General features: G+C 33.9%; 52 protein-coding genes, 1 pseudogene and 3 riboswitches (1 of these 56 running past the window's edge). Of the genes and pseudogenes, 44 read left to right on the forward strand and 9 right to left on the reverse strand.

Features of this window, described 5'->3' with window-relative positions:
• The 4 genes from COE53_RS10305 to COE53_RS10320 form a co-directional block, all read left to right on the forward strand.
• A partial coding sequence (locus tag COE53_RS10305) for an RNA-guided endonuclease InsQ/TnpB family protein (RefSeq protein ID WP_286162562.1) occupies nucleotides 1-801 on the forward strand: 801 nt, incomplete at its 5' end.
• A 177-nt stretch (nucleotides 802-978) separates the two neighbouring features.
• Nucleotides 979-1,170, forward strand: coding sequence for a DUF3311 domain-containing protein (locus tag COE53_RS10310; RefSeq protein ID WP_098947992.1), 192 nt, complete (start codon nucleotides 979-981; stop codon nucleotides 1,168-1,170).
• Nucleotides 1,170-2,648 (forward strand): sodium:solute symporter family protein, encoded by a 1,479-nt coding sequence (locus COE53_RS10315; protein ID WP_098947993.1) that lies wholly within the window; start codon nucleotides 1,170-1,172, stop codon nucleotides 2,646-2,648. The genes COE53_RS10310 and COE53_RS10315 overlap by 1 nt, the downstream gene beginning before the upstream one ends.
• A 51-nt stretch (nucleotides 2,649-2,699) precedes the next feature.
• Nucleotides 2,700-4,688 (forward strand): oxidoreductase, encoded by a 1,989-nt coding sequence (locus COE53_RS10320; protein WP_098947994.1) that lies wholly within the window; start codon nucleotides 2,700-2,702, stop codon nucleotides 4,686-4,688.
• A 239-nt stretch (nucleotides 4,689-4,927) separates the two neighbouring features.
• Here the strand turns inward: COE53_RS10320 and COE53_RS10325 are convergent, their stop codons facing one another.
• On the reverse strand, nucleotides 4,928-5,839 hold the full coding sequence (locus COE53_RS10325) for a LysR family transcriptional regulator (protein WP_091021816.1): 912 nt from the start codon (nucleotides 5,837-5,839) through the stop codon (nucleotides 4,928-4,930).
• A gap of 132 nt (nucleotides 5,840-5,971) precedes the next feature.
• Here COE53_RS10325 and COE53_RS10330 point away from each other — a divergent pair, with 132 nt between their 5' ends.
• From COE53_RS10330 to COE53_RS10395, 14 genes are all read left to right on the forward strand, one after another.
• Nucleotides 5,972-9,562, forward strand: coding sequence for a bifunctional 2',3'-cyclic-nucleotide 2'-phosphodiesterase/3'-nucleotidase (locus tag COE53_RS10330; protein ID WP_091021818.1), 3,591 nt, complete (start codon nucleotides 5,972-5,974; stop codon nucleotides 9,560-9,562).
• Nucleotides 9,563-9,785: 223 nt separating this feature from the next.
• Nucleotides 9,786-11,048, forward strand: a complete 1,263-nt coding sequence (locus tag COE53_RS10335; protein WP_091021820.1) for a cation:proton antiporter — start codon at nucleotides 9,786-9,788, stop codon at nucleotides 11,046-11,048.
• Nucleotides 11,049-11,928: 880 nt separating this feature from the next.
• A complete protein-coding gene (locus COE53_RS10340) occupies nucleotides 11,929-12,246 on the forward strand; it encodes a DUF3870 domain-containing protein (RefSeq protein WP_069033477.1) in 318 nt (105 codons plus the stop codon).
• A gap of 150 nt (nucleotides 12,247-12,396) precedes the next feature.
• Complete coding sequence (locus tag COE53_RS10345) at nucleotides 12,397-13,482, forward strand: dipeptide epimerase (protein ID WP_098947995.1); 1,086 nt, start codon at nucleotides 12,397-12,399, stop codon at nucleotides 13,480-13,482.
• Nucleotides 13,483-13,503: 21 nt separating this feature from the next.
• Nucleotides 13,504-14,535, forward strand: coding sequence for a C40 family peptidase (locus COE53_RS10350; RefSeq protein WP_069033479.1), 1,032 nt, complete (start codon nucleotides 13,504-13,506; stop codon nucleotides 14,533-14,535).
• Between the two features lie 309 nt (nucleotides 14,536-14,844).
• Nucleotides 14,845-15,081, forward strand: a complete 237-nt coding sequence (gvpJ, locus tag COE53_RS10355) for a gas vesicle protein GvpJ (RefSeq protein WP_069033480.1) — start codon at nucleotides 14,845-14,847, stop codon at nucleotides 15,079-15,081.
• Between the two features lie 56 nt (nucleotides 15,082-15,137).
• The gene (gene gvpO, locus COE53_RS10360; RefSeq protein WP_069033481.1) at nucleotides 15,138-15,398 is read left to right on the forward strand and encodes a gas vesicle protein GvpO; all 261 of its coding nucleotides are present in this window, start codon (nucleotides 15,138-15,140) and stop codon (nucleotides 15,396-15,398) included.
• 11 nt (nucleotides 15,399-15,409) lie between these two features.
• A complete protein-coding gene (gene gvpN / locus COE53_RS10365) occupies nucleotides 15,410-16,294 on the forward strand; it encodes a gas vesicle protein GvpN (protein WP_098947996.1) in 885 nt (294 codons plus the stop codon).
• A gap of 1 nt (nucleotide 16,295) precedes the next feature.
• Nucleotides 16,296-17,048 carry a GvpL/GvpF family gas vesicle protein gene (locus COE53_RS10370; RefSeq protein ID WP_098947997.1) on the forward strand — a complete coding sequence of 251 codons (753 nt, stop codon included), beginning with the start codon at nucleotides 16,296-16,298 and terminating at the stop codon, nucleotides 17,046-17,048.
• Nucleotides 17,045-17,281 carry a gas vesicle protein GvpG gene (locus tag COE53_RS10375; RefSeq protein WP_098947998.1) on the forward strand — a complete coding sequence of 79 codons (237 nt, stop codon included), beginning with the start codon at nucleotides 17,045-17,047 and terminating at the stop codon, nucleotides 17,279-17,281. The genes COE53_RS10370 and COE53_RS10375 overlap by 4 nt, the downstream gene beginning before the upstream one ends.
• A complete protein-coding gene (locus COE53_RS10380; RefSeq protein WP_180242411.1) occupies nucleotides 17,278-18,084 on the forward strand; it encodes a GvpL/GvpF family gas vesicle protein in 807 nt (268 codons plus the stop codon). The genes COE53_RS10375 and COE53_RS10380 overlap by 4 nt, the downstream gene beginning before the upstream one ends.
• Nucleotides 18,081-18,293: a gas vesicle protein gene (locus COE53_RS10385; RefSeq protein ID WP_098948000.1), complete on the forward strand. Its 213-nt coding sequence runs from the start codon at nucleotides 18,081-18,083 to the stop codon at nucleotides 18,291-18,293. Before COE53_RS10380 ends, COE53_RS10385 begins: the two co-directional genes overlap by 4 nt.
• Nucleotides 18,256-18,543 carry a gas vesicle protein K gene (locus tag COE53_RS10390; RefSeq protein ID WP_098948001.1) on the forward strand — a complete coding sequence of 96 codons (288 nt, stop codon included), beginning with the start codon at nucleotides 18,256-18,258 and terminating at the stop codon, nucleotides 18,541-18,543. Before COE53_RS10385 ends, COE53_RS10390 begins: the two co-directional genes overlap by 38 nt.
• Nucleotides 18,544-18,556: 13 nt before the next feature.
• Nucleotides 18,557-18,835: a gas vesicle protein gene (locus tag COE53_RS10395; RefSeq protein ID WP_069033487.1), complete on the forward strand. Its 279-nt coding sequence runs from the start codon at nucleotides 18,557-18,559 to the stop codon at nucleotides 18,833-18,835.
• 233 nt (nucleotides 18,836-19,068) lie between these two features.
• On the opposite strand, the gene COE53_RS10400 is transcribed toward COE53_RS10395, so the two are convergent.
• The 3 genes from COE53_RS10400 to COE53_RS10410 are packed head-to-tail and all read right to left on the reverse strand — an operon-like array spanning nucleotide 19,069 to nucleotide 22,747.
• Nucleotides 19,069-20,214 carry a Ger(x)C family spore germination protein gene (locus COE53_RS10400; RefSeq protein WP_098948002.1) on the reverse strand — a complete coding sequence of 382 codons (1,146 nt, stop codon included), beginning with the start codon at nucleotides 20,212-20,214 and terminating at the stop codon, nucleotides 19,069-19,071.
• Nucleotides 20,211-21,311, reverse strand: coding sequence for a GerAB/ArcD/ProY family transporter (locus COE53_RS10405; RefSeq protein WP_098948003.1), 1,101 nt, complete (start codon nucleotides 21,309-21,311; stop codon nucleotides 20,211-20,213). Before COE53_RS10405 ends, COE53_RS10400 begins: the two co-directional genes overlap by 4 nt.
• Entirely contained in the window at nucleotides 21,308-22,747 is a 1,440-nt protein-coding gene (locus COE53_RS10410) for a spore germination protein (protein ID WP_098948004.1), read from the reverse strand. The genes COE53_RS10405 and COE53_RS10410 overlap by 4 nt, the downstream gene beginning before the upstream one ends.
• A gap of 186 nt (nucleotides 22,748-22,933) precedes the next feature.
• Here COE53_RS10410 and COE53_RS10415 point away from each other — a divergent pair, with 186 nt between their 5' ends.
• The 7 genes and pseudogenes from COE53_RS10415 to COE53_RS10445 all read left to right on the forward strand — a co-directional run bounded on the left by COE53_RS10415 (nucleotide 22,934) and on the right by COE53_RS10445 (nucleotide 29,516).
• Nucleotides 22,934-23,344, forward strand: a complete 411-nt coding sequence (locus tag COE53_RS10415) for a MerR family transcriptional regulator (protein ID WP_098948005.1) — start codon at nucleotides 22,934-22,936, stop codon at nucleotides 23,342-23,344.
• 15 nt (nucleotides 23,345-23,359) lie between these two features.
• Nucleotides 23,360-24,048 (forward strand): annotated as a pseudogene (locus tag COE53_RS10420) (zinc metallopeptidase).
• Between the two features lie 214 nt (nucleotides 24,049-24,262).
• The gene (locus tag COE53_RS10425; protein WP_098948006.1) at nucleotides 24,263-24,832 is read left to right on the forward strand and encodes a TVP38/TMEM64 family protein; all 570 of its coding nucleotides are present in this window, start codon (nucleotides 24,263-24,265) and stop codon (nucleotides 24,830-24,832) included.
• Between the two features lie 378 nt (nucleotides 24,833-25,210).
• On the forward strand, nucleotides 25,211-26,548 hold the full coding sequence (locus tag COE53_RS10430) for an NAD(P)-dependent oxidoreductase (RefSeq protein WP_483295429.1): 1,338 nt from the start codon (nucleotides 25,211-25,213) through the stop codon (nucleotides 26,546-26,548).
• A 16-nt stretch (nucleotides 26,549-26,564) separates the two neighbouring features.
• Nucleotides 26,565-27,872 carry an NAD-dependent dihydropyrimidine dehydrogenase subunit PreA gene (gene preA / locus COE53_RS10435; RefSeq protein ID WP_098948008.1) on the forward strand — a complete coding sequence of 436 codons (1,308 nt, stop codon included), beginning with the start codon at nucleotides 26,565-26,567 and terminating at the stop codon, nucleotides 27,870-27,872.
• Nucleotides 27,869-29,260 carry a dihydropyrimidinase gene (gene hydA / locus COE53_RS10440; RefSeq protein ID WP_098948009.1) on the forward strand — a complete coding sequence of 464 codons (1,392 nt, stop codon included), beginning with the start codon at nucleotides 27,869-27,871 and terminating at the stop codon, nucleotides 29,258-29,260. Before preA ends, hydA begins: the two co-directional genes overlap by 4 nt.
• A gap of 34 nt (nucleotides 29,261-29,294) precedes the next feature.
• Entirely contained in the window at nucleotides 29,295-29,516 is a 222-nt protein-coding gene (locus tag COE53_RS10445) for a hypothetical protein (RefSeq protein ID WP_098948010.1), read from the forward strand.
• An 826-nt stretch (nucleotides 29,517-30,342) separates the two neighbouring features.
• Here COE53_RS10445 and COE53_RS10450 read toward each other — a convergent pair.
• The 4 genes from COE53_RS10450 to COE53_RS10465 all read right to left on the reverse strand — a co-directional run bounded on the left by COE53_RS10450 (nucleotide 30,343) and on the right by COE53_RS10465 (nucleotide 34,190).
• Nucleotides 30,343-31,809, reverse strand: a complete 1,467-nt coding sequence (locus COE53_RS10450; protein WP_098948011.1) for a CoA-acylating methylmalonate-semialdehyde dehydrogenase — start codon at nucleotides 31,807-31,809, stop codon at nucleotides 30,343-30,345.
• 19 nt (nucleotides 31,810-31,828) lie between these two features.
• Nucleotides 31,829-33,202 (reverse strand): aspartate aminotransferase family protein, encoded by a 1,374-nt coding sequence (locus tag COE53_RS10455; protein ID WP_286162563.1) that lies wholly within the window; start codon nucleotides 33,200-33,202, stop codon nucleotides 31,829-31,831.
• A 164-nt stretch (nucleotides 33,203-33,366) separates the two neighbouring features.
• Nucleotides 33,367-33,780 carry a CBS domain-containing protein gene (locus COE53_RS10460; RefSeq protein WP_025671275.1) on the reverse strand — a complete coding sequence of 138 codons (414 nt, stop codon included), beginning with the start codon at nucleotides 33,778-33,780 and terminating at the stop codon, nucleotides 33,367-33,369.
• A 41-nt stretch (nucleotides 33,781-33,821) separates the two neighbouring features.
• Nucleotides 33,822-34,190 (reverse strand): Na-translocating system protein MpsC family protein, encoded by a 369-nt coding sequence (locus tag COE53_RS10465; protein WP_025671276.1) that lies wholly within the window; start codon nucleotides 34,188-34,190, stop codon nucleotides 33,822-33,824.
• A 115-nt stretch (nucleotides 34,191-34,305) separates the two neighbouring features.
• A riboswitch (cyclic di-AMP (ydaO/yuaA leader) is annotated at nucleotides 34,306-34,443 on the reverse strand.
• Nucleotides 34,444-34,585: 142 nt separating this feature from the next.
• A riboswitch (cyclic di-AMP (ydaO/yuaA leader) is annotated at nucleotides 34,586-34,729 on the forward strand.
• A 458-nt stretch (nucleotides 34,730-35,187) separates the two neighbouring features.
• Here COE53_RS10465 and COE53_RS24490 point away from each other — a divergent pair.
• From COE53_RS24490 to COE53_RS10500, 7 genes are all read left to right on the forward strand, one after another.
• Nucleotides 35,188-35,265 (forward strand): potassium-transporting ATPase subunit F, encoded by a 78-nt coding sequence (locus COE53_RS24490; protein ID WP_098121507.1) that lies wholly within the window; start codon nucleotides 35,188-35,190, stop codon nucleotides 35,263-35,265.
• A gap of 31 nt (nucleotides 35,266-35,296) precedes the next feature.
• A complete protein-coding gene (gene kdpA, locus COE53_RS10475; protein ID WP_098948048.1) occupies nucleotides 35,297-36,970 on the forward strand; it encodes a potassium-transporting ATPase subunit KdpA in 1,674 nt (557 codons plus the stop codon).
• Nucleotides 36,971-37,007: 37 nt separating this feature from the next.
• A complete protein-coding gene (kdpB, locus tag COE53_RS10480; RefSeq protein ID WP_098948013.1) occupies nucleotides 37,008-39,047 on the forward strand; it encodes a potassium-transporting ATPase subunit KdpB in 2,040 nt (679 codons plus the stop codon).
• Between the two features lie 24 nt (nucleotides 39,048-39,071).
• The gene (gene kdpC, locus COE53_RS10485) at nucleotides 39,072-39,632 is read left to right on the forward strand and encodes a potassium-transporting ATPase subunit KdpC (RefSeq protein WP_098948014.1); all 561 of its coding nucleotides are present in this window, start codon (nucleotides 39,072-39,074) and stop codon (nucleotides 39,630-39,632) included.
• A 53-nt stretch (nucleotides 39,633-39,685) separates the two neighbouring features.
• Nucleotides 39,686-42,031, forward strand: a complete 2,346-nt coding sequence (locus COE53_RS10490) for a histidine kinase (protein WP_069033502.1) — start codon at nucleotides 39,686-39,688, stop codon at nucleotides 42,029-42,031.
• 95 nt (nucleotides 42,032-42,126) lie between these two features.
• Nucleotides 42,127-42,837, forward strand: coding sequence for an SDR family NAD(P)-dependent oxidoreductase (locus COE53_RS10495; RefSeq protein WP_069033503.1), 711 nt, complete (start codon nucleotides 42,127-42,129; stop codon nucleotides 42,835-42,837).
• A 10-nt stretch (nucleotides 42,838-42,847) separates the two neighbouring features.
• Nucleotides 42,848-43,210, forward strand: a complete 363-nt coding sequence (locus tag COE53_RS10500) for a MerR family transcriptional regulator (protein ID WP_069033504.1) — start codon at nucleotides 42,848-42,850, stop codon at nucleotides 43,208-43,210.
• Between the two features lie 61 nt (nucleotides 43,211-43,271).
• On the opposite strand, the gene COE53_RS10505 is transcribed toward COE53_RS10500, so the two are convergent.
• Nucleotides 43,272-44,525: a cation:proton antiporter gene (locus COE53_RS10505; RefSeq protein WP_069033505.1), complete on the reverse strand. Its 1,254-nt coding sequence runs from the start codon at nucleotides 44,523-44,525 to the stop codon at nucleotides 43,272-43,274.
• A 163-nt stretch (nucleotides 44,526-44,688) separates the two neighbouring features.
• On the opposite strand from COE53_RS10505, the gene COE53_RS10510 reads away from it, so the two are divergent.
• From COE53_RS10510 to COE53_RS10565, 12 genes are all read left to right on the forward strand, one after another.
• Nucleotides 44,689-46,029: a TrkH family potassium uptake protein gene (locus tag COE53_RS10510; protein ID WP_069033506.1), complete on the forward strand. Its 1,341-nt coding sequence runs from the start codon at nucleotides 44,689-44,691 to the stop codon at nucleotides 46,027-46,029.
• Between the two features lie 37 nt (nucleotides 46,030-46,066).
• Nucleotides 46,067-46,720 carry a potassium channel family protein gene (locus COE53_RS10515; RefSeq protein WP_069033507.1) on the forward strand — a complete coding sequence of 218 codons (654 nt, stop codon included), beginning with the start codon at nucleotides 46,067-46,069 and terminating at the stop codon, nucleotides 46,718-46,720.
• Between the two features lie 285 nt (nucleotides 46,721-47,005).
• Nucleotides 47,006-47,194 (forward strand): hypothetical protein, encoded by a 189-nt coding sequence (locus COE53_RS10520; RefSeq protein ID WP_069033508.1) that lies wholly within the window; start codon nucleotides 47,006-47,008, stop codon nucleotides 47,192-47,194.
• Nucleotides 47,195-47,302: 108 nt separating this feature from the next.
• Entirely contained in the window at nucleotides 47,303-47,491 is a 189-nt protein-coding gene (locus COE53_RS10525; RefSeq protein ID WP_025671293.1) for a hypothetical protein, read from the forward strand.
• Nucleotides 47,492-47,676: 185 nt separating this feature from the next.
• Nucleotides 47,677-47,811, forward strand: a riboswitch (cyclic di-AMP (ydaO/yuaA leader).
• A 207-nt stretch (nucleotides 47,812-48,018) separates the two neighbouring features.
• The gene (locus COE53_RS10530; protein ID WP_084006852.1) at nucleotides 48,019-49,923 is read left to right on the forward strand and encodes an APC family permease; all 1,905 of its coding nucleotides are present in this window, start codon (nucleotides 48,019-48,021) and stop codon (nucleotides 49,921-49,923) included.
• Nucleotides 49,924-50,156: 233 nt separating this feature from the next.
• Nucleotides 50,157-50,594, forward strand: coding sequence for a ferritin family protein (locus tag COE53_RS10535; RefSeq protein ID WP_069033509.1), 438 nt, complete (start codon nucleotides 50,157-50,159; stop codon nucleotides 50,592-50,594).
• Nucleotides 50,595-50,687: 93 nt separating this feature from the next.
• On the forward strand, nucleotides 50,688-51,539 hold the full coding sequence (locus COE53_RS10540) for a lipase family protein (RefSeq protein WP_069033510.1): 852 nt from the start codon (nucleotides 50,688-50,690) through the stop codon (nucleotides 51,537-51,539).
• Between the two features lie 17 nt (nucleotides 51,540-51,556).
• Nucleotides 51,557-52,411 (forward strand): lipase family protein, encoded by an 855-nt coding sequence (locus COE53_RS10545; protein WP_069033511.1) that lies wholly within the window; start codon nucleotides 51,557-51,559, stop codon nucleotides 52,409-52,411.
• 218 nt (nucleotides 52,412-52,629) lie between these two features.
• Nucleotides 52,630-53,886, forward strand: coding sequence for an MFS transporter (locus COE53_RS10550; RefSeq protein WP_069033512.1), 1,257 nt, complete (start codon nucleotides 52,630-52,632; stop codon nucleotides 53,884-53,886).
• A 386-nt stretch (nucleotides 53,887-54,272) separates the two neighbouring features.
• Nucleotides 54,273-54,734, forward strand: a complete 462-nt coding sequence (locus COE53_RS10555; protein WP_069033513.1) for a protease inhibitor I9 family protein — start codon at nucleotides 54,273-54,275, stop codon at nucleotides 54,732-54,734.
• Nucleotides 54,712-55,254 carry a dockerin type I domain-containing protein gene (locus COE53_RS10560; RefSeq protein ID WP_069033514.1) on the forward strand — a complete coding sequence of 181 codons (543 nt, stop codon included), beginning with the start codon at nucleotides 54,712-54,714 and terminating at the stop codon, nucleotides 55,252-55,254. The genes COE53_RS10555 and COE53_RS10560 overlap by 23 nt, the downstream gene beginning before the upstream one ends.
• Before the next feature lie 436 nt (nucleotides 55,255-55,690).
• Nucleotides 55,691-57,671: the beginning of an InlB B-repeat-containing protein gene (locus tag COE53_RS10565; protein WP_069033515.1), read on the forward strand. Its footprint extends 6,491 nt past the window's final position; only the first 1,981 of its 8,472 coding nucleotides appear in the window; it begins with the start codon at nucleotides 55,691-55,693; its stop codon lies off the right edge, out of view.

Here is a 57,671-nt window from a genome sequence, read left to right on the forward strand (position 1 = left end):
AAACCATCCTTTTATAACGATAATGTAAAGTTGAAAGTAAAAGGAAAGAAAGTGTTAATTGAAAAAGTCGGTTGGGTTGTAACTTCTGAATTGATATCGGATGAAAAATACTATAATCCTAGAATTAGTAACGATGGAAAATACTGGTATATATCTGTAGGGATTGAAGAATTAAAACCAACAGTTGAACATACAAATGTTTCACTGGGTATTGACATAGGGATAAAAAAATTAGCCGTTTGTTCAGATGGCACCAAGAAGAACAATATTAACAAGACAGATACTGTTAAAAGTGTAGAGAAACGTCTACGTAGGTTGCAGCGTCGAGTTTCTCGTAAATATGAAATGAATAAGGAGGGAAACCGTTTCGTCAAAACAAGCAACATTATAAAAATCGAAAAAAAGATGCAACACCTCCATAGAAGGTTGAAAAATATCAGACTAAATCATCTTCATCAATCCACGAGCGAGATCGTGAAAACCAAACCTTATCGCATCATAATGGAAATTCTAAATATTAAAGGGATGATGATGAATAAGCACCTTTCAAAAGCAATTGCAAAGCAGTGTTTATTTAAATTCAAACGCCAAATTCAATATAAATGTGAAAAATATGGCATTGAATTTGTTGAAGCTGATATTTGGTACCCATCTTCTAAAATGTGTTCAAGTTGTGGGAAATTGAAAAAAAATTTAAAGCTATCAGACCGATTATACAAATGTGAATGTGGTCATGAAATTGATCGAGATTTAAACGCAGCAATCAACTTGTCACGATATAAATTAGTAACTGTTACCTAGACGTCATAACTGTACATGTAGGATTCGTTGTATCCGAATTTACGCCCTTGGAGTGTTATACCAAACGAAAGTAGCCTAACTAGGCAAAATCGGACACGTAGAAAAGGGAAATAAACGAAATCTATAAAAATAATCGTTTTTTATTGATTTTTATAAGTTTTTGGCAACGGGTATCAAATGAAAAAGTTACTGTATGTATTAAGTGCGATACCAGCTATTGGGTCATTCTCAGTTATTAATAAGGTAGAGCCATATGTTCTTGGAATGCCGTTTGTTTTATTTTGGACGATATTATGGGTTTTTCTTACGGCTATATTTTTATTAATAGTGAATAAACTTGATCCCGCTAATAAAGGGGGCGATCAATAGTGAATTCAGCTTTAATTGTTATCCTTGGCTTTCTAGCTTTATCAATTTGGTTAGGCTTACAAGCACGTAAAGGCAAAGAGATGACTTTTGAGCAGTGGTCAATTGGTGGACGAGGTTTTAGTTCTCTTTTTGTTTTTCTATTACTAGCAGGAGAAATGTTTACGACATTTACTTTTATGGGGGCATCGGGAAGTGCCTACTCATTTGGTATGCCGGCAGTCTATGCTTTTAATGCCTTCTACTTTATTATAGCTTATTGGCTTTTACCTCCTGTTTGGAAATATGCAAAAGAAAATAACGTTGTGTCACAAGCTGATTTTTATACGAAAAAGTATAATAGTTCAGCACTAGGCGTTCTTGTTTCAGTTATTAGCATTATTTCAATCATTCCATATTTAACGATGCAGTTAAAGGGGCTAGGGATTATTGTTTCCGAGGCTTCATATGGAAAAATTCCTCAGAGTATTGCTATTACGATTGCCGTGGTTACAATCGCAATTTATGTAACAGTTTCGGGTATTCATGGTTCAGCTTGGACGGCTGTTATTAAGGACTTTTTAATTTTATTTGTTGTGATCTTTTTAGGGATCTATTTTCCAGTACATTATTATGGTGGTTTTCAGCCGATGTTTGAGGCTATCCAAACTGCTAAACCTGACTTTTTGATATTTCCAGAGAAAGGTTTAAGTGTTTCTTGGTTTATTACAACTAGTATCATGCTAGCACTTTCCTTCTACATGTTTCCTCATATGCTTATGGGAGTTTTTTCTTCAAAGAGTGCAAAAGCTCTTCGATGGAATGCTGCATTTATGCCAATCTATCAAATTATTATTGTCTTTTCTTTATTTGTTGGATTCGCTGCTATTTTAAAAGCTCCAACTTTAAAAGGTGGAGATGTGGATTTAGCTTTATTTAAACTCGCAAAGATTTCATTTGATCCATGGTTTGTTGGGATCATTGGTGCCTCGGGTGCTTTAGCAGCACTTATTCCAAGTTCATTGGTTTTAACATCTGCAACTACAATCTTAACGAAGAATGTCTACAAGGTTTTGAAGCCGAATACAACAGATGATCAGCTAATAAAATTAACCCGACTTCTAGTACCAATCATTGCACTAGTAACACTTTATTTTACCTTAAATGGTGGCGATACAATTATGACACTGTATATTATGGCTTACAGCTTTATGGCACAATTGTTCCCGGCGTTGTATTTTAGTCTCTGGAAAAAGAATCCTGTAACAGTTCAAGGTGCATCTGCCGGAATCATTATTGGTGTTGCAGCCGTTACGTATTCCACAATAACTGGCACAACGCTAGCAACTTTGTTTCCATCGTTTCCGCATGTCGTACAAGATATTGATGTTGGTTTAGTTGTCATGGTTATTAATTTTACTGTAACGCTTGTAGTAAGTAGGGTTACAAGAAAACGAAAATTTGTAGTAGAAAAGAACGATCAGATGCTTACTAATTTCTAAAGAAAATGGATAACGAATTATTTATTTTAGGAGAAAGGAAGTGGTTCAATTATGACTGACTTTAAACACCTATTCTCAAAAGTGACGATTGGAAATACCGAACTTAAAAATAGAATTTTATCGACAGCACATCAAACGAATTATGTAGAAAATGGCATTCCTACTCCTGAAATGACCGCCTATCATGTTGCCCGTGCGAAGGGGGGAGCTGGACTTATTATTCTTGAAGCGGCAGCAGTTCACTCGTCAGGCATGCTTACTTCACATACAATCGCGGGATTTGATGAAAAAGTAGTACCTGCTTATGCAGAAATTGCAAAACAACTTCATCAATATGGCACGAAAGTTTTTAGTCAGCTATTTCACGGAGGTAGAGAAGTCGTATCAAGCGATTACCGTAATGCTGCTTGGGCACCGTCTTCTGAACCAAGTTTTCGATTTGGAATAATGCCTAGACCGATGAACATTGATGAAATTAAAGATGTCATAGAGGGATATGCTTATTCAGCTTTATTAGCTAAAAAAGCTGGTCTTGACGGAGTAGAAGTTTGTTGCTCTCATGGTTATTTACCAGCACAATTTTGGTCTAGCCATACGAACTATCGAACAGATGAATACGGTGGTACATTTGAGAACCGAATGCGTTTTATCGTCGAAATAATACAACGTATCTGGGGAAAAGTGGGTGAAGATTTTACCGTAGGAATTCGAATGAGTGCAGACGAAATGACAATGGATGGAACGAAGGTAACAGACGCTGTGAAAATCGTCGAGCACTTAGTTGAAAATGTTAGAGTGGATTTTATAAATGTAACATCTGGTGATTCAAGTACATATGCAGGTTCGACTCATATTGTTCCACCTTCTCCAATCAAACATGCTTATAATTCTTCACATTCATTTAAAATTCGGATGGCTGGAGCGGTTCCAGTTTTTGTCGGCTCGCGAATCATAGACCCTATGGATGCAGATCGAATTGTTGGTTCAGGAAGAGCTGATGTTGTTGGAATGACACGAGCTTTAATCGTTGACCCTGAATTACCGAATAAAGCAATGAGAGGCGATCTACATTCAATTGATGCATGTTTAGGATGTATTCAAGCTTGCATTGGTCACTATTCTAAAGGCCTTCCTATTGGATGCGTTCAAAATCCGATGGCAGGTAAAGAAAAAGAATTATTACCGCTTGTTCAAAGTGTAAAAGTAAAACAAAAAGTGCTTGTCATTGGTGCAGGTCCTGCTGGATTACATGCTGCTTTAACTGCTGATGGTGAAGGACATGAAGTAATTTTAGTTGAACAAAGTGATGAGATTGGCGGATTGCTAAGAAAAATGAGAAAGGCTCCAATGCGACAAGAAGTAGCTGAAACGATGTTAGACAATTATATAAGAAAGCTATCTAAAAGTAAGATAGATGTCCAGCTTGGAAAGAAAATGAACATTGATAAAATAAAAGAGATAAAACCCGATGTCATTATATGTGCAGTCGGATCTAGACCATATTTTCCACATGTAGAGGGCATCGATGACCCGAGAATCATAACAGTTGATGAGCTTTTCAGCGGAAATTCTATCCAGGTTGGAAGACGTGTACTGGTATTTGATTTAATTGGTGATTGGCCAGGAATAGAGGCAGCTATACACTTGAAGGAGAAAAATCACGATGTTTCCTTGTTTTCCGCTAAGGTTCACATAGGAAAAGAACTTCATTCATATCTAGTAAATGAATATCTAAAAAGGCTCTATCAATTAAAGGTAGATGTTCGCCCGCACTTTGATTTTGGAGGTATTCATAATAACCAGGTCAAATTGAGAAATCTTTTTACTCATGAGACTGAATTGATTAACGACTGGGATACAATTGTACTTGCAATGGGACGAGTACCAAATTTTGAGCTTTTTGAACAAGTGAAAGGTATGGCACCAGTTGTTCGACAAATTGGGGATTGTTTAGCACCTCGTACAATTGAGGAAGCTACTTATGAAGGCCTGACATCTGCTCTTGAAATAGGAGTTGTTTCTTCTGAGGTTCATGTATAACTGAATTAGACTTAAAAGAACCTAATCAAAAAAAGATTAGGTTTTTTTAGACTGTTGAAAAATTAGTTTGTCAATATTATGAGTAAAGTATATTAATATTTTTGCGTATGTACTTAGTCATGAGCCCGTTATGAGTAAGTTATTTTCAACTTCAAGCTTATTGAAATACTCATGCCCCTTTTATGAGTATTTCAATATCCTTATAATTTTTAAAAAGTTGCAAGAAAAACCCAATTCTATTAGTCTTCTTGTAAATTATTTACACGTTTAAATTCTTCTTTTAATTCATTTATATACTTTTTTTCAGTTGATGAAAGCGGAGGATACTCACTTCGAACACAACCAACATAAAAAGGACGATGGAAAGGATTAATTAGTTCGATTGCAAAGGCTTCCCCAGATTGAATGAGTGACTCATTTTGCACGACAAAGTCTGTACCAATTGTTATTGCAATATTTTCATTGACAGCACTTCTAATACTATCGAGATTATTTGTTGTAAATAAGATCTCAGTTTTGTCTTTTAAAAATTCATCATAATACCATTTTAGATATTGTTCTTCATGAATTACAAACGTCTCGTTTGATAAATCCTTAATCGTTAACTGGTTACATTCGGCTAGCGTATGATTTTTACTGACACAAACATTGATATTCACCTCTTGAAATATATCGAATACCAGATCTTTATTATTTTGTAATAGTTGATCATATATCCAAATCAAACCGAAACGTGCATTCTTTTGTCTTACCTCATTTAAAATATCTAGCGAGCTTTTACCATTAACTTTAATCTTAGTGTTTGGACTATCAAATTTAATTAATTTAATGACACCAACGATATAATGCATTAGTCCAGGTACAGAAGCAATAGTAATCTCTTTTTGGATTTCATTTTTGTTGATAGCTAACTGCTTTAATTTTTCAGCATGGGCTAGCACATGAAGAGATTTTTCAATTAATTCTTCGCCCTCAGGTGTTGGAATTGTTCCTTGTCTTAAACGTGTAAAAATTTTAAAACCGAATTCGTCTTCTAAATTATTTATGGCTTGTGAGATTGCTGAAACAGAAATATGTAAATTTTTTGCGGACATTGATAGTGATTTCGTTTTTGAAACATCTACAATGTAAGCTAAATGGTCTAAATTCATTTATTTGCTCCTTAAGAAATAGTTAAATATATTTAAGTATAATTAAATATATTTTAACCTATTTTAATTTTATAATAATTTTTGGGGATAATTTTTAATCAAATCCTAATAAAGTATTTAAGGGGAATATAGATGAGGAGAAACAACCGTAAAAATTCGAAAGCGTTATCATTTTCACTAGCTTTATCTTTATTAAGTATGTCAGTTATGAGTACGCCGGCGTATGCAACACCAAAAGAGGCTGAACCTGTAAATGTGCTTGCATCTAAAAAGAATAAAGATGAGAAGGATTTAGTAAACTTTCGAATTATGGAAACGACAGATATCCATACAAATTTATTAAACTATGATTACTACAAGGATGCAGCATACGAAAAAGTTGGATTAGCTAAGACTGCTACTTTAGTAAAAGATGCTCGTAAAGAAGTTCAAAATAATGTTTTAGTCGATAATGGGGATTTAATACAAGGTACTCCACTAGGTACTTATGAAGCAAAAATTGACCCATTAAAAAAAGGAGAAGTTCATCCTGTATTTAAAGCAATGAACATAATGGGTTATGATATTGCAACTTTAGGTAATCATGAATTTAACTATGGATTAGACTTTTTAAATGAAGCATATAATGATGCGGATTTTCCGTACATTAATGCAAACGTTTACGTAGATGATCACGATAAAAATCCTAATAATGATCAGAACAAATTTACTCCTTATAAAATCATTAAGAAAAAAATGATTGATGAGCAAGGAAAGAAGCAAGAAATTAAAATCGGCTTTATTGGGTTTGTACCACCTCAAATCAATGAGTGGGACAAGGCAAATCTTGATGGGAAAGTTATTACTAAAAATATAGTAGAAACAGCTAAAAAATTCATTCCTGAAATGAGAAAAGACGGTGCAGATGTTATTGTTGCAATGACTCATTCAGGTTTTAATGCAAATAAAGAAAATACTGAAGACGTTATTTATTCTTTAAGTGAAGTACCTGGTATTGATGCAATTACGTTTTCTCATACACATAAGGTATTCCCGGCAAAATCAGAGGCTACACTTGATGCATTATTTTTAGGGGCAGATAAAAAGCCATTACCTGGTGTTGATAATTCGAAAGGAACAATTAATGGCGTACCTGCTGTTCAAGCGGGATACGGTGGTGGTTCATTAGGATTAATTGACCTAACACTTAAAAAAGAAAAAGGAAAATGGTCAGTAGTCAATTCCCAGTCTTCAACTAGAGAAATATGGGCTGATGTAAAGGATCCTGCTACAGGTAAAACAAAAACAGAAAGCACAGTAGCTCCAGATCAAGAAATCGTAAATGCTGTTAAACCAAATCATGATGCAACAGTTAAGTATGTAAATACGCCAATTGGAACAACTACTGATGATATCCATAGTTACTTTTCATTGATACAAGATGATCCATCGATTCAAGTTGTTACAAATGCACAAAAATGGTTTGTAGAAAAATATATTGCTGAAAAGAAACCAGAATATAAAGAATTACCAATTTTATCAGTAGGAGCTCCATTCAAAGCTGGCCGTAATGGTGTAGCTGAGTATACTGAGATTAAAAAAGGCGACCTTACGATAAGAAGTGCAGGCGACCTTTATCTTTATGATAATACGTTAAAAGCAATTAAAGTAAAAGGTTCTGTAGTTAAAGAATGGATTGAAATGACGGCAGGTAAATACAATCAAATTGATCCTAATAAAACAGAAGAACAAGCATTACTAAATCCAGCTTTTCCTGTTTATAACTTTGATGTAATTGACGGTGTTAACTATCAAATTGATGTAACAAAACCAGCCAAGTACGATTTAAATGGAAATCTTGTTAATAGTAATTCAAGTCGAGTAATAAATTTAACTTATAATGGACAACCAATTGATCTAAATCAGGAATTCATCGTTGTAACAAATAACTATCGTGCTGGTGGCGGTGGTAATTTCCCAGGTGTTAAAGGTAGCGAACTTGTAGTAGATTCTGCTGATGAAAACCGTCAAATCTTAATGGATTACATTTCAGAATCGAAAACAATTACACCAACAGCAGATCATAACTGGTCAATTGCACCAATTAGCGGAAATGTAAATGTAACGTTTACGACATCACCAAGAGCGGAAGAATTCATCAAGCCTAATAGTAATATTTCATTTAAAAATAAAACGGATCTTGCAGGCTTTGGAATTTTTAAATTAGATTTAGGGACTGCTCCAAAAGAAAATATTAAAGTTCAATTATTGGGCTTAAATGATCTTCATGGTCAGCTTGATACGGATACAAAAGTTACTGTTAATGGCCAAGAATTATTAGCTGGGAGTATGGAATACACAGCTGCTGCAATGAAGCAACGTGAAGCAGAAAATCCAAATACATTACTTGTTCATGCGGGTGACATGATTGGCGGTAGTCCACTAATCTCAGCATTATTCCAAGATGAACCAACAGTTGAAGTAATGGAAGCAATGGGTTTTGATGTAGGTACAGTTGGAAATCACGAGTTTGATGAAGGTATAGCTGAATTAAAGCGTATGATGAATGGTGGAGAACATCCTAAAGGTACAAAAGGATATGACGGAATGAACTTTCCAGTGATTGCTGCCAATGCATATGATTCTGCAACAGGAGAATTAATTACTCAACCATACACAATTAAACAAGTGGGCGGTAAAAAGATTGGTTTTATTGGTGTAGTAACGCAAGAAACTCCTAATATGATTGTTCGAAAAGGAAATGAAACGCTTGAAATTCGTGATGAAGTTGAAGCAATTAACCATTATACAGATATTCTAAAAAAACAAGGAATTAAAGCAATCGTAGTATTAGCACATAACCCTACTCTTCAAACAGGTAAAGCAGATTTATATGATGCAACTGATATTGCTGAAAAAGTTGATGATGAAGTAGATGTTATTTTTGCTGCTCATAATCATGTATTTAATAATAAAGTAGTTGATAATAAATTAATCGTACAAGCTTATTCGTATGGTTCTGCATTTTCTGATGTAGATTTAGAATTAGATGCAGTAACAGGTGATATTGTTAAGAAGGATGGAGAAGTAGTAACAGTTTATCAAAAAGACTATACACCAGACCCGACAGTTTCAGCGATCATGAAAAAATATGAAGATTTAATTATGCCAATTAAAGCTGAGATTGTTGGTGACTCAATGCAAACTTTACCAAAAGGATATCCATCTTCTGATACTTATGGCGATTTTGCACTAGGTAACTTAATTGCAGATGGAATGAAAGCTGCGATGAATGCTGACTTCGCAATGATGAACGGTGGCGGAGTTAGAGCGGAACTTGACGCTGGTCAAGTTACGTTTGGTGATTTATTCGCAATTCAGCCTTTTGGAAATGTATTAAATAAAGTAATGCTTAGTGGTCAAGATATTGAAACAGTGTTAAATAATCAAATTACCGATAAGGGCTTAGATTTCCACATTGCTGGATTTAAGTATACGTGGGATTCATCAACTAGAAAAGTAGTAGACATCCTTTTACCAAATGGTAGTAAAATTGACCCGAACAAAGAATATTCAGTTGTAGTTAACAACTATATGTACGGAAATGTAAAATATGGTATTGGCGAACGTTCTACTGATTTAGAAGTAGGACCAGAAGATCTTCAAGCGACTGTAGATTATGTTAAATCACTTCCAAGACCTTTTGTTTATGAGGTTGAAGGAAGAATTCAAAAAGTAAATTAAAAGTATTTCAAAAGTTTTCTAACTAAAAAACGCATTCTATATTAGAATGAAATGTCGGCTTGTAGACAAAGTGGTAATTTCCATTTGTATACAAGCTATTTTTGTATAAAGGATGTATTGATCTTAATGTGATGAGAAAGTTTCAATCCCTATTTATAAAATTATGTCTTCATATCGTATTAAAAATATGAAATGGAAAAAAATAGAACTATGAAGTTTTTGGATGGTAGAAAGTAGGTTTAAAAATGATATGGAAACAAATTTAATTGAAAATGTGAATAGTTGGATTGAAAGTATATTAATTCTTTTGTTAGCGGGAGTTTTAGTGTGGATTTTGGCAAGTAAGTTAAAAAAACCATATACAATTTTCCTTGTCATATTAGGTTTATTAATTGGTTTATTAAATTTTCCTTTTTTTAATAAAATAGCCTATATGTTTAGTGACCATCAGTTCTTTTCTGTCATTGTTTTAAGCTTCTTTTTACCCTCTTTATTAGGAGAAGCAGCAATTAAATTAGAGTTTAAAGATCTAAATAAATTTAAAGGAGAAATTGCAAGACTAGCATTATTTGGGACTTTCTTAACTTTTATCATCATTGCACTAGTATTGACTTATCTTTGCCATTTACCATTTGTCGTTTCACTTACGATTGCTTCTTTAATGTGTGCAACCGATCCGATCTCAGTAATGGGCATCTTAAAGGTGATGAAGGCTAAAAAATCAATTGCGATTAGTTTAGAAGGAGAAAGTTTATTTAATGATGGAATAGCTGTGGTGCTATTTAAAATTTCTACAGTTTATATTATAAGCTTCATGAATAAAGGGTTATTTGGTGCTTTAGGCGCAAGTTTTATTTTATTTCTTAAAATTGTTTTTATTGGTGTAATTGTTGGTTTGGTTTTAGGATTTATCGCGTCATATTTAATTAGCTTAGTTGATGATTATCCGCTTGAAACAATGGTTTCATTTCTTTTATTTTACGGTAGCTATTTAATAGCAGAAATATTCCATGGAAGTGGAGTAATCGCTGTTGTTATTGGTGGTATTGTTTTTGGTAACTATGGCAAAAAAATAGGAATGAATGAAAATACAAAAAATTATATGTATAGTTTTTGGGATATTATTTCATTTATCTCAAATACAATTTTATTTTTGCTTATCGGAATAGAAGTGTACCGATTAAACATTTTCTCAAATTGGAAATTAACTTTGTTTTCTATTTTAATTACTTTAATGGCCAGAACAATTGCAGTTTATATTAGTTTATTTAAAGCAAAGAGTTTTACAAGTACTGAAAAGTTTCTTATTAATTGGGGGGGATTAAAAGGAGCTTTATCGATATCATTGGCATTAACATTACCTCATAATTTTCCTTATTATAAAAGTATTGTATTAATTGTATTTGTAAATGTAGTTTTTTCTTTACTAGTACAAGGTTTAAGTATTTCGAGTTTAATTGCAAAAATAAAAAAACAAACTATTTAAAACGTGAAACGCGATAATGTAGTTTGGTTAAGGAAATAATCTTTTTAAGTCATTTACAAAGTTTGGACAACATATTTTCTAGGAACAAATCTAAGAACAGGTAGCTTTAACACAATAAACATACTTAGTATTCCATTTGAAATTGCCTACTTTTAATTGTATCGCTTTAAAATTATATCTTTATAAGAGGATAGTAAAAAAGAATGAATAAGAAGTTAGAAACCTCTTGTACTTCAAGAGGTTTCTTCACGCTGTTGAAAAACANNCATAGGAGTCGAGCACCCCTCCATTCCAATCAACTTTTTCATCAAAAAAAGTATGCAATAAATCCTAATCAAATTGCCTTTACTTAGAGTAATCTAGCAGTTTTTATTAATCAGTTTGTAGTTCTATTAATATCGAACATTAAACTAGATTAGTCAAATAAATTTGTTTTTCTAAGAATAAGCTCATAATTATTTAACTTCTGAAAAAAACATGTCTAGTGTTATTGGAATCATAAAATTGCTCGAACATATTAACATTTAAGACCATTAAAAGAACATCCAGAAAAATGATAATTTCATCATTATTAAATGTTTATTTAATGTCCGTTTTCCCTATTGACCATTTTATATTTCAACACTCTGTAGAAACCTCTTGTACTTCAAGAGGTTTCTTTCGTACTTAAATTTTAGATGTTGGGTTAAAATCTAGTAAAAAAGTAAGAGTCTCCATCTAGTCCACATTTCCTTTTCTTTAAACTGAATATTCATAATATATTGTCAAAAATAGTTTCATATATTAATATTAACTGTAAGCGAATACATATGCCGATGCCAATTCTTTCCTTTCCGGTTGGAGTTATGCACGGAATACCTGTTTTGCGGGAGGAAATAAATTGTACAATAAAGATACGATCTATCTTATCGGAGATGCAAAGACTTCATCTAATAATCCGATTATGCAGAAATATAATGCTTTTTTTATTGGACTGGTAGTCGATCGGACAAGTCATTTGATTGTTGATGCTGATTGCTCAGCTACTATTTCTTTAACTTCATCCTTTGTGAAGCATTTATTCGAAGGGCAATCGATGTTAAATGTGGATGGAGTAATAGATGAAATTAGTTCAAGGTATTTTGGTTCATCCCAAAAAGCATTGACTGTAGCCTTTAAAAATGCACATATAAAATACAAGCAAATAATTGAATCTTAAATGCTGCTTTATCTATTTTCGTAGATGAAATCCAGTTATTAGCAAAGGGAAGGCCCTTTCTAATAGCTGGATTTTTTATTTAATACAAGATTATTGTGACAATCGGAAACTTACTAAAAATTTTAATCTTAAACGGAAAGGACAAAAAAGATGATTATTCAATCGATACAAGTGCAAACAGAAGTTTTCCCTTTAAAAAAGCCATTTAAAACAGCTCTTAGGACAGCTACCGAAATAGAGAACGTCTTTGTATATGTCCAGCTAGAAGATGGGATTGTCGGAGTAGGAGCTGCAGCACCAACTTTAGCTATTACAGGAGAATCAAAAGAAAGTATTGAAGCGATTTTAAAGACTGTCCTTACACCACTACTACTAGGAAGGGATATTCGAAATATTAATGAACTCTCTTTAATAATTGAACGCTCTTGTGTGGCAAATACAAGTGCAAAAGCGGCAATGGAAATCGCACTGTATGATGCATTATGCCAACATCTTAATCTTCCACTCTATCAATATCTTGGAGGGCGGACGAATCAATTAAAAAATGATATGACGGTTAGTGTTGGAACAGTGGATGAAATGAGTCATGATGCGAGTCAAATAATCAAGGACGGCTTTTCTATTTTGAAAATTAAAGTAGGAAAAGACTGGACGAGAGACATTGAACGAATTATGGCCATCCGTGAAAGGGTCGGAAACGACATTACGCTCCGAGTAGATGCCAACCAAGGATGGACGCCAAGACAAGCTGTTTCCATTATCCAAGAATTAGAACAGTTGAATTCAAAAATCGAGCTTATTGAGCAACCGGTCCAAGCAGGTGATATTGATGGACTAAAATTTGTAAAGCAAAACGTCAAAACACCAATCATGGCCGATGAAAGTCTTTTTTCTCCCCAGGATGCAATGCGTCTGATCAAAGAGGATGCAGTTGATCTTCTAAATATTAAGTTGATGAAAACAGGAGGAATTAGAAGAGCGCTGCAAATTGCAGATATTGCTGAAAGAGCGAATATTCCTTGCATGATAGGAAGTATGATGGAAACTTCGGTCTCAGTACTTGCGGCTGCACATATTGCTACTGCTCATCCGAACATACAAAAAATTGATTTGGATGCACCACTTTGGTTAAAGATCCAGGATTTTGATGGAATTGAATTTAATGGTGATGAAGTGCACTTATCTTCACTACCCGGCCTAGGGCTACACCGAGGATTCTCTAAAAGTCTTCGTTAAAATAAGGAGAGGAGCTTTACGATGAAAAAGACAAAAAATTTGATTTTAAGTTTATGTGTTGCAGGTACTTTACTTTCTACAATGACAAGCCAATCTTTAGCAAAAACGCAGGAGGAACTTACTCCAGGTGAGACAGCCTACGTAGATGTGTCTGTTTCAACACAATGGACAACAAATGGTAGATTCCAAGTTAGAGATATTGATGCGCCATCTTTAAGCAATCCAGTTGATCCACGTCAATGGTCAGCTAATATGGAAGATACAGAAGTTCGTCGTTGGCTAACAAGTTATCTTGAAACTCAAGCAGTATACGGTACAAAAGTAACCATTTTAGAAGAGTCAGGTGACTGGGTAAAGGTTGCTGTAGATGGTCAGCCTACACCACGAAACTCCTTAGGCTATCCTGGTTGGATGCCGAAAAGACAATTAACAACGGATGACCGATTAGAGAATTATAAGAATACCCCATTTATTATGGTATCGAGTCAAACAGCATGGCTTTATGATGGGAAAGCATTAAATGATAAGTTTATGGAAATTAGCTTTAATACTCGTTTACCTGTCGTTAAAGATTTTGGGGATGTTGTAATGGTTGCAACACCAGATGATGGAAATAAATTTATTAAAAAAGAAGATGTGGCAGTCTATCAAAATGAAAATCAATTTCCTAAGGCAACGCCTGAAAATTTAATTAATACAGCGAAGAAGTTCCTTGGTTTACGTTACTTATGGGCTGGAGTATCTGGATTTGGGTTTGATTGCTCAGGATTTACATATAGCTTATTTAAGTCATATGGTATTACAATTCCAAGAGATTCAGGACCTCAATCTAAGAACGGTAAGGAAGTAAAGAAAGATGAAATCCAACCTGGAGACTTATTATTCTTTGCAAGTAACAATGGAACTGGATCAGTTCATCACGTTGCAATGTATATCGGTAACGGTTTAATGATTCAGGCTCCTAATGCTGCTAGAAGTGTTGAAATCATTCCGTTAAATACTCCTGGTTATATCGAGGAATTCTCAGGTGCTCGCCGCTATTGGGAAGAATAATTAAGTAAATATTGAGCAAAAGTTGGAAAACCATGAACAGTAGTTGTTGTTCATGGTTTTTGTTTTTACTCTTAATGTTCGTAGATTTATATTCAGCTTTTGCTCCGCTATTTTCACAAATTATAAAGTTATCATTCAGTTGGAAAAAATTGGAGTATAGGATAATAGATTCATTTTGAATAAAGTCTATCACTCTCAACTTGCTTGTCCCATAGGATAGAGGGAAAGAGATAGGATATCGTTCGAGAAGGAAGCTATATTCTCGTTTTCTATCATTTCTTTCTTATTTTAATAGGAAAGGAGGGATATATGTTGGCTTCCATTCAAAAAAGTGTAGATTCTTCCAGCCTAGCTGAAGTAATCGACCGTATTCTTGATAAAGGTGTTGTGATTGATGCATTTGTAAGAGTATCTCTTGTCGGCATTGAGCTTTTAGCAATTGAAGCTCGTGTTGTTATCGCTAGTGTTGATACTTGGTTACGATATGCAGAAGCAGTCGGATTGCTGAAAGACGAGGAAGAAGAAGAAGAAGAGGAAGTTGCTTAAGCAAGTAGGGCCAAGGCTTTATGCTTTGGTCTACTTTTTTAGACAAGGGGGCTATTATGGAAATTATTAAAATACTAGAAGTAGTAAAAACTTTTTTTGGGCAGTTTATTCGACCAGTTCATAAAATTACTCACGTTCATAAATCTGACAGGGGGTGGGAGCTTACAGTTGAGGTAATTGAAGAAAAAGAATATATGAAAGCTCACGCTAAAGATGAGTTAGTAGGAGTTTATAATGTTTTACTTAGTCCTGAATTAGAAATTGTATCATTTCAAAGAAAATCATTACGGGCTAGAGGCGCAATTCTACATGAGTGAGGGGGAAAACTATGGAAAAAAGCTTTATATCGTCTCCTTATTTGCATAGCTTAACAGAACGGTTACTGTCTTATTTACAATCTGGATTTTCAGTCCATCTTACAGGACCAGCTGGTGTTGGAAAAACATCACTTGCACTTCATATTGCAAAACAAATGGGTAGACCGTATTTATTAATTCATGGAAATCATGAAATGTCTAATAAGGATTTGCTTGGGAGTTTTAATGGCTATACAAACAAAAAAGTGATAGATAACTATATTCATTCCGTTTACAAAAAGGAGGAAACGATTAAAGAAACTTGGGTTAACGGCCCTATTATAGAAGCTGCTACAAAAGGATATACATTGATTTATGATGAATTCACTCGTTCGCATCCAGAAACAAACACTCTTTTTTTATCAATTTTGGAAGAAAGAGTTATCCCACTTTTTGGGATGAAAAGGAAAGAGTCTTTTTTGCCCGTTCATCCTAACTTTTCAGTAATTTTTATAAGCAATCCCAAGGAGTATGTTGGTGTATTTGAAGCACAAGACGCACTTCTTGATCGATTAATTACGATTCCGTTAGAAAAAATGGATCATGAAACAGAGTGCTCCGCTTTATCACAAATAACTGGATTATCGGAAAATGAAAGTCTTTATATTGGTAATTTAGTGCAAATTGTCCGTTATCATTGTAGAAAGATTGAACCTCAAAGTCTTCGTACCTCGATCAAGCTAGCCTCTATCGCAAAGCGTAATAATATTCCAATTTCAATTTATAATGAACAGTTTCAGATTTTATGCACAGATATTTTTTGGTTTCATCTCAAACAAGCTGGCAAAGTTCAAACATACTCACAGGCAAAACAATTCCTTGTAAAAACGATAAGCTTACAAATGGAGGGAAATTGAAATGAGCGAAGGTGTTTATCCATTTTGTATGATTCAAACGAATATCGATCACGAATTTGGTTTTACAAAATGGGAAGGAAAAGAAATTAAACTGTACCCAATCCGATATAAAGATGTTGTTATGATTGTTGCAGATGTATCTGACCAGGACTACCTTCCAACTCGTGCAAATTTACTAGCCCATCAAGGTGTAATCTCTTTAATTATGAAACAGTTTACGGTCATTCCAATGAGTTTTAATAATGTATTTTCTTTTTCAGAAGAGATTCATTTATTACTAGAAAAACTATATGATGAACTGCAATCAATTTTCCAAAAAATAATCAATAAAATTGAGGTTGGTCTTAAAGTAATTGGGCGTAAGGAGTGGTTAGAAGAAGAAATACGGATGAATGATGACATACAAAAACTTAAGGAGAAAGTAAATCAGCAAAAAGAAGCTGCATTTTACGAAAAGATTAAACTTGGAGAAAAAACGAAAGACTTTTTCTACAATCTGCAACACGATCTGTACAATGAGATTTATTTACCTCTTTCTTCACTTTCGAGTGCCTCTAAATCAAACCCTCCAATATACGAAACAATGCTTCTCAATTCGGCCTTTTTAATTGATCGCGACCAAGAAGAAATCTTTGATGAAAAAGTTAATGAGCTCTATGAATTATGGAAGGATAAAGTAGAATTCAAATACTCTGGGCCATGGCCTGCATATAACTTTATTCAGTTAACCATAACGGCAGGAGATCAGTTATGATTTTTAAAGCTTTAGCCTTCCCACTAAAATCAATCATTCTATTAGGAGAAAAAATAAAGGAGGAAGCTGACCGCGTATTATTTGACTCGAAAACGATAGAGCAACAATTGATCCGTCTACAAATGATGTATGAATTAGGAGAAATTTCGCAGGACATTTATGAACAACAAGAAGAGGAACTACTTTTGCGATATCAAGTTGCAAAAATGAAAGAACGGGAGGTAGGCCGGTGAGCATTTATTTATATGGTTTGCTACCGACAATCCAACTAACAGATTCACCTTTTTATCCAGTGAAGGGGATTAATCAAGGTCAAACTTGTATTGAAATTGTTGGAAAAATAACAGCTATCTATTGTTATTTAAGTGAAGAAGAATTTGCTGAGTCAGTTCTAAAAGAAAAGATGGACAATCCAAATTGGGTACACAAACATGCAGTTCATCATCATGAAACAATTGTGAATTATTCTAAAAACTATTTATTTCTTCCTTCTAAGTTTTGTACGATCTATTCAAGTATTGAAAAATTAAGAGAGGATTTATCGAAAGAGGAGCTTAATATCCTTTCTCTTTTTGAGCAATTAAAGGAAAAAGAGGAATGGAATGTAAAGATGTACTATGATAAATCGAAATTTTTTAAAGTATTGGAGCGACATAGTAAAGTAATCCAAAATATGAGGGATGAGTTAAAAGTATTATCTCCTGGGAAACAATTCTTCATGAAGAAAAAGCAAGGACAACTACTCGAAAATGAAGCACAAAGTGAACTACGTGTAATATCTCAAAGCTTGGAAAACACCTTAGTAAATTCAACGGTTTACAATAAAACAAGAGTAAATTGGAGCCGAAATGCTACAGGAAGAAATGTTGATATGATCTACAATAGTACTTCTCTAATCCTAAAAGACGGCAGAAAGAAATTTGAACTGCTAATAAAAGAATTTACACAAAAGTATGAGGATAGAGGAATTATTGTAGAGATATCTGGACCATGGCCATTCTATCATTTTGCTAGTTTGGATTCTAAAATTACATGAACAGTCAGAATGATAACATCACATTATTAGATATTTTAGACGGAGTTCTAGATAAAGGAGTAGTTATTACAGGTGATCTCATCCTTTCTATTGCAGATATTGATTTGGTATATGTAAATATTTGCTTACTAGTGACAGCAGTAGAATCGATTCATGAAAGGGGGATAAAGAATGTCAGCGAATCAGGGAATAGCCGCCGAGAGAATTAATTTGAATCCAGAAGATGCTGAACAAGGACTAGCTCAACTAGTGCTTACAATTTTGGAATTGCTAAGGCAACTCGTAGAGCGACAAGCTATTAAAAGGGTAGAGGGTGGTACGCTTACGGAAGAACAAATTGAAAATCTTGGTACAGCTCTATTGAATTTAGAAGAAAAAATGGAAGAATTAAAAATCATTTTTGGACTTGAAGGAAAAGACTTAAACATTGATTTAGGACCTTTAGGGAACTTAATGTAAGAAAGGAGAAAACATGCAACATTCAGCACAATCTACTAATATTTTAGATATTTTAGAGAAAATTTTAGATAAAGGGATTGTCATCGCAGGAGATATTAAAATCGCCTTAGCAGATGTAGAATTACTCACAATTAAAATTCGCCTTGTTGTCGCTTCAATCGATAAAGCGATGGAGATTGGGTTAAATTGGTGGCAGGATGATCCATATTTTAATTCAAGTGTAAAAGGCAAGCTATTGCATGATCGGATAAATCGGATAGAAGACAAGTTAGGTATAAAGCAAGAGGAATAGTGTTTGGATAAAAACGTAATTCAATGTAGTAAAAGATAAACTTCCTATAATGTAAATAACGCAGCGACCTAATTAGGTTGCTGTATTACATAATAACAAGACCAATATTCAAGTCATTATTGGAACGGAAAAAGTATAAATTGAAGAAAGATTATACCGTCTAATAAATAAAAAGCCCCCGCGCTTGGTGCAGGGGGAGTAGATGCTTGAGTGAAAATAGCTTCTTAAAACTACTAGTTAACATTAAGGATATCGATATCAAACTTCGGTTCAATCGTCATTTTTGGATAATCTTTTCTCCAGTTTATAGACTTCCAAACTTTTGGATGAAATGCTTTTAATTCCTTGCCAATACCTAATACATCGGAATTTGCTGATTGCATCGTTTTAATCGTTTCCAATCCCATTTTTTCAAAATGTTTATTTAGAACTTTTTCCATTTGAACATAATCAGGCTTTAACTTATGACCTTCTTTACCAAGTTCGAAAGTACTAACTTGTAACTTTACTTTTACCTCAATTTTTGGTAATTTATTTGGCGCATTGGAGACGGTAATTTTCGAAAAGTTTCTTTTGACCGTAAATCCAAAATTATTTTTATTCGCAGTTTCAGAATATGATTTTTCACCATTTTTACCTGAAAAATTTCCAGTAAACCTTTTCAAATTACCAGTAAATCTTTGCCTTCCGGTGTTCCCACCTTCCATTAGCATCATTAGTTTTACTTGATCCCGATCGAGTGTTTTTCCAGTAGGCATACCACTGCGGTATAATAACGCACCGCTTAATTCCAAGTCCGAATTTTTTTGACTTAACATAGGTAGTGCTAGATCGGACAACGGATCATCCTTAGATTGTATAAAATTCATCATGGAGACTGTTGGAATGGTTCTGTTTTTCTCCATGGAGACAATAAACTCATTCAGATTTTTCGAAAACTCTTTGGCTGGATCTGAAGCAGACTTAAATACTTCCGAGAGATTTCCATCTATAACAACCAAAGGAGTGTTTATAGATGAATAGGGTGCTCCAAGTAAAAAATCAAGCTCTGAAACAGGATCAGCTGAAGCAAAACTTTTACTCATTAAATAAACTCTTGTACTAATACCTATGAAAGGAGACTGATCAGTAAATTCCCATTGGCCAATTGCCTCTGCTAATGTCGGTCCTTTAAGCTCATTTAATACCGAAAAAGACTCACCAGTACCTTGTCCAGTGCTTTTAAGCTTCGTAATGAGAAAAAAAGCCCCCACTTCACCGGTTTTTTCATTCAAATCAAAACCATTTACATCTACTAAATGAAGCTTTTTCAAGTCCAACCGATCCCAACATCCTGTCAATAAGGGCAATAGAAGTAGTAAAATGAAGGGTTTTTTCATTTGCTTGCCACCTTTTCTTTTACAAAAGATATTAGTAGAAGTATAGTCGGAACTCCCATTATGAAGATAGGTGTAGTAATATTATGATAATCAGAAAACCGGGGAATCAGTTGTCTTTGAGTAAAAAATAGTCCCGCCACAAAACATACGATTGCTATTAACCACACTAAGAGTGAATGGTTGCGGTTTTCTTTTCTACCGATAAAAGCTAAATAACGAGCAGACAAAAACAAGTAAATATAAGCTGTTACTAAAGTCACTGATAGCCAAATTGCGATAAATAGAATATCAAAACTTTGAACGACTGGCCACCTATATTTACGAAGAATAAAGATCATCGGCTCAGGAATAAGAGTTAATTGTTTCTCGCTAAAGTTGTACGTCACAATAAAAGCTATAAATACGTAAAATAATGTAGTTATGCCATTAGCGATAGACATAGCAACAAAAATCTCTTTCTTTTTCTTACATTTTACAAATGGAAATACATACAAAAGAAGTTCGTATCCAGCAAACGCCCAAAATGCAGGGACAGCACCTTTTAAGATAGGTGTAATCCCATGAGTACCTATTGGTAGAAAGTGACGTATATCTCCGCCCTTTCCAAAACTACTAATAAAAATGATTCCAAAACATACTAGGAACATGAGGGTTATAGATTGTGTAATTGTAGATATTGAACGAAGTGATGATGAAGCAATATAACCTGTTACTATAACCAATAATCCTATTAGTACGAACCATGGTGTCTCAAATAACAACCATCGATTAATGACATCTGAATAAGAAACTATGAGCATTAAACAAGATTCTGCACAGTATGCAGCAAATAGTAAATTAATAATCAATCCTAATGGTTTTCCTATAATTGAGACAATATACTGTTGTATCGGTTGATTGGGATTGTTTTTTCCAAGTTGATAGACAACAAGGATACCAATTTGAGCTATGACACCTCCAATTATAAGGGACATCCAAGAATCATAGCCCGAGATTTGAGACATTTTATAAGGGATTGATAAAACACTGACGCCTACTTGGTTCAGTATAACAAGACAAATAAGTTGATTAATAGAAATTTTCTTTAATTGAATCACTTATTATCCCCCCTTGGATTACTTATTCTTATTTCATCTTTTGCTAAGCTTTCCAGTGGTCGTTTTTTCATACTTCTGATCGGTGCTCTGAAAATTGTATCTTTTATCGTATCGCCATTAAACCAATTGTAAAAGTATGGAATGCCGAATGTATTCATCCGGACTAAATGTGTCAAAACCAGCATATATGATATTTCCAATCCAATTAACCCAAAAACTGAAGCCACGAGGATAAAAGGATAAGCTAATAAACGTGCTGTGTTACTCATTTCATACGAAGGTATAATAAATGAAGCAACAGCAGTAAGTGCTATAATGACTACCATCATGTTTGAAATTAGATTCGACTGAACAACTACAGTTCCAATTACAATACCACCGACAACACCAATCGTTTGACCAACTGGATTTGGTAAACGGACAGTCGACTCTTTTAAGACCTCAAGTATGGCTAGCATTGTTATCGCCTCTAATACTGGAGGCATAGCAACGTATTGCATAGAGCCTTGAAGAGTAAGCGCAATTTCTAATGGAAGAACTCTAGGATCGAAAGTAACTAGCGCAACATAAAGACCGGGTAAACTAATTGCAATAATAAAACAAATAATTCTTAAAAACCTTAAAAGACTACCAAATAACCAACCAACTTGATAATCATCTGGACTTTGAAAAAAAGCCCAGAATGAAATAGGAACGATTGCACAATCTGGTGCACCATCAGTTAAAAATGCGATTTTCCCATCCATCAGGTAAGATTTTACGCGGTCCGGTCTTTCCGATGTTAGCATTCTTGGAAATAACGAAAATGTTTTATCTTGAATTAATTCTTCAAAAAAACCAGGTGCATCAATGTAATCAATATCAATATTTGCAATCCTTTTCTCAAATTCCTGTAAAACGACTTCGTTTGCGAGAGACTGTAAATAAAGTATAGCTACTTTCGTATTCGATCTACGACCAACTTGATATTGCTTTACAACTAAATCAGGTGTTGCAATAAGGTTGCGAATTAAATTAAGATTCGTATTCAAATTTTCATTCAATGCCTTATGAGACCCACGTAACACACGCTCATTTAAAGGAATGTTGATAGAGCGTTCTTTTACAAGCTCGGTTCTAAGTAAATATAACTTCGATTCCCCAGCGATTTGGACTACTGTTTTTCCTTCAATTAGTGCATTTGACGCATCAGGAAGGAGCTCAGTTTCACTGTAATCAAGAATCGAAACGGCTTCGCGTACACTTACATTTGTATTATTAAGCAAAGGACGAATAATATATTCTTGCACCGATTTATCATCGATCATCGTATCCAAATAAAATAACCGATAACGTCGAGCATTGCTTCCGAAATCACTTGTTTTAAAGTCAGAACTATTAAATAACAATTCCCGAAGCAATTTTTCATTTTTATCTAGATCTCGGTCAGCCATCATTTAATGTTCCTCTTTTCTAAACTTGGTAACTTTACCCTATTTTTCCCATAAATTTTGTTCCTATTCTGTACTTTAAAATGTAGAAATTCCTTTTCAAATACTGAGATTCGAACAACGTAACGTTTTACTGTACGTTTTTATTTAATTCACATATAATACAAATAGAAGGAGTGTGAGACCATTGGGATTGTCTATAAAATTGGAGAATTAGCAAAAGAAGTTGGAGTGTCTAAGCGTACAATTGATTATTATACAAACTTGGGATTACTTGAACCTAGGCGTTCGGAATCTGGGCATCGCTTTTATGATGAAGCTTCTTTAGAAACTTTAAAATTTATTGAGCAATGTAAATCAATGCACTTACCACTCCAAGAAATAAAAGAGATTTTAGATAAGAAAAAAACTTTGGTAGAGGACCAGGGTATTGTCTCGTTAACTGAAGAAGTAACGATTCATATGAGTCAGTTGAAGACAGAATTGTCACAATTAAACTATTTACTAGAAAATTTATCTGAGGAACAAAAGCTAAATATTATCCGTCAATTAACGTCACAAACATCAGAATTAATTCAGACGTTATTGTCATTTATTCTTTAAAAGGAGAGAATGTAAATGTTTTTTCATCCAATGGATTTCCTTATTATTATTGCCTTCGGTTTATCGATTTGGGCTCAATTAAAGTGAAATCTAGTTTTAATCACTGGGCTGAAGTGCCAGCATCAGGAGGATTAACCGGAGCAGAAGTTGCAAGACATATATTAAACAATAATAATTTACCTAACGTACCGGTAGAAGTAGTGCCTGGGCGATTATCGGATCATTATGATCCGATAACAAGAACAGTTCGCTTATCTGAGGAAGTGTACTATGGTAGATCAATTGCATCTGTATCAGTTGCAGCACACGAAGTAGGTCATGCTATACAACATGATACTTCATATGGTTTCTTAACACTTCGTCACCGAATCTTTCCAATCGTTAACATTGCATCAGGTGCAGCACCATTACTACTTTTAGCAGGATTTTTACTTCAAGCATTTTCACTAATTGGAGTAGGGATCTTACTTTTTTCAGTAGCAGTAGCATTTCAACTGATCACTTTACCAGTTGAGTATAATGCTAGTTCACGAGCAAAGAAATTAATGTTAGCAAGTGGTATAATCCATGAAACTGACAGAAAAGGTGTAAATAAAGTATTAGGAGCTGCTGCTCTTACTTATTTAGCAGCAACTTTAATTTCAGTGTTAGAATTAGTAAAATATTTATTTATCTTCTTCCAAGGTCAAACTGAAGAAGAATAAAAAAAATCAAAAAGATGATTTCGTGTTGTATGCGAAGGCATCTTTTTTTTGTTTTAAAAATTAAATTTAAATTGGTTAGTATGTTTAAAATTTCAATGTCTAAAATAGTAAATAGGTTTTAATTTATGGAAGATTTATGTATTTTTGTAACCTTAGCTTTTTTATCATACTAAATGTTGTACAATTAAGTGGTTAACAAAAATGGGGGAAAATTATGACACTTTCTGCAATTGAACATTTTTTAAATACATACAAAGACTATGCTGCGATACTTAGTATTTTAATTAATGTTCTAATTAGTATTGTTGGTATTATACCAGCTTGGTTTTTGACAGCAATCAATATTAAATTATTCGGTTTTACTGGTGGATTTTTAGTCTCTTTCATAGGTGAATTAGTTGGTACGTTAGTATCTTTTATTTTATATAGAAAGGGTTTACAAAAAAGGTTTATTAGTAATTCAACTAAATTTAAAGGATTAAATAGGCTTTTAAGCTTAGAAGGAAAAGAAGCATTTTACGGTGTGTTATTTCTACGTTTTATTCCTTTTATTCCATCTAGTTTGATTACTTTGTTTGCTGCTTTTGGTAAAATCACATGGTCAAGCTTCATGTTAGCTAGTTTGATTGGTAAGTTACCCGTCATATTATTTGAATCGTATTCTGTTAATCAAGTGTTAGAGTTCACTTTATTCGGTAAAGTCATTTTGGGACTGTTAATTATTGTCTTGCTAATCTATTTTTATAGAAAACGATTTAATGTTTTTGTGAAGAATAAAATTTGAAAAAGTTGTAAAAAAGCTCAAACCTAATATAAGGGTTTGAGCTTTTATTTTTTCTAATACAACTAACTAAAATGGAATTAAAACCAAAAAGGATAGCTATCTTTAACTTTTAAGTAGAAAGCTTTCATAATCATTAGTTAAACACTGACAACCCTTACATAAACATGTCTAAATTAATTTATTTAATCATATATTGAAATACCTCAATTTTAGAAAAAGCTTTACCTTTTTTAAGAAAGATTGTAAGTAATTAATTCTTACTTGAAAACGGCTGGAATTTTACTGTTGTATGGAATGAATGATAGAAGGTCATTGGAAAAATCGTATAATCCGCTTTCTTAAAAAGTAACTTTGTAGCCTAATAGGAGGGTGTTGTTAGTGAATAGAGTTTCGTTAGAGAATTTATCGAAGAACTTTGAAGAAGTACATCCTGGTTTATCTGAAAGGGAAGCATTTGAAGAAGCACATCGATGCCTTTATTGCTATGATGCCCCATGTATTAAAGCTTGTCCAACTGGGATTGACATTCCTACGTTTATTAAGAAAATTGGTTCAGGCAATTTAAAAGGATCAGCTAAAACAATTATGTCATCTAATCCTGTTGGAGCAAGCTGTGCCAGAGTTTGTCCTACAGAAGAATTGTGTGAAGGTGCATGTGTACTTAATCATTCTACTAAACCGATCATGATTGGTAATTTACAACGTTATGCAACTGATTGGGCCATAAAAAATAATCAACAATTATTTAAGGCTGGAAAAAAGAACGGAAAGGCAGTTGCAATTGTTGGTAGTGGTCCATCTGGTTTAGCAGCGGCCCGTGAACTTGCTTTACTAGGCTATGAAGTAACAATTTTTGAAGCAGAAAATCATGCAGGAGGATTAAATCGCTATGGTATTGTTTCTTTCCGGTTACCAAAGAGTATATCAAGCTGGGAGGTTCAACTAATCGAAAACTTAGGTGTGAAAATTCATACAAACACTAGAATCGGTTCGGATATTTCTACAGAGGAATTATTAAAAGACTATGACCTAGTCGTTCTAGCAATCGGTATGGGGAAAGTACCGATGCTAGATATCGAAGGAGAGGATTTGGACGGAGTATACGATGCGATTGATTTTGTAAAAGAGACAAAAATGGGAGAATTATCAAATCGTTTTATCGGTAAAAATATTGCTGTAATAGGTGCGGGTAATACAGCAATTGATGCTGCGACATGTTCTGTTCGTTTAGGAGCGGGGAATGTCAAAATTTTATATCGTAGGACGCAATCAGAAATGAGCGCTTATCAATTTGAATATGATTTTGCTAAGCAAGATGGTGTTGAATTTCGATGGTTAACATTACCTATACGAATAATTGGTGAAAACGGAAAAGTAATTGCACTTGAATGTGTTCGATTAGAATTAGGTGAAGTTGGAAAAGACGGTCGACGCAGACCTGTACTTATTCCTGATTCCAATTTCACGATACCGGTAGATGGAGTCATTAAAGCAATCGGGCAAACTCGCTATACAGACTTAATCGAACAATTTGATTTAGATCACAAAGATGGCGTTGTGAAAATTAACCAAGAATCATTTCAGACGTCTAATCCTAAAGTATTTGCGTGTGGTGATGTCATTTTTGGAAAAGGGCAAGGAGAAGCAATGGTAGTGACTGCTGCACAACAAGGAAAAGAAGTAGCTTATGCGATTCATAAACAGTTAAACACTTAAAAGGAGGTTTTCTTTCATGGCAGATCTACGTATCAATCTTGCGGGCATACAGTCACCTAACCCATTTTGGCTTGCTTCTGCTCCTCCAACAAATTCGGGTTATCAGGTCCAACGTGCGTTTGAAGCTGGTTGGGGTGGGGCTGTTTGGAAAACGTTAGGGGAACCAATTATTAATACCTCCTCACGATTTGCAGCTATTAACTTTAACGGACAAAGAGTTGCAGGATTTAATAATATTGAACTAATATCTGATCGACCTCTTGAAGTAAATTTAAAAGAAATTTATGAAACGAAAAAAAGATTTCCTGACCGAGCAATTATCGCATCACTTATGGTTGAACCGCAACAATATAAATGGCACGAAATTGTGAAAAGAGTAGAGGATGTTGGGGTTGATGGTTTAGAACTGAACTTTGGCTGCCCACATGGAATGGCAGAAAGAGGAATGGGATCTGCATCCGGTCAAGTTCCTGAGTTGGTAGAGCAACAAACATTTTGGGTTAAAGAAGTTGCAAAGACACCTGTCATTGTAAAACTAACTCCAAACATTACTGATATTACTGTAACAGCGGAAGCGGCAGTTCGAGGTGGAGCTGACGCAGTCAGTATGATTAATACAATTAACAGTTTAATGGGAGTAGATTTAGATTCTTGGAATACGGTTCCTCATGTTGCCGGGAAGGGAGCACATGGTGGATATTGTGGACCTGCAGTAAAACCAATAGCATTAAATATGGTAGCAGAATGTGCACGTAATCCACGTATATCAGTTCCAATTTCCGGGATAGGTGGCATTTCGAATTGGCAAAATGCAGTAGAGTTTTTATTAATGGGAGCGACTGGCGTTCAAATTTGTACTGCAGCAATGCACCATGGTTTCCGTATTGTTGAAGACATGATTGATGGTCTAAACAATTATTTAGATGAAAAAGGTCTTTCTTCAGTAACGGAGCTAGTAGGTAAAGCGGTTCATAAATATTCCGATTGGGGAAATTTAGATTTAAATTATCAAGTAGTTGCTAGAATTGATACTGAAGAATGCATTAACTGTAATAAATGCCATATTGCTTGTGAAGATACATCACACCAATGTATTGATATGTCAGTAGATGAAAATGGAAAGTCGTATTTAAAGGTTCGAGAAGAAGACTGCGTAGGATGTAACTTATGCAAAATCGTTTGTCCAGTGGAAGATGCAATTAACATGGTAGAAGTCCCAAGTAAACAGCCTTCGATGACTTGGAATGATCGCCAACATGCTTTAAAGACATTAGCAAGATCTAATCAATATTCAATTTTAAAGGGGGGAAGGAAAAGAAAATGAAGAAAATTATTCGAAATGGAACAATTGTCACTGCAACGGATACTTATAAGGCTGATATTTTAATAGAAGAAGATAAAATTTCTGCAATTGGATTTAATTTAGATCGGACAGATGCTGAAGTTATTGATGCTTCAGGTCATTATATTTTTCCAGGTGGAGTAGATCCGCATACACATTTAGATATGCCGTTTGGTGGAACTGTCACAAAGGATGATTTTGAATCTGGAACGATTGCGGCTGCTTTTGGGGGAACAACAACAATTATTGATTTTTGTTTAACGAATAAAGGAGAACCACTCCAAAATGCAATCGAAACATGGCATGAAAAATCCAAAAATAAAGCAGTGATCGATTATAGCTTTCATCTTATGGTTGGCGAAATAAATGATGATGTTTTAAAAGAGTTACCTAGAGTAATAGAAAAAGAGGGAATCACATCATTTAAAGTATTTATGGCTTATAAAAATGTATTTCAAGCTGATGATGCGACGTTGTATCGTACGCTATTAGCAGCAAAGGAATATGGGGCACTAGTAATGGTGCATGCGGAAAACGGTGATGTTGTAGATTATTTAATCAATCAAGCTTTAGCTGAAGGAAAAGTAGAGCCTATTTACCATGCATTGACACGTCCCCCAGAAGTAGAGGGAGAAGCGACTGGTAGAGCGGCTACATTAACTGGCCTAGCAAATTCACAACTATATGTCGTTCATGTTACTTGTGCAGAGGCGGTTGAAAAAATAACGGAAGCCCGAAATAATGGAATTGATATATGGGGTGAAACATGCCCACAATACTTAGTGCTTGATCAGTCTATGCTAGAAAAGCCTGACTTTGAAGGAGCAAAATATGTTTGGTCTCCTCCTCTTCGCGAAAAATGGAACCAAGATGTGCTATGGAATGCTTTAAAAAATGGAAATCTACAAACGTTAGGGTCTGATCAATGTTCTTTTGACTTTAAAGGACAAAAGGATCTAGGTCGAGACGATTTTTCAAAAATCCCTAACGGAGGACCGATGATTGAAGATCGAGTAAGTATATTATTCTCTGAGGGCGTTAAAAAAGGCAGAATCTCATTAAATCAATTCGTTGATATCTCTTCTACTAGAAGTGCAAAGCTATTTGGTTTATATCCACAAAAAGGAACAATAGCGGTCGGTTCAGATGCTGATTTAGTGATTTTTGATCCGAATTGTAAACGAACGATTTCTTCAGAAACACACCATATGGCAGTCGACTATAACGCATTCGAGGGAATGGAAGTAACAGGTGAACCAGTGAGTGTATTAGTTCGTGGAGAATTTGTCATAAGGGAAAAGCGATTTGTAGGAAATGCAGGTAGTGGGCAGTTCTTAAAGAGGAAGAAGTATGGTGAAACTAGTCTATAAGAAAAGATTCGTAATGAAAGGAATGAGTAAATAAATGTCAACATACAAGGACTTTTTAATCGAAAGAAATCAAATCGATTCCCTTGTAAAGAAAGGCTACAAGATTAAGAGTGTAAGAGAAACGCTAGACGGAGCTTATGTTGACTTTGAAAATCAAGATGAAGAGGATCGGTTTATAACGCTCCATATTATGAATGCTGATACTCGTAAATATTTTGGATCGTTAATTATAAAACAGTTTGGGATTCATCTTTGAAAATTAGAGAATCTCTAAATAAAATGGGCGAATCGCAATATAATGTGCGAATCGCAAATAAATGTGCGAATGCAATTAAAATCTGTGAATCGCAAATAAAAGGGCCGGAACGCAATTAAAATTAGAGAATCGCAAATAAAAAGGCCGGATCGCAATTAAAATCTGTGAATCGCAAATAAAAGGGCCGAAACGCAATTAAAATTAGAGAATCGCAAATAAAAAGGCCGAATCGCAAATAAAAAGGCCGAATCGCAATTAAAATTTGAAAATCGCAAATAAAAGGCCGAATCGCAATTAAAATTAGAGAATCGCAAATAAAAAGGCCGAACGCAATTAAAATCTGTGAATCGCAAATAAAAGGGCCGGAACGCAATTAAAATTAGAGAATCGCAAATAAAAGTGCCGAAACGCAATTAAAATCCGAGAATCGCAAATAAAAAGGCCGAATCGCAATTAAAATCTGTGAATCACAAATAAAAATAGTAAAATCACAATTAACATTGAAATCGAGTGTTCTAAAAGATTAAATCATTAAAAAAATAGATGAATTTCACTCGGATTATTAAAAGATGATTTGAATTTTAGCTAGTTTTGCTACTTTTTATTAAAAACGATGCAATCCTGGTAAGCTTAAAACGAATCTGCAATGATCAATCAAAACAGAACGTCACGCATTAAATGATGATATACTTACTGGCAAAAACCAATAATGAATGACAAATCGCATCTCATCCGTAACTACTAACGGGATATGCGATTTTTTCTATTTAAAAGGCTTTCCCATTAGTCAGTCACTTAAACTAATGGAAAAGCCTAATTTTTTTATTTACTCTAATCTACTAGTAATCATTTTTTTCCTTGTATAGAATTCAACCCCATCTGCACCATTTGCGTGTAGGTCACCATAGAACGAGTTTTTCCAACCAGAGAATGGAAAGAAAGCCATTGGTGCGGGCACGCCAATGTTAACTCCGAGCATTCCTACTTCAATGTTCTCTCGGAAGTATCGAATACTTGATGCACTGTCTGTAAAGATACAAGCTCCATTTCCAAAATCTGACTTGTTCGTTAGCTCAATCGCTTCTTCTAATGTTTCAACTCTAACGATTGATAGAACTGGTGCGAAAATTTCTTCTTTCCAGATTTTCATAGATGGGTTCACATTATCAAAGATTGTCGGTCCAATAAAGTAGCCTTTTTCTTTTCTAATTAAATCATTTCGTCCATCTCGTAATAATGTCGCACCTTCTTGTATTCCACATTCTATATATTGTTCCGTTCGTTCACGATGTTCCTTGCGAATGACAGGACCTAGGAATACATCTTCATCTAATCCATTTCCCATTGTGATGTTATCCGCTTCTATTTTTAATTTCTCTATTAAAGGATCTGCAATGTCTCCAACTGCTACGACCACTGAGCAAGCCATACATCGTTCACCTGCAGAACCGTATGCAGCTGTAACGATTTGCTTAACCGTTTCTTCTAAGTTTGCATCTTGTAAAACGATACTATGATTTTTCGCACCAGCTAAAGCTTGAACACGCTTACCGTTTGCAGAGGCAGTTTTATATACATATTCCGCCACTGGCTGTGAACCTACAAATGAGATAGCTGGAACATCCTTGTTTTGAAGTAATTCGTTTACAATTTCGTGTGCTCCGTGAACAATATTGAACACACCCTTTGGTAGACCTGCTTCGGTAAAAAGTTCTGCTAAACGATTTGCAAGAAGTGGAGTACGTTCTGAAGGCTTTAAGATAAAAGTATTTCCACAAGCAATAGCTAATGGGAACATCCAACAAGGTACCATCATTGGAAAATTAAAAGGCGTAATGCCTCCTACTACGCCAACAGGATATCGATACATTGCCGATTCTATATTTGTAGCTATATCAGGTAGTTGTTTACCCATCATTAATGTTGGTGCGCCGGCAGCAAATTCTACACATTCAATTCCACGTTGAACTTCTCCATATGCCTCTGTGAAACTTTTACCATTCTCAATCGTTATTAAATTAGCAAGTTCATCCCAATGTTTAATTAGTAATTGTTGATATGAAAATAGTACTCTTGCTCTTTTAGGAACAGGGGTTTTACTCCATGAAATAAAAGCTTTTTTAGCTGCTTTTACAGCGGTTTCTAAATCTGATTTAGTTGAGAGAGGTACAAATGCTAATATTTCTTCAGTAGCAGGATTAGGAACTGGGATTGTTTTGGCATTTGGTGAAGCATCAATCCATTCACCATTAATAAAATTCTTTAATACTTTGATATTTGTTTGAGTGGACATAGAATTTCACCTCATACGATTATAGGTTTGAAAATGCTTTGTTTAAAGTAGATACGATAAAGTCAAGCTCTTCATCAGTTGTTGTAAATGGAGGAGAAAGTGTGAGGATGTTATTGTAGCCAGGAACCGTATCTCCATTTCGTCCGATTATTAATCCTTGTGCCTTACATTCAGTTATTATTTTTAATACTATTTCTGGACTAGCAGGTTTTTTACTCTTTTTATCTTCAACAAGCTCAATTCCTGCAATAAAACCAAAGCTGCGGATATCTCCAACATTTTTATAAATTAGTAAACCGTCTAATTTTTTACGAAGCTCATCACCTAAAAAGCTAGCACGCTCAATTAAATTTTCTTTTTCAATTATTTCTAAGTTTTTAAGTGCAACTGCACATGAAGCAGGATTTCCTCCAAATGTGTTCACATGACGAAAATGATGATCTGCTCCAGGCTGTTTAAATACGTCATATAGTTCGCTTCTTACTGCAGTTGCTGAAAGAGGAGAATAGGCACTCGTCATTCCTTTAGCCATTGTGACGATATCAGGTTTTATACCGAAGTTTTGATGTCCAAACTGTTTTCCAGAGCGGCCAAACCCACATATTACTTCGTCAACAATTAGTAAAATACCAAATTTATCACAAATTTCTCGAACTTTTGTTAAGTATTCAGCAGGGGGTACAATAACCCCTCCACCTGTAATCACTGGCTCCATAATGATTCCAGCAATCGTTTCTGCACCTTCATAATTAATAACATCCTCGATCGCTTTTGCACATTGGATGCCACAATCCCCATACGTTTTACCGAAAGGACAACGATAACAATAAGGTGGTGCAACATGCTGAAAACCTGAAGAAAGAGGTTCATATTTAACTTTGCGATTAGCTTGACCAGTAGCACTTAAAGCGCCCATAGAATTACCATGATAAGCTCGATATCTTGATATAAATTTATAACGCAGGGGCTCACCATTTTGTTGATGGTATTGTCTAGCAATCTTAAAAGCTACTTCATTCGCATCGGATCCAGAATTAGAATAAAAAATACGATAGTCTCCACCGAGCCATTCATTTAACTTTTCAGCTAATAAGATAGAGGGAACATTACCTTGAGACATTGGAACATAGGGAATTGCTTGAATTTGTTCAGCAGCAGCTTTGGCGATTTCCTCGCGACCGTATCCTACATTCACACACCATAATCCAGACATCCCGTCTAAATAATTTTTACCATCAATATCAGTGACTGTACTATTTTTTCCGGATACTAAAACCAATGGATTTGGATTATGAGGCGACATATGGTGCCATACATATTTTTGGTCTAATTCAAGAAGCTCTTCTTTCGAAAGAGAAGTAGAATGCGTCACCTTTACAGTTTTATCATTCACTGAATAGTCACCAACTTTCAAAATTCTAGTTTTATTTGAAATCCTCTTTATTAATTAATATTACAGAAGGATTTATATTATCCTTTTTGCTGGACAAAATTCTAGATTAAATGAATTATGATTAAATATAAAAAAAATAACCGCTAATATAGTCTATTAGCGGTTTAATGGCTTTCTTTTAATAAATTCTTACTACAATACTCAATAATTTCTTTTCTCTTCACCATACCTATAAACACATCTTTATCATCAATAACAGGAATGAAGTTTTGATTAATAGCTCGTGTAAATAAATCCTCTATTTGTGCATTAATTGATACGGGATCATAAAAATTGTGCAAGGAAATTTCTTTTAAACTGATTTCGTTCGTATTAGAAAATGATAAACTTGCCGTATTTTTTAATTTCCATAATAAGTCACCTTCAGTAAGTGTACCAACGTATTTACCATCATCATCTACTAAAGGTATAGCCGTATAACGATGATGTTCCATTTTTTCAAGTGCTTGACGCATAGTTGAATTGATATTCATATATACTAGTTCGTTTTTGGGGGTAAAGAAAAACGCGATATTCATTTTTCGTACTCCTTAATATAGTTTAATTATAATTTGTATTTTTAGGTTTCAAGTAATTTACTAATATTTTGTTCCATTACAAAAACTTCAATTCGCTCACCAGTTTTTGTACTCGTATCACTATGACTTGATAAAACCTTACATCCTGTATGTTTTTCAATAATTTCTTCATATTCTTTACTATACATTTCTCTAAGGACTTGGCGCATTTTTTTTACAAGACTTTTGCCTGTGTTGTGTGAAACTAAATGTTTCTCTTCGGTTGTCAATACGCCTTTGAATCGAAGGATAATCATGTCTTCAACAATATATGTTTTTGCTTCTTGAGGACCTCTTCCAATTAACTCTCTTTGGAATTTTATAAATGCCTCACTTAATTCGATTTCCAGTTTTTTTTTCGTTGTTAACATTAATATCTCTCCTATACTATTATTTAAAACAAAAAAATAGCCACAAGAAGAGAACTCTTCTCGTAGCTATTTATTTCAATGGAAAGTATATTGAAATATTAATAACACGATTAAGTTTTACTCTCTTCAAACGCTGGCGAGGTTAGCTGACGGATTCGGACTTGAAAAGTTGCCCTACCATTTTGGATTCACCCCATGTGCAATGCACGAATTGGTTCCCCCGCTCGTATAAACGATTTAGCGATTACAGCAAATTAATTTATTTTGTTGATATATATATCATACAGAGATAAATAAAATTGTAAAGGAATAAATTTTTACAAAAATTTTATAAAAATTTTCATTGAAAAAACTCTTTACATGAAAAAAACATCGCCGTATAATCAAGTCAACAAAATAATTTTCGGCTTAATTACGAATCATTCGTAAGCGGAGGAACCAATTTTTTGGGGTTAATTTTACATGAATGTAGAAGGGATGAGATACTCTTTCGCCATCCTACCCGACAGCTAACTTCGTAGGCTAAAGCGAGGGAGGTCAGTAGACCACCTAATTTGAACGGGTTTTTTTATTGCCTTTTTGCAATAATTTTGCCTGAGCAAATCACTGTGTAGGTCTTTTTATTTTGTTTTCAAATGGAAAATTCTGGATTATGCATAGAAAAGATCAGGGAGACAGAACACAAAGAGAGCAATACGCTAGCTGGGTGTTAGGTAGACCAATGAATACTTTTCTTCCAAATTCAATTAACTAAATCGTTATTAGTTGTAGACATATTTAATTAAAAAACTATGTTTATATCTACAACATTTAGTTAATTTGCTGGGGGATTAGTGTCCATTGGTCTTTTTTGTTGTTCAGAAAAAGGCATGAAATTTATGAGAGGGGAGAATTTGAATGATCAATGACTTAACAATGATTGGTCTACTTGTTATCGTTTTTGCAGTTTTTTGGGGTTTTACAATTTTTTGCGAAAATGCGTAAGGGGGATATATTGATGCTTATTCCAGCAATTATAGGGATTGTTCTTATTCTATATTTAATTTTTGTACTAATTAAACCAGAGAAATTTTAGTTAAACATGTGGGAGGAATTTTTAAATGTCAATGGGAATTTTGCAGGTAGTTGTTACATTGCTCATTATTGTTTTATTAGTAAAGCCAGTAGGTAGCTACCTTGTTAAAGTATATGACAATGAGAAAACGGGATTAGATCGCTTTTTTGGGCCTTTTGAAAGGTTTATTTATCGATTAATTGGTGTACGCGAAGAAGAAAAAATGGGTTGGAAAAAATATGTTTTAGCGATGTTGTTAAGTAATTTTGTGATGTTAATTATTTTATATGCAATTTTTAGATTTCAAAAATATTTGCCTTTCAATCCAGATCATATAAGGAATATGCCATCAGCTTTGGCATTCAATACGGCAACTTCTTTTATAACAAATACGAATTGGCAGGCTTACAGTGGTGAAAATTCACTATCGTATTTCTCCCAAATGGCGGCTATTACATTCCCAATGTTTACTTCAGCTGCTACCGGCTTTGCAGTAGCGATTGCCTTTATAAGAGGATTAGTAGGACGTCAAGATAATCTAGGAAACTTTTATGTGGATTTAGTTCGTTCAATCACTCGAGTATTTTTACCTTTATCATTTATCGTAGCTTTATTTTTAGTCTTCCAAGGTGTACCTCAAACTTTAAAAGGTGCAGTAGATGCAACAACAATTGAAGGGGTAAAACAAGTCATTACTAGAGGGCCTGTAGCTGCACTTGAATCAATTAAACATATTGGTACAAATGGTGGAGGATTTTTTGGTACAAATGCTGCACATCCATTTGAAAATCCTACACCTTTATCAAATTTAGTTCACATAGTGTGTATGATGCTTTTACCTACTTCATTAGTTTATGCATTCGGTGTAATGGTTAAAAACAAAAGGCAAGGTTGGACAGTATTTGCTGCAATGGGCATATTGTTTATAGCGCTTCTTACAGCAGTATTTGTTGCAGAGTATAATGGTACTCCTGCGCTACAAGCGCTTGGTATACATGGAAATATGGAAGGAAAAGAAGTGCGTTTTGGAATATCTGAATCAGCCCTCTTCACGGCTGTTACGACTGCTGCTACAACTGGATCAGTTAACAATATGCACGATTCATTAACACCAATTGGTGGAATGGTACCACTTGCTGAAATGATGTTAAATAATGTTTTTGGTGGAAAAGGCGTTGGTTTATTAAATGGATTACTATATGTCATCTTAACAGTCTTTATTTGCGGGCTAATGGTAGGGCGAACACCTGAATTTTTAGGAAAGAAAATCGAAGCAAAAGAAATTAAACTAGCATCGATTGCGATTTTAACTCACCCATTAATTATCTTAGTTCCTACTGCATTAGCATTAGCTTTAAAAGGACCAGTTTCTTCTATATTAAATCCTGGTTTCCATGGTTTGACTGAAGTATTGTACGCCATTACTTCTGGAGCAGCTAATAATGGATCAGCATTCGGTGGATTAACAGCTAATACGGAATTCTATAACATTGTAATCGGATTAGTTATGTTGTTTGGTCGATATATTTCAATTATTGCTATGCTAGCGATTGCTGGGTCATTTTCTACTAAGAAAGTTGTTGCAGCAACATCTGGAACATTCCGAACAGATACGCCTTTATTTACAGTCATATTAGTTGCGATTATTTTAGTTGTTTGTGCATTAACGTTTTTCCCTGTACTTGCACTAGGTCCAATCGCAGAGCATTTAGGGATGTTCAAATAGTAGGAAACGGTAATAGCCTAAGGAGGAGAATGAACAAATGGCAATCGAAAATAAGCCACTATCAAAAGCAATAAAAACGCAAGCTGTGATTGATTCATTTAAAAAATTAAATCCACTTGTGATGATAAAAAATCCAGTCATGTTTGTAGTAGAAGTCGGGACTTTCATAACTCTTATTCTTTCAATTAAACCAGATCTTTTTGGAATCAGTACAGTAGGTAGAATATATAATATTGCTGTATTTTTAATTCTTTTATTTACAGTATTATTTGCTAATTTTGCAGAAGCACTTGCTGAAGGGCGTGGTAAAGCGCAGGCAGATACACTAAGAAAAACAAAATCAGAAACAAATGCAAAGTTAAGACAAAAAGATGGGTCTTATATAGAAGTACCATCAACCTCACTGAGAAAAGGAGATATCGTTCGAGTAGATACAGGAGAAATTATTCCTTCAGATGGAGAAATTATTGAAGGTCTTGCATCGATTGATGAATCAGCTATAACAGGTGAATCAGCACCAGTTATTAAAGAAGCAGGAGGAGATTTTTCATCTGTTACTGGAGGAACTACAGTCGTTTCAGATTATATTATTGTTAAAATTTTAACTGATCCTGGTGAATCATTTATTGACCGAATGATTTCTTTAGTAGAGGGAGCAGCTCGTCAAAAGACACCGAATGAGGTGGCATTAACTACTTTATTAGCAGTGTTAACACTAGTTTTTTTAATCGTGATTATGACACTTGTTCCAATTGCGAATTATTTAAATGTCTCAATTGATGTTGCAACATTAATCGCTTTACTTGTTTGTTTAATTCCTACAACGATTGGTGGGTTACTATCAGCAATCGGTATTGCAGGGATGAACCGTGTAACACAATTTAATGTATTAGCTATGTCTGGTAAAGCAGTTGAAGCAGCTGGTGATATTGATACGATGATTTTAGATAAAACTGGTACGATTACGTTTGGTAACCGTATGGCAAATGAATTCATTCCAGTTGGTAGTATAACAGAAAAAGAGGTAACGATGGCTTCTTTAAAATCTTCCGTAAAAGATGAAACGCCAGAGGGACGTTCTGTTGTAGAGTTGGCACATAAAACTGGACTAAGCTGGGATCAAAATGAATATAAAGACGCCGAGGTAATTGAATTTACTGCTGAAACTAGAATGTCAGGTTTAAATTTAAAAGATGGAACTGAAATTCGAAAAGGAGCGGTAGATGCAATTAAGAAATATATTGCCGCGAAAGAAGGAAACATTCCTTCTGACCTAGAGGAAAAATCAAATGTTGTAGCAAAAGCTGGAGGTACACCACTTGCTGTTGCAATAAATAATCAAATTTACGGTGTTATTTATTTAAAAGATACAGTAAAACCAGGATTGAAAGAACGATTTGAAGAATTAAGAGCGATGGGGATCAAAACGGTTATGTGTACAGGTGATAATCCGTTGACAGCTGCAACTATTGCCAGAGAAGCAGGTGTTGACGAGTTTATTGCAGAAGCAAAACCAGAAGATAAAATCGCTGCGATTAAAAATGAACAAAATGAAGGAAAGTTAGTTGCGATGACTGGAGATGGAACAAATGATGCTCCTGCCCTAGCTCAAGCTGATGTTGGTTTAGCGATGAATTCAGGAACAATGGCTGCAAAAGAAGCAGCAAATATGATCGACTTAGACTCTGATCCTACTAAACTATTATCTGTTATTGCGATTGGTAAGCAATTACTTATCACACGTGGTTCATTAACAACATTTTCAATCGCAAATGATATTGCGAAGTATTTTGCGATTATCCCAGCCTTATTTATAATGGCAATTCCGCAATTAGATTATCTTAATATTATGGGACTGAATTCGCCTAAGTCTGCAATCCTATCAGCATTAATATTTAATGCAATCATCATTCCTCTCCTCATTCCTGTTGCGATGAAGGGTGCGAAGTATAAGCCGATGGATGCAAATAAACTATTATCCAAAAACTTATTAATCTACGGACTTGGTGGTGTTATTGCTCCGTTCATTGGAATTAAAATTATTGATATGCTTGTATCCACATTGCATTTTGTTTAATAGATTGGAAATGGAGGATTTAATGTGAGATCAGTTATGATTGCGATAAGAGCATCTATTGTATTGTTATTAATTTGCGGATTAGGATATCCATTAGCTACAACAGGGGTTGCACAAGCTATTTTCCCAAAACAAGCAGATGGTAGTTTAATAGAAACGAATGGAAAAGTTACCGGTTCCAAATTACTAGCTCAAGAATTTAAAGGGCCTGAATGGTTCCATTCTAGAGCGTCTGCTGCGAATTATAATCCTACTGCTTCAGCTGCAACTAATGCTGCTGTCGCATCAAAGGAATATGTTAAAGCAACAAAAGATAAAGTAAATAATTTAAAAAAAGAAAATAATGATCTTGGTAAAACAATACCAGCAGATTTAGTAACAACGTCTGGTTCGGGATTTGATCCTGATTTATCCCCAGAAGCAGTAAAAGCTCAAGTACCGAGGGTTGCTAAGGCAACAGGGATTTCAGAGGATAAATTAAGGGCTTTAATCGATTCTCATACAACTGGTCGTCAATTAGGAATATTTGGAGAGCCGCGTGTGAATATATTAGAACTGAACTTAGCATTACAGAAATTAATATAAAAGGGGAGAGAAGTCTCTCCTTTTTCCTATGTATAGAGAAAGGAGGAAGAATATTGAGTGGTAAACAGTTTCGTAGAAAAACACCCGAGGAATTACTAGCATCCATACAGAAAATCAAAAAAGGTAGATTAAAAATAATCATTGGGACAGTAAGTGGATCTGGAAAGACATACCATATGCTACAAGAAGGTAATGTTTTAAGAGAACGTGGGATTGATGTTGTAATTGGTTTAATTAGTGAGACGAACCGTCAAAAAACAATTGATCAAATAGGAAATTTGGATAAAGTCCCTACTGTCCATTGGGAAGAAGAAGGAACGATTAAACATGACCTTGATTTGGATGCAATTATTAAAAGAAATCCAGAAGTAGTACTTGTTGATTCCATAGCTCATCAAAATCGACCAGAAGCAATGTTTCCAACACGTTTAGAAGATATTAATTATTTAATCTCCAAAAATATAAGTGTTATTACAACTATGAATATATATGAAATTAAAGAAGTATATGATGAAGCTGATAAATTGACCGGTGGAAAAGTTAAAGTGGAATTATTTGTTCCAGAAGATACTTTGTCATTGGCTAATGAAGTTAAGTTATTAGATGTAACACCTGAAGTTATTTTAGAAAGATCAAAAGAAGATTTTAACAATAATGATGAAAACACAAAATATACTCAGTTATTTCATAAAAGCAACTTAGCAGTACTTCGGGAGTTAGCACTACGTTTTATAGCTAACGAAGTAAATGATGAGCTTGATGAATATAGAGAAATACATGGTATGGTAGGACCATCCGGAGCGTCAGAAAAAATTTTAGTTACTGTTCAATATCATTGGAATGGTTCTATTTTGATACGTAGGGGGCAACAAATTTCCAAAAGATTAGGTGGAGATTTACAAGTAGTATGTTTTCAACCCCCTAACAAAAAATTCACTACTGATGAATTAACGTTTAAACGCTCCATCATAAAACTTGTTGAAAAAGTCGGAGGAAATTTTGAAGAATTGCCATTAAGAAGTAAATCAATTGCGAGTGAAATAGTTGAATATTCAGTTCGAAATAATATAACAAGTATTGTACTCGGGCAATCAAAAAGAACTCGATCGGAAGAGATTGTAAATGGTTCGATCGTTAATAAAATTTTAAGAAAAAGTAAAAATATAGATGTATTTATTGTTGCTGATCGAGCCCGAAAAGATGGTGAAAGATTAATTCCTACAATGCAAGTAAATAAAGAAATAACAGATCCATATCGTCGCTTAAATCCACAAGAGCTTGCTCAGGAAATTCATAAAATTAAACGTGGTTCCTTAAAAGTTTATATAGGAGCGGCTCCTGGTGTCGGAAAAACATATACGATGTTAAGAGAAGGTAATGAGTTAAAGAAAAAAGGAATCGATATCGTCATTGGGTTACTTGAAACGCATGGTAGGAAAGAAACCTTGGAAAAAGTAGGAGTTTTAGACGTAATCCCGAGAAAAGTCATTCCTTACAAAGAAACAACTTTAGAAGAAATGGATACTGAGGCTATTATACAAAGAAATCCAGAGGTCGTGTTAATAGATGAATTAGCGCATACGAATGTTCCAGGAAGTAAATATAATAAGAGATATTTGGATGTTGAAGAGATTCTGGAAGCAGGGATATCAGTAATTTCTACAATGAATATACAACATGTTGAAAGCTTAAATGATAGTGTCGAACAAATTGCTGGAATAAGAGTGAGAGAAACAGTTCCTGATCACATACTTAAAGATGCTAATGAAATCGAATTAATTGATATTTCTCCAAAAGCACTTAGAGAAAGAATGAAAGAAGGGAGAATTTATGCACCAATTAAAATCGAACAATCACTAAATAATTTCTTTAAAACTGGAAATTTAATTGCATTAAGGGAATTAGCATTAAGGGAAGTCGCAGATGATGTAGATGAACGTCTTGAGGCGTGGGAAAGAGATTTATCACTTAGAGGACCTTGGAGACAAGAGGAAGTCATTTTTGTTTGTGTAAATTTAAAACCTAATAATGAAAGACTTATTCGTAGAGGCTTTCGAATTGCATATCGGCTAAAAGCTAAATTGTATGTATCGTATGTTAAAGTACATGACAATTTTTCAGAAGAAGAAAAACTTTCATTAAAAAAAATAAAAGATTTAACTGCACGCTTAGGTGGAAAGTTTGAATTGTATGAAACAACTGATCGAAGACACGTTTTTATTGAATTAGTAAAAAATATTTTAGAAAAAAAGACAACTCATGTAATTATTGGGCAGTCAGCCCGTTCTAGATGGGAGGAAATAAAAGCAGGATCAATCGTTCAAAAGTTGTTAAGGGAGTTGCGCCACTTAGATGTTTTAGTAGTTGCTGACCCTAAAGAAGGACAGGATAAAATATAAAAAACTTTTTTCTTAAAAACCCTTGACCTAAACTTAGGTTTAGGCTGTAATCTCTGATTTGTAAGAAACAAATTAACAAATTGGAGGAAACTTAAATGAAAAAATTTGCTTTTGTAACAGGGGCTAATAAAGGAATAGGATTAGAAGTTGTTCGTCAGTTGGCAGAAAAAGATTACCATGTATTTTTAGGTGCTCGAAATGAAGAATTAGGGAAGCAAGCTGTTAAATCTTTAGGATTATCAAATATTACCTTTATTCCAGTTGATGTCACTAATACAGAATCGATACAAAATTCTCTCGCAAAAATTAATGTGATAACTAATCACCTAGATCTTTTAATAAATAATGCAGGTATTGCACCTGATTTTAATATTAAACCAAGTGAAATCAAACTTGAAACATTACGTCAGGCCTTTGAAGTAAATTTCTTTGGAACTTTCCAAATGATCCAAACTTTTTTACCATTGGTTAATAAATCAGAACGAGGAAAAATTATTAATGTAACGACCGATATGGCATCACAAACAATGTTTGACCGCGGTGAAACTGACCCAATTAATATTTTAGGTTATAATTCTTCAAAAACAGCTAATAATTCTTTAACATTAACATTTGGTAAAGAATTTGGAAGTAACGGTCCAGAAATTTTCGGTGTTACACCCGGATTTACAACAACGGACTTAAATCATAATTCGGCTGGAGGAAAAACAACAGCTGAGGGTGCCAAAATCATAGCTGACTTTGCGTTAAGTAATATAAATTATAATGGCAAAATATTAAATGCAAATGGCATTATGCCGTGGTAAGGGAGAGTTCATGAATTATACAATTGGGCAAGTAGCAAAGTTAAATAACTTAACAATTTCTCAATTAAGATACTATGACAAACAAGGATTGTTACCCTTTCTAAAAAGAACTGAAAGTGGAGACAGAATTTTCGATAAGGATTCACTTAAATTGATCGAAATGATCTTATGCTTAAAAAATACAGGAATGCCAATCAAAAAAATAAAGCAATTTGTTGACTGGACTATGCGTGGAGAAGAAACCTTGAATCAACGTTTAGATCTTATGAAACAGCAAGAAGAAAATGTTTTACAGCAAATAAAAGAAACAGAAGAAAATTTAAAGAAAATTCAACGGAAAATTGCTAAATATGAATTCGAAATACAAAAATAAAAAAGACGACTTTTAACAGTTGTCTTTTTTATTGAATTCATAAGTATATACTCAAGGTTTTTTAATTGTTGTTTAAATTAGATTTCTCTATAACAAGACCTAATTTTTTAGCTACATAACCCGTGGTACTAGCCTGTATAAGAATTGTCATTAGAATGGCGATAAAAGTAACTGTTGTTATTTCGTTTGCATATTTAACTCCAGCAGCTACAATCATCCCAGAAAGTGCAGCAGGAATAACTCCCGTTTCACGAACCCAAAACATAAACAAAATTTCTTTCCATGTCCATTTTGCTTTTCGATCTGGCAAAGCACAAAAAAGGACTGTAAGCGGTCTCGCAATAAACATGAAAACTAAAACAATTAGTACTCCTTGTATCCAAAATTTACTTAAAATATGAAAATTAACTTGGGTACCAAGTAACATAAAAATAAGTTTCCTCATAATTAATGTAACATTATCCGAAAAATGTGCATCTGTTGTTTTAGTTTCATCTGAAATATGAAGACGAAACAATTGTGGATTACCTAAAATAAGACCAGCTGTAAAAGTTGCCATAAACCCACTAGCATGAATCAATCCAGCTACTAAATATGAGCTAATTGCTAATACTAGACTGACAATTGTGCTGTATTTATTTAAAAATGCCCATCTATGTGATGAAGTAAAAAAAGCTCCAAAGAAACCAACAATTATTCCAACTAATATTCCACCCCCAGCTTCACGAAAAAAACTCCAAATACTAGCTGAAATGGATAATTGCGATTGTCCTAAAATGACTCCAAGTATAGTAAATGCCAAAATAGAACCCGTTGCATCATTAAAGGCTGATTCACTTTCTACAGTTTGTCTTACTTTTTCATGGATCGTAACTTGTTTAAAAACTGGAATCAAAGTTGCTGGGTCTGTAGATGCGATGACTGATGCAAGCAAAAGTGCATATAAGAATGGTAGCTTCAATAAATAAAAAGCTGTAACTGCTACAACTAATGCTGTAATAATGACTCCAAGAGTCGATAGTAGAGAGATGGTAATCCATACTTTTTTTAAAACGGAAACATGAATGGCTTTACCACCTTCAAACAGAATTAAGACAGAACCTAGGACGATAATGAACTGATTTGCCACTGATTCATTTGGCAATGAAATGAAATTAAATACTGATGGACCTACTAATATTCCGATTATCATAAATAAAGCTACATCAGGAATTTTTATTTTTTCAGCTAATTTAATTGCCAATAATCCAAAAATCAAGACGAAAGTAATTATATACAATTCATGTTCAACAGTCTTCATTACTACTGATTCCATAATAGATCACCTCTTTAGGCACTTATAAACTAATCTTAGATTGACCTTGTTGAACTCGAAATATTTATTAAGAATATATCAAGTAATTATTATATTTTTTTCTCATTGGGTACGCTAATAATCAAATAGGGCAAAACAATATGAAAAGAGGAGATGTACTACTATGAAAAAAAAGCTGGAGCCTTCCTTAGACCCATCAAAAGTTTTAGTGATTGGATTTGCTCTTATTATAGTTTTAGGTAGTATTCTTCTAGCTCTACCAATCGCTACTATGGATGGAAAAGGGTTGAATTGGTTGGATGCTTTATTCACTTCTACATCTGCTACTTGTGTGACTGGATTAGTTGTAGTGGATACCGGTACAACGTTCACATTATTTGGACAATTAGTTATCTTGTCGCTCATTCAAGTTGGGGGTTTAGGTTTTATGACATTTGCTACTTTTTTTGCAGTTCTTTTAGGTAAGAGAATTTCTCTAAAAGAACGGTTGTTATTGCAGGAAGCATTGAATAATTTATCAATTGCAGGAATTGTTCGTTTAGTAAAGAGAATCTTTATTTTTACAATTGTGATCGAATTAGTTGGTGGGATCATATTAGCAATTCGTTTTTCATTTGATATGCCAATTAGAAAGGCAATCTATTTTGGACTATTTCATTCTGTTTCTAATTTTAACAATGCTGGGTTTGATTTAATGGGAGGATTTAAGAGTCTAACTGGCTATGTTGCAGATCCTACTGTTACAATTGTAGTTTGTTTATTGATTACACTTGGCGGAATTGGTTTTATCGTAATGAACGAATTGTATGAATATAAACAAACAGGCTTTCTCTCTTTACATACTAAAGTAGTTCTTCAAACAAGTATTTATTTATTAGTTTTAGGAACTGTTCTGATTTTCTTCTTAGAATTGCATAATCCTAAAACATTACAGCCTTTATCTTGGACTGGCAAATTTCTGGGATCATTGTATCAATCTGTGACACCTAGAACGGCAGGATCCAATACACTCAATATACCTGATTTAACGCAACCCACACTTTTTATTATTATCATTTTAATGTTTATTGGGGCATCTCCGGGTTCTACGGGTGGAGGGATAAAAACGACTACATTCGCTACATTATTAGGAGCTGTTCGTTCACAGATTAAAGGGAAAGAGGATGTTGTATTTTTTAAAAGAAGTATAATGTATGACACTATTTATAAGGCACTTACTGTTACTGTATGTGGTCTGCTTATTGTTATCTTTGTAACCATGATATTGACAATTACAGAACATGGAAAGGACTTCTTAATGATCTTATTTGAAGCAACTTCTGCATTTGGAACTGTTGGATTATCTATGGGATTGACCCCTGATCTAACACCAATTGGAAGGATTTTGATCATTTTAACAATGTTTGCGGGAAGGGTTGGTCCATTGACGATTGCTTTTGCTGTTACATTAAGAAGAACTTCGGATCCTTTTAAACGACCAAAGGGTAAAATCATGATTGGTTAAATCGGACCATAATTCAATTTATAGGAGCAATGTGAATATGAAAAAACAATATGCAGTCATTGGACTCGGTAGATTCGGCTCAGGTATTGTGAATACTTTATTACAACACGGTAATGAAGTGTTAGTAATTGATATTAATGAAGATCGAATTAATCAGTTTGCAGACACAGCTACACATGCAGTAATAGCAGATTCTACAAATGATGAAGCTTTAAAGGCTATTGGTATAGGTAACTTTGACACAGTGATTGTAGCGATTGGAAATGATATGCAATCTAGTATTTTAACAACCTTAGTTTTAAATGAATTGAAAATTGATAAAATTGTTGCAAAAGCATTAAATAAGCGTCATGGTGAAGTGTTAAAAAAAGTGGGGGCTGATTGGGTTATCTATCCGGAAAAGAATATGGGAGAAAGAGTAGCTCATCAATTAATGTCTCCAAATGTTTTAAACTTTATTGAACTCGCTCAAAATTACAGTATTGAAGAAATTAAGTTACCTTCAAAAATGGTTGGGAAAAGTTTGAAAGAATTAAACATTAGAGTAGAATTTAATTTAACTGTCATCGCTATAAAAAGCGAAGGAGTAGTTAATATCTCACCTTCTCCTGATGAAATTATACATGAAGGAGATGTATTAGTTATGATTGGAGAAAATAGGGATTTACATAGATTTTCAAATATCGAATAAGTTTTAAAAATACAATTTTAAATTAAAAATTATTTTCTCATGAGTAGCGTTTTTTAGTAAAATGTACTTATTTTTATCGTGATAAATATGTAAACGATTACCAAAAATAGAGCAACTAAAATCATTTATTTCAAGTAATCGTTTACAATAAATATTCCAAAAATCACCATTTGACGAGTGTATTTTATCATGATAAAGTTGGTCTTACGTTTAAAAACGAACGTCAAACCACGGCCATTTGGTCATGGTTTTTTATATGAAAAAAATCGAAAGGAGAATACAAAAATGAAAAAAGTTATTTTATCTTTAGTAGTTGGATGTGGATTTTCTATTTTACTGACTGGGTACGAAACGAATAAGTCAGAAGTTAATAAAAAGGTCTCTATGTTTAATCAAACTGAGGTACAAAACGTGTTATCAAGTATTGTAGCAGTTGATCAATCGAAAGAGATCGTTTGGAATCAAGCGCGCTAATTAGTAGCGAATTTTCCTAAAGATGGTCTTACGTTTAATAATGAACGTCAAACCACGGCCATAGGTCATGGTTTTTTTATATGAAAAAAATTGAGAGGAGAAAACAAAATGAAAAAAGTAATTTTATCTTTAGTAGTTGGATGTGGATTTTCTATTTTACTGACTGGGTACGAAACGAATATGTCAGAAACGAATAAAACAATTTCAACGTTTAATCAAAAAGAAGTACAAAGTGTATTAACAAATATAGTTGTAACTGGAAATTCACAACAAATCGTTTGGAATCAAGTACGATAATTATAGCAGGAAGAGGGAAAAAGAGATTTTTTTTGCCACTCATTTCTTCCTATATTTGTTGATCCATTAGATTGCTATTATTTTGAGATTCCAAATTTATAATGTAAATTTTAAAAAAAGTCTCTTTACAAATTTATCCTAAAGTTATATATTTACATTTGAAAATTTTATATTTCTCTATTTTCAAACCATAGTTGCTTAATCTTAAAAAGAGCGGGGGAACCATTTCTTTATAGGGGTGAATCCTTTTTTGTAAAGGTAGGGGTATTCTTTAATCCCGAATCCGACAGCTAACCTCGTAAGCATTTAAAGAAGGGGGTTTATTTAGTATTGTTTTTAAACACTAAGTAAAGCTTAGTGTTTTTTTGTACGTAAAAAAGTATAAATTGGCAGCGTTGCAGAGTTCACGACGTAGGTGCCAATTCTAGGAATTTAGTATAAGCGCAACTACGCCTCTGTCTTCGCCTATAGGCTCGCCAATCAACGAGTTTTCTTTATGCGTTTTTTTAGGAAAAGGGGAGAAATTTATGCATCATCCGTCCGATTATATAGAACTAGGACTTTTTATTTTAGCGATTTTTGGGATTTATTACTCAGTTGCAAATTTTAACAGCGTAAAACGAGTTTTTATTGGTAGACCAATGAGAACTGCAGAGATCCATGCTCAGCATAATAAGTTGATTTGGTTTATTGCCTTACCGATTCTTGCAGCCGATTTGTATTCATCTGTATCTTATGGACCAGAGGCTGGAATGACCGAGTTGATCGGTCTAGGGGCAAAAGCACACTGGTATATCATACCAATTACAATCGCAACTGTTCTTTTATTAGGATTACTTATTCTTTCATATATTATGGGAATATTAGCTTATCCTAGTGGTGGCGGGGCATATGCGATTGCAAAAGACAATTTCAAACCTCGATGGGTTTCGCTCATCGCTTCAAGCTCACTATTAGTTGATTATATTTTAACTGTTGCGGTTTCAGTATCTGCTGCTTTAGAAGCTGTTGCATCTGCATACCCAGCTGTTGCACCTTATGAAACAGTGTTAGCTATTTTTTGTGTATTTCTATTATTAGTTGTTAATCTTCGTGGGGTTGCAGAGTCTGCAAGAATTTTCGCATGGCCAACATTTGGCTTCATGATTTGTATGTTACTTTTAATATTTACTGGATTTTTTGATGAATTGCAACATGGTTTTGTACAGCATCATACACCTACATTTGGTACTGTTCCACAAGGTTTAAGTATTTTGCTTGTATTAAAAGCATTTAGTTCTGCATGTTCAGCTTTAACAGGTATTGAAACTATTTCAAATGCAGTACCAGTTTTTAGGGAACCTCGTCAAAAAAATGCAATTAAAACATATATAGCGCTAGGTGTTATAACTTCAATTACACTTTTAGGTTTTGCCTATCATTTATATGTGAATGGTATTTCACCTAATCCAAACGATACGATGTTATCACAATTAATAAAAGTCTATTTCGGACATGGAATACTGTATCAAGTTATCATTTGGTTTACGTTTATCATTTTAATTTTAGCTGCTAACTCAACGTTTACAGGATTTTCTCAATTGGCGGCGATTGTAGCGGCAGATGGATTTTTACCTCGAGGATTTACAAACCGAGGTGATCGTTTAGGTTACTCAAACGGAATCATCGCACTTGCTGCAGCGGCTAGTATTTTAATTATTGCATTCCAAGCGCATACAAATGCATTAATTCCACTGTACGCAATCGGTGTATTTTTATCTTTTACAATAGCGCAATTAGGTTTAACAAGAAGGTGGAAGCGGGTTAAAGGACCGAAATGGCAAGTGAAATTAGCAATAAATATTATCGGTTTAATTGTAACTTCTGTTGTTACGGTTATATTTGCAGTTACAAAATTTGCTGATGGTGCTTGGGTTGTTTTAGTTGTTATTCCGACAATAATTTTCTTCTCTTTAGCTATTTATAAACATTATCAAAATGTAGCAAGCGAATTAAGGATTGATTTAAGTTCTTTTAAACCAGAAGCAAATAAAGTTATAACAGTTGTATTAGTGTCGGGTACTCATCGTGTTGTTCACAATACATTATCATTTGCAAAAGGTATTGCTACTGAACCAATTGCAGTCTATGTAGGTTTTGATGATGAATCGATCAAAGGAATGGAAGAAAAGTGGGAAGAATGGGGTACACCTTGTCGCCTAGTCGTTTTAAAAAGCCCATATCGATCAGTATTAGCACCACTATCAAGATTCATTAAGATAATTGAAGCAAAAGAGCAAAATAGTCACGTTCAAATTGTGATTCCACAATTTATTCCTAAAAGATGGTGGCATAATCTTCTGCATAATCAAACTGCATTATTACTTCGACTTTGGTTGATTAGTCAGAAAGATGTAGTCGTTACGACAGTTCCTTATCATTTGAGAAAATAGTATTAAAAGCATGAAATGTTTATTTCATGCTTTTTTATTTGGAAGTCTTAAGAAAAATAAGTGCAAACAAAAAAAGTGAATATAAACGTTTTTAAGTTGATGAAGAATATTAAGAATTACAGTTTAAAAAGTGTTAACAAAAAAATAACTTAATATTGCTATACGAAACATACAATATATGAGGTATTAATAAAAAATAACTTTTCCTAATTAAGAATTAAAGAGGTGTGGTTATGTATTATTATCAAAACTACCGAAACTTGAATGTAAGAGATCAGAAATTAATAAGTGACGTTGAAAAAGCTATCAATGGTGAATATTCAGCAATTAGTTGCTATGCGAAATTAGCGAATTTAGTAAAGAAAGAGGAGGAACGTAAAACCATATTAGAAATAAGGGAAGATGAAATAAAACACTACAATCAGTTTGTATCAATTTATACTAGTTTAACAGGGAGAAACCCACAGCCGAAAATTACAGAAAATTGTCCTGATGTCTATATAGAAGGTCTTGAGTTTGCACTAAAAGATGAACAAGAAACAGTCGATTTTTATTTAAGTGTTTCAGACGGAACATCAAATCAATTTATTAAAAATGCTTTTAGTAGAGCGGCAAAAGATGAGCAAAATCATGCAGTCTGGTTCCTTTATTTTTACACAAAAAATAAATAGGATTAATTATAAGGAGAGGACAATGAGCATATTGTTCAAATTTAAAGAGTCAGGTGCATAATAGGCATGCAATAAACGATAGGGCGTGGGTATATGAATCTCTCATCCAAAAGAAATAGTTTCAATAGTAAAGAAGCTATACTACTTGCTGCATTTAGCTATCAAGCTTATGTACTTTATCAAACAGGAAAAATTAATTTACCGAAAGGCTATGTGCTAAAATATACTATTTTTGCTGATGTGAATGTAGAAAATCCCACTAAAGAAGTATTTGGATTTATTGCTGAATCGAGTGAAAATGTCATCATTGCATTTAGAGGATACGCCTCTTATCCGGCAGATCTTATTGCAGCATATGATATTCTCCAAGTACCATATCCATATGTAGAAAATGCGGGAAAGACTTCTCGAGGTTTTACTTGTATTTATCAATCTACAAGAAAAAAATTATTAAAAGAAATAAATAAATTTTCAAAGAAGAAAAGCCTATTCATAACTGGACATAATTATGGTGGAGCTTTAGCAACGTTAGCTTCTTTAGATCTTGTTGTAAATACAAAATTTGAAAATATATTCGTCTATACTTTTGGTAGTCCTCGTGTTGGAAATCCAGAATTTGTTTTCAAATTTAATCAAATCGTTCGAAATAGCAATAGAGTTGTTAATATTCACGATTCTTTTGCAACATTTCCAGATAAAGTTTATCCTCCTCCATTTACAGAAGATGGAATATTTTATGAACACGTAAATACAAAGTATCCACTTTCTTTTCAGCTGAACGATACACCACGAAACGATGGGATAGGTTGCTATTTTAAAAATCTAAGTCAATTGAATCCAAATTATTCAGAAGTGTTGTGCTCAGAAAATCCTGGTTTTTGCCCCAGCTCAGAAATGTGTTTTCCGTTTCAGAGAACTTGTAACTGTCCAAAACCTTGTCCTTAAAGAAGGTGGTGTTTTATATGAAACATTCACGTAATGGAGAAGAGGTGTTCAATAGTTCAGACGCTATTTTACTTGCCGTAATGTGTCATCAATCGAATCAACTGATTGAAAATGAAAAAGGTGAAATAATCTTACCGAAAAGATTTAAACTGATTCATACAATTTACGCATTTGCAGGAGTAGAAGAACCGGAGGCAGAACCATTTGGTTTTATCGCAGAATCAAATAATGAGATCGTTATTGCTTTTAGAGGTACTGATTCATTTAAAGATAATGAATCAGATCAGGACTTATATCAAGTAGAGTATCCGTTTGTTGAAAATGTTGGCAAAACTCATCGTGGTTTTACTTGTATTTATCAATCTGCTAGAAATGAAATGATGAGAGAATTAATGAAGCTTTCACGTGATAAAAAACTATTCATAACAGGATATAGTTTAGGAGGAGCTTTGGCCGTTTTATGTTCATTTGATATTGCGATAAATACAGATTATAAAACACCATATGTTTATACATTCGGTAGTCCAAGGGTAGCCGATCCAGAGTTTGCATATCGATTCGATCAAACTGTAAAAAATAGTGTACGCATATTTAATGTACATGACATTATTCCTACGTTGCCTGCAGAATCGTATCCTCCCCCATTTACTGCAAGAGGCCTCTATTATCGACATGTAAAAAAAAATTTTCCGGTATCATTTCAACTAAATAGTATTGCTCGTAATCATTATATTGGCTGTTATTTTAATCAAATGCGTAGGTTGAATCCTGAATATGCTGCTTCATTATGTGCTAAAAATCCTGGTTTTTGTCCAAATACAAAAATCTGTGTTCCTTTTAATGGAAACTGTATTAGTAAAGATTCTAAGTAAATGGTTGAATAAAGTAAGTAAACGAAAAACAGAAGAGGCATATGTGCTCTCTTCTGTTTATTTTATTTATTTTTAAAGTGAGTTTAGTCCTATATGTGTTTTGAAAAAAGTCATATTATAATAGTTACCATGACATGATTAATGTAGGATTAACTTATCAAAAATAGTTTTTATCTATTATCAACGAAGTATAATTGAGTTTATAGGAGAGATTTGGATTGAATCGTTGGAAAATTCTTGCTTGTATTTTTGTATTAGGTATTATCAATTTTGCAGATAAGTCGGTTGCTGGATTCTCAGCTGTTCCTATAATGAAAGAATTTCGACTTTCATATGAACAATGGGGGATCGTTGGAAGTAGTTTTTTCTGGTTTTTCTCGATAGCAGGCATGGTAGGAGGAGCTTTATCAGATCGAATCGGGACAAAAAAAATGTTGGCGATGTTGGCGGTTTTTTGGTCAATTGTTCAGTTTAGTGCATTTTTCATTACTGGTTTCCCATTACTAATTTTGTCACGAGTAATGTTAGGGATAGGTGAAGGGCCTTTTTATGCAACTGCTGTCAATCATTTGAGTAAATGGTTTTCGAAAGACTCGCAAAGTTTTGCTTTATCCATTTTGAACTTAGGAAATACGATTGGAGCATTAGTATCTGCACCGATTTTAGTCGCAATCATTTCGTCTAGTGGATGGAGGATGGCATATGGCTCTTTAGGTATGCTGAGTATGATTTGGTTTATATGTTGGGTTTGGTTTGGTCGTGAAAAACCGAATGTTCAATTAGAAAAACAGGAATTAAGATCCGATTCTTTAGTAAGTAAAATTCAAGTTATGTCAATTTTACGAAAGCCAACTTTTATTTTTTCATGTTTAGCTTCCTTTTCAGCTTACTGGATGACTTCATTTAGTATTGTGTGGCTTCCTTCTTTTTTGGTACAAGCAAAACATTTCACACAAAGTCAAATGAGTTACGCCATAGCATTTATTGGGATTTTAGGAATTATTGTTAATATCATTATTTCTAGATTTGTAGATCAATTATATAAGAAAAACCAAAGCTATCGAAGATCACATGTATTCGTTGGTGGACTTTCATTGATTATTGCGGGAATACTAACTTATTTATTAACGATTATTTCTTCAACAGTAATCATAATTGCTATGTTTTCTATTATACAAGGACTATGTATTCTTATGTTTGGTCTAAGTCCTCAAATAGTAAATAGCTTATTACCTTCTAAAAAAGGATTTATGAGTGGATTAATAGTTGGAATCAGTTCTTTGGCAGGTACAATTGGTTCGATTATTACAGGGAAAGTCATACAATCTGCGGGTACAAACATTAATCTTGGATACAATCATTCAATTTTGTTAGCAACATGTTTAATGCTTATTTTTGGAGTGGCATTTTTTATTTTCGTGAGACCAAAAGAAAATTTAAACGTTAATGAATCTAAACATCAAGTGGGAGCTTGATAAATGTGCAGAAACTAAATAGGTGAAAATCAGAAAGTTATTGCTCAATTCCCTTTCAAAAGGATTGGGCTTTTTTATTTTTTACGGATAATAGTTAGTAAATGTTACTGTATTTTATTAGGGTTGAAATTTATCGTTTTTAATAATTTATTCGTTCTATTTATAGGGCTATATTATTATTCTTATTATTCTGATAATTAATTTTTAATCTATTTCCAATAATAATATTAGGAATTCTCTGATTTTCCCCCAATTTTAAAATTGAAAAATACTCATCAGACGACAAGGTTTGCATCAAAGAATTTACTTTAAAGTTGATAATGATTTCTATTTTTACACTATCAATCAAAATTCGACATGAAATCCTGAAAAACACAAGGGAATATATGTCTTTTGAACCAGCAGGTTATTCCAAAGTAGAGGACATACTAGCTAACTTAACACCACAACAAAGATCTGCATTAAATCAACTTTCAACGAACGAATCAACAGGACTTCAAATTTCATCTGATATTGATCAGAATTCAACTAAACAAACATCTGTAATTGTACAATTTGCAAATCAACCGGTAAAAGTTGCGCAAATTGAAGCAAGTATACAAGGGCAAACTTTATCTTCAAATGAAGCTGAAAATTTAATTGATCAAGATCATGATACATTTAAACAAGACGTTGATCAAATTTTAATCGATGAGAAAAATAAGAAGGTAGATTACGAGATTACTCGCTCATATAAAAATGCGTTTAATGGTGTTTCGATGAGCCTACCAGCTAATCAAATTAAAAATCTATTAAAAACAATCATTTACAAGATTAGAAGGCTCAATGAAATTAGAAGGTACAATTGATCCAGCAACGAATCAAACAAATTGGGCACTTAACCAACAAAATATAGGTGCAAAAGTAACTGTTACTTCATATGACGGAACAATCTTAGATGCTCAGTTTACGAATAAAAACGGTAGTTATGTTATAGATGGAATTAAACCTGATAATAAGCCTGCAACGATAAAAGTTGATGTACCAGGACATTTTACAATGTATAAGGATTTAGTGTTATCAGATAACGTTCGAGGTGAAGCACAAGGAAGAAGATTAGGATTCAACCTGGCTACAGCTGCAGCTGGTGATACAAATAAAGATAATGTTATTGATATTTTAGATGCTTTAAATATTCAAACATATTGGGGTACAAATAAATCAGGATCTGATTTGAACTTCGATGGGGTTGTAAACAAAAAAGATATGGATTATGTAATTAAAAACTTTGGTTTACAAAATAATACGGTACCAAATTCACCAAAAGCTAAGACTTCATATAAAGGCGTAACACTTGAAGATGTATTAAATCAATTAGGTTTAAAGTAAGAGTACAGATTACTTCTGAAAAAAGCATATATCGATAAGAAAATAATAAAAACATTATAATTTAATTAAAAAACTATCATACTTTTTNNAAAAAGTATGATAGTTTTTTTGTAAAAAAAGGAAAATCTAAATCTTTTTGATTTTTAAGCAAAAAACGTCAAATTCCCCCAAATTGAAATTGTCGAAAATTTCATATATTTCACATAAAAATCGTGTTTTAATAGGGTTTTCTGACGCCAAAACGAATAAACTGCCAAAATATCCTATTTTTTGCTGTTTTTCTACAAAAAAATAAGATGAATAATCGCTAAATTTCCCCAATACAAGATAAGCAGAACATCAAGTAATATTTAAGTAAATTAAGTGTTAAGAAAAATCTTAATACTTAAATTTTCTGTAAAATCTTTACAGTAATTGTAATACTGGGGGGGAAACCATGAAAAAGAAAAGAGTATCTAGTAAGGTGCCAACTAAAAAAATAATGTCGATTTTTGCGTTAAGTTCGATGTTTTTAAATGTTGTGGTACCTCATAGTTTCGCAAGTGTAAATACTGCTGAAACGAAGCTAAATCAGCAAGGTTTATCTAGTAATACCTTTGATGCAAAAGAAGTAAATCGTATTCTTGACGGGCTTACACCAGAGCAAAAAGCAAATATTAATAAGCTTACTGGTGCAGATAATACTGAAAAAATCCGTGTAGACAAAAAGGATTTAATCGGTTCAAAAAAGATTAATGTTATTGTTCAATTTAAACAAGATCCAGCTAAAATACAAATCATTAAGCAATCTTTAGCTAATGGTGGAGCAACTGCAAGTAGTCAAGCGTTTAATAGTGAATATACCGAAGCAATCAACAAGGTTAAAGATTCACATGCAAATTTTAAGAGCTTTTTAAATACTCAACCTAAAACTTCTATTGTTGGCGGGAAAACTGTAAAAACAGAAATCAGTATTACCCGAGAATTTACAGATGCATTTAATGGAGTTGCTTTAACCTTACCAGCGAATTTAGTTCAAAAGCTTGCAGAAAGTCCAGACGTTGCGTCTGTTTGGTCTCAAGTAGAATATTCTTTACCTGATGAAGGCAATTCTCAAAAATCAGCGACAGCTACATCAGCTGGCAAGCCAACTTCAGCACTTTCCCATTTAGGGATTGATAAGCTTCAAGCTGAAGGGAATACAGGTATTATTAAAACAGGTCCACGTGCGGGCCAAAAGGTTAAAGTGGGTGTATTGGATACAGGAATCGATTACAACCACCCTGATCTTTATAAAGTAACACATGATGAAAATGGAAAATTATATGGTGGTCATGACTTTGTAAATAATGACGGAATTGATGCAACAGGAAACATTAAGTATGTGGATGACCATGATCCAATGGAAACAACTTATGATGATTGGGTAGCTGATAAGGCGAGTTCAAATCCAGTTTGGGGAACACCACCTTCAGATTATAAGCCATATATTACTTCACATGGAACACATGTTTCCGGTACGATTGCAGCAAATACGACGAATAATAACGATGTTTATTCGGCAAATGGGGTAGCACCTGATGTGGCTCTTTATGGTTATCGTGTATTAGGACCAGGAGGACATGGAACAACGGAATCTGTACTAAGTGGTATCGATCAAGCTACAAAAGATCATATGGACGTAATTAATCTATCTCTTGGTGCAAATATTAATGATCCATTATACCCAACAAGCATTGCGATTAACAATGCTACTTTAGCTGGAGTCGTGTGTGATGTTGCTGCAGGTAATGCTGGACCTGGGCAAGCTACAGTTGGTTCACCAGGATCTTCAGCACTAGCAATTACTGTAGGTGCAAGTACAGTCCCTGAAGAAATTGCAACAATGACTGTTAAGAATGGTTCAGTTTCCTATAAATCACGTTTATTTGGTAAAAACTTTTCACAAGCAGACGATGTTTATAAAGGTCAAACACTTCCAATCGTTGATGTTGGGTTAGGAAGTGAAGCAGACTATAGTGGAATTGATGTGAAAGGTAAACTGGTTCTAGTAAAGCGTGGCGTAGACTATTTATCAACAAAAATGGCAAATGCTAAAAATGCTGGAGCAGCGGGTATGATTATCTGGGATAATACGGATGATAGAGATAGCCAAGGTTACATTCCTAGTTTCTTAGGTGTTAGCATGGATAATGTTTATTCTATTTCACTAACTCAAGAACAAGGACAAGCTCTTTCTGATGCGATTAAAAAGGACCCAAAAGCGGCTAATATTACGTTCCCTTCTACTCTAGATGCATCTATTACTAAGAGCGGGGATGAATTAGCAAGCTTTAGCTCAACAGGCCCAGTTAAAGATTGGACAATTAAACCAGATGTAGTTGCACCTGGAGTTGATATTTCTTCAACAGCTCCATACGATATTTGGGAGCCAAATG

It is taken from the genome of Bacillus sp. AFS029533 (assembly GCF_002585125.1).
In the GTDB taxonomy this organism is placed as follows: Bacteria; Bacillota; Bacilli; order Bacillales; family Bacillaceae_G; genus Gottfriedia; species Gottfriedia luciferensis_B.

Bases quoted from the DNA above. Each gene is read 5' to 3' on its own strand.
- COE53_RS10310 (WP_098947992.1), top strand. From the start codon at position 979: ATGAAAAAGTTACTGTATGTATTAAGTGCGATACCAGCTATTGGGTCA.
- COE53_RS10320 (WP_098947994.1), top strand. From the start codon at position 2,700: ATGACTGACTTTAAACACCTATTCTCAAAAGTGACGATTGGAAATACC.
- COE53_RS10325 (WP_091021816.1), bottom strand. From the start codon at position 5,839: ATGAATTTAGACCATTTAGCTTACATTGTAGATGTTTCAAAAACGAAA.
- COE53_RS10330 (WP_091021818.1), top strand. From the start codon at position 5,972: ATGAGGAGAAACAACCGTAAAAATTCGAAAGCGTTATCATTTTCACTA.
- COE53_RS10335 (WP_091021820.1), top strand. From the start codon at position 9,786: ATGGTAGAAAGTAGGTTTAAAAATGATATGGAAACAAATTTAATTGAA.
- COE53_RS10345 (WP_098947995.1), top strand. From the start codon at position 12,397: ATGATTATTCAATCGATACAAGTGCAAACAGAAGTTTTCCCTTTAAAA.
- COE53_RS10350 (WP_069033479.1), top strand. From the start codon at position 13,504: ATGAAAAAGACAAAAAATTTGATTTTAAGTTTATGTGTTGCAGGTACT.
- gvpJ (WP_069033480.1), top strand. From the start codon at position 14,845: ATGTTGGCTTCCATTCAAAAAAGTGTAGATTCTTCCAGCCTAGCTGAA.
- gvpO (WP_069033481.1), top strand. From the start codon at position 15,138: ATGGAAATTATTAAAATACTAGAAGTAGTAAAAACTTTTTTTGGGCAG.
- gvpN (WP_098947996.1), top strand. From the start codon at position 15,410: ATGGAAAAAAGCTTTATATCGTCTCCTTATTTGCATAGCTTAACAGAA.
- COE53_RS10370 (WP_098947997.1), top strand. From the start codon at position 16,296: ATGAGCGAAGGTGTTTATCCATTTTGTATGATTCAAACGAATATCGAT.
- COE53_RS10375 (WP_098947998.1), top strand. From the start codon at position 17,045: ATGATTTTTAAAGCTTTAGCCTTCCCACTAAAATCAATCATTCTATTA.
- COE53_RS10385 (WP_098948000.1), top strand. From the start codon at position 18,081: ATGAACAGTCAGAATGATAACATCACATTATTAGATATTTTAGACGGA.
- COE53_RS10390 (WP_098948001.1), top strand. From the start codon at position 18,256: ATGTCAGCGAATCAGGGAATAGCCGCCGAGAGAATTAATTTGAATCCA.
- COE53_RS10395 (WP_069033487.1), top strand. From the start codon at position 18,557: ATGCAACATTCAGCACAATCTACTAATATTTTAGATATTTTAGAGAAA.
- COE53_RS10400 (WP_098948002.1), bottom strand. From the start codon at position 20,214: ATGAAAAAACCCTTCATTTTACTACTTCTATTGCCCTTATTGACAGGA.
- COE53_RS10410 (WP_098948004.1), bottom strand. From the start codon at position 22,747: ATGATGGCTGACCGAGATCTAGATAAAAATGAAAAATTGCTTCGGGAA.
- COE53_RS10425 (WP_098948006.1), top strand. From the start codon at position 24,263: ATGACACTTTCTGCAATTGAACATTTTTTAAATACATACAAAGACTAT.
- preA (WP_098948008.1), top strand. From the start codon at position 26,565: ATGGCAGATCTACGTATCAATCTTGCGGGCATACAGTCACCTAACCCA.
- hydA (WP_098948009.1), top strand. From the start codon at position 27,869: ATGAAGAAAATTATTCGAAATGGAACAATTGTCACTGCAACGGATACT.
- COE53_RS10445 (WP_098948010.1), top strand. From the start codon at position 29,295: ATGTCAACATACAAGGACTTTTTAATCGAAAGAAATCAAATCGATTCC.
- COE53_RS10450 (WP_098948011.1), bottom strand. From the start codon at position 31,809: ATGTCCACTCAAACAAATATCAAAGTATTAAAGAATTTTATTAATGGT.
- COE53_RS10460 (WP_025671275.1), bottom strand. From the start codon at position 33,780: ATGAATATCGCGTTTTTCTTTACCCCCAAAAACGAACTAGTATATATG.
- COE53_RS10465 (WP_025671276.1), bottom strand. From the start codon at position 34,190: ATGTTAACAACGAAAAAAAAACTGGAAATCGAATTAAGTGAGGCATTT.
- COE53_RS24490 (WP_098121507.1), top strand. From the start codon at position 35,188: ATGCTTATTCCAGCAATTATAGGGATTGTTCTTATTCTATATTTAATT.
- kdpA (WP_098948048.1), top strand. From the start codon at position 35,297: ATGGGAATTTTGCAGGTAGTTGTTACATTGCTCATTATTGTTTTATTA.
- kdpB (WP_098948013.1), top strand. From the start codon at position 37,008: ATGGCAATCGAAAATAAGCCACTATCAAAAGCAATAAAAACGCAAGCT.
- COE53_RS10495 (WP_069033503.1), top strand. From the start codon at position 42,127: ATGAAAAAATTTGCTTTTGTAACAGGGGCTAATAAAGGAATAGGATTA.
- COE53_RS10500 (WP_069033504.1), top strand. From the start codon at position 42,848: ATGAATTATACAATTGGGCAAGTAGCAAAGTTAAATAACTTAACAATT.
- COE53_RS10505 (WP_069033505.1), bottom strand. From the start codon at position 44,525: ATGGAATCAGTAGTAATGAAGACTGTTGAACATGAATTGTATATAATT.
- COE53_RS10510 (WP_069033506.1), top strand. From the start codon at position 44,689: ATGAAAAAAAAGCTGGAGCCTTCCTTAGACCCATCAAAAGTTTTAGTG.
- COE53_RS10515 (WP_069033507.1), top strand. From the start codon at position 46,067: ATGAAAAAACAATATGCAGTCATTGGACTCGGTAGATTCGGCTCAGGT.
- COE53_RS10520 (WP_069033508.1), top strand. From the start codon at position 47,006: ATGAAAAAAGTTATTTTATCTTTAGTAGTTGGATGTGGATTTTCTATT.
- COE53_RS10525 (WP_025671293.1), top strand. From the start codon at position 47,303: ATGAAAAAAGTAATTTTATCTTTAGTAGTTGGATGTGGATTTTCTATT.
- COE53_RS10530 (WP_084006852.1), top strand. From the start codon at position 48,019: ATGCATCATCCGTCCGATTATATAGAACTAGGACTTTTTATTTTAGCG.
- COE53_RS10535 (WP_069033509.1), top strand. From the start codon at position 50,157: ATGTATTATTATCAAAACTACCGAAACTTGAATGTAAGAGATCAGAAA.
- COE53_RS10540 (WP_069033510.1), top strand. From the start codon at position 50,688: ATGAATCTCTCATCCAAAAGAAATAGTTTCAATAGTAAAGAAGCTATA.
- COE53_RS10545 (WP_069033511.1), top strand. From the start codon at position 51,557: ATGAAACATTCACGTAATGGAGAAGAGGTGTTCAATAGTTCAGACGCT.
- COE53_RS10555 (WP_069033513.1), top strand. From the start codon at position 54,273: ATGTCTTTTGAACCAGCAGGTTATTCCAAAGTAGAGGACATACTAGCT.
- COE53_RS10560 (WP_069033514.1), top strand. From the start codon at position 54,712: ATGAAATTAGAAGGTACAATTGATCCAGCAACGAATCAAACAAATTGG.